This is a genomic window from Ruegeria sp. AL7 (genome assembly GCF_056536105.1).
Genome location: NZ_JBQFJF010000001.1, coordinates 1,816,236 through 1,872,645, shown reverse-complemented (window position 1 = coordinate 1,872,645; position 56,410 = coordinate 1,816,236). Strand labels below are relative to the sequence as shown.

The 56,410-nt window shown below is 57.3% G+C and carries 55 protein-coding genes and 1 riboswitch (2 of these 56 only partly in view); of the genes, 27 read left to right on the top strand and 28 right to left on the bottom strand.

What is annotated here, in order from left to right; translation table 11 throughout:
- The 5 genes in view from ACR3E2_RS09295 to ACR3E2_RS09275 are tightly spaced (at most 14 nt apart) and all read right to left on the bottom strand, a layout consistent with a single transcriptional unit that may run on beyond the window.
- Nucleotides 1-632, bottom strand: the beginning of a protein-coding gene (locus ACR3E2_RS09295) for a CoA transferase (protein WP_480484050.1). 724 nt of this gene lie to the left of the window's left edge; 632 of the gene's 1,356 nt are visible here — the first part of the coding sequence; its start codon is at nucleotides 630-632; its stop codon lies off the left edge, out of view.
- Nucleotides 629-1,783: an ABC transporter permease gene (locus tag ACR3E2_RS09290; protein ID WP_480484049.1), complete on the bottom strand. Its 1,155-nt coding sequence runs from the start codon at nucleotides 1,781-1,783 to the stop codon at nucleotides 629-631. Before ACR3E2_RS09290 ends, ACR3E2_RS09295 begins: the two co-directional genes overlap by 4 nt.
- Complete coding sequence (locus ACR3E2_RS09285) at nucleotides 1,780-2,808, bottom strand: ABC transporter permease (RefSeq protein ID WP_480484048.1); 1,029 nt, start codon at nucleotides 2,806-2,808, stop codon at nucleotides 1,780-1,782. The genes ACR3E2_RS09290 and ACR3E2_RS09285 overlap by 4 nt, the downstream gene beginning before the upstream one ends.
- Before the next feature lie 14 nt (nucleotides 2,809-2,822).
- A complete protein-coding gene (locus ACR3E2_RS09280; RefSeq protein ID WP_480484047.1) occupies nucleotides 2,823-4,736 on the bottom strand; it encodes an ABC transporter substrate-binding protein in 1,914 nt (637 codons plus the stop codon).
- A complete protein-coding gene (locus tag ACR3E2_RS09275) occupies nucleotides 4,729-6,501 on the bottom strand; it encodes an ABC transporter ATP-binding protein (RefSeq protein WP_480484046.1) in 1,773 nt (590 codons plus the stop codon). The genes ACR3E2_RS09280 and ACR3E2_RS09275 overlap by 8 nt, the downstream gene beginning before the upstream one ends.
- A gap of 233 nt (nucleotides 6,502-6,734) precedes the next feature.
- Here ACR3E2_RS09275 and ACR3E2_RS09270 point away from each other — a divergent pair, with 233 nt between their 5' ends.
- From ACR3E2_RS09270 to ACR3E2_RS09245, 6 genes are all read left to right on the top strand, one after another.
- Nucleotides 6,735-7,232 carry a class I SAM-dependent methyltransferase gene (locus ACR3E2_RS09270; RefSeq protein ID WP_480484045.1) on the top strand — a complete coding sequence of 166 codons (498 nt, stop codon included), beginning with the start codon at nucleotides 6,735-6,737 and terminating at the stop codon, nucleotides 7,230-7,232.
- A gap of 19 nt (nucleotides 7,233-7,251) precedes the next feature.
- Entirely contained in the window at nucleotides 7,252-7,881 is a 630-nt protein-coding gene (locus ACR3E2_RS09265) for a glutathione S-transferase family protein (protein ID WP_480484044.1), read from the top strand.
- A gap of 110 nt (nucleotides 7,882-7,991) precedes the next feature.
- Nucleotides 7,992-10,394 carry a GcvT family protein gene (locus ACR3E2_RS09260; RefSeq protein ID WP_480484043.1) on the top strand — a complete coding sequence of 801 codons (2,403 nt, stop codon included), beginning with the start codon at nucleotides 7,992-7,994 and terminating at the stop codon, nucleotides 10,392-10,394.
- Between the two features lie 2 nt (nucleotides 10,395-10,396).
- Complete coding sequence (locus ACR3E2_RS09255) at nucleotides 10,397-11,935, top strand: trimethylamine methyltransferase family protein (protein ID WP_480484042.1); 1,539 nt, start codon at nucleotides 10,397-10,399, stop codon at nucleotides 11,933-11,935.
- Nucleotides 11,936-12,610, top strand: coding sequence for a TetR/AcrR family transcriptional regulator (locus ACR3E2_RS09250; protein WP_480484041.1), 675 nt, complete (start codon nucleotides 11,936-11,938; stop codon nucleotides 12,608-12,610).
- Complete coding sequence (locus ACR3E2_RS09245) at nucleotides 12,607-13,911, top strand: NAD(P)/FAD-dependent oxidoreductase (RefSeq protein WP_480484040.1); 1,305 nt, start codon at nucleotides 12,607-12,609, stop codon at nucleotides 13,909-13,911. Before ACR3E2_RS09250 ends, ACR3E2_RS09245 begins: the two co-directional genes overlap by 4 nt.
- Nucleotides 13,912-14,032: 121 nt before the next feature.
- Here the strand turns inward: ACR3E2_RS09245 and ACR3E2_RS09240 are convergent, their stop codons facing one another.
- A complete protein-coding gene (locus ACR3E2_RS09240; RefSeq protein ID WP_480484076.1) occupies nucleotides 14,033-14,395 on the bottom strand; it encodes a DUF3307 domain-containing protein in 363 nt (120 codons plus the stop codon).
- A 187-nt stretch (nucleotides 14,396-14,582) separates the two neighbouring features.
- Between ACR3E2_RS09240 and ACR3E2_RS09235 the strand changes: the two genes are divergently transcribed.
- Nucleotides 14,583-17,636 carry a cyclic nucleotide-binding domain-containing protein gene (locus ACR3E2_RS09235; RefSeq protein ID WP_480484039.1) on the top strand — a complete coding sequence of 1,018 codons (3,054 nt, stop codon included), beginning with the start codon at nucleotides 14,583-14,585 and terminating at the stop codon, nucleotides 17,634-17,636.
- Between the two features lie 6 nt (nucleotides 17,637-17,642).
- Here ACR3E2_RS09235 and ACR3E2_RS09230 read toward each other — a convergent pair whose 3' ends face one another.
- The 9 genes from ACR3E2_RS09230 to ACR3E2_RS09190 form a co-directional block, all read right to left on the bottom strand.
- Nucleotides 17,643-17,930 carry an ArsR/SmtB family transcription factor gene (locus ACR3E2_RS09230; protein ID WP_480484075.1) on the bottom strand — a complete coding sequence of 96 codons (288 nt, stop codon included), beginning with the start codon at nucleotides 17,928-17,930 and terminating at the stop codon, nucleotides 17,643-17,645.
- 111 nt (nucleotides 17,931-18,041) lie between these two features.
- A complete protein-coding gene (locus ACR3E2_RS09225) occupies nucleotides 18,042-19,274 on the bottom strand; it encodes a mandelate racemase/muconate lactonizing enzyme family protein (RefSeq protein ID WP_480484038.1) in 1,233 nt (410 codons plus the stop codon).
- Between the two features lie 23 nt (nucleotides 19,275-19,297).
- Nucleotides 19,298-20,392, bottom strand: coding sequence for a Zn-dependent alcohol dehydrogenase (locus ACR3E2_RS09220; RefSeq protein ID WP_480484037.1), 1,095 nt, complete (start codon nucleotides 20,390-20,392; stop codon nucleotides 19,298-19,300).
- Between the two features lie 82 nt (nucleotides 20,393-20,474).
- Entirely contained in the window at nucleotides 20,475-21,674 is a 1,200-nt protein-coding gene (locus ACR3E2_RS09215) for a TCR/Tet family MFS transporter (RefSeq protein WP_480484036.1), read from the bottom strand.
- Between the two features lie 86 nt (nucleotides 21,675-21,760).
- On the bottom strand, nucleotides 21,761-22,477 hold the full coding sequence (locus ACR3E2_RS09210) for an alpha/beta fold hydrolase (RefSeq protein WP_480484035.1): 717 nt from the start codon (nucleotides 22,475-22,477) through the stop codon (nucleotides 21,761-21,763).
- A 12-nt stretch (nucleotides 22,478-22,489) separates the two neighbouring features.
- On the bottom strand, nucleotides 22,490-23,278 hold the full coding sequence (gene pcaD / locus ACR3E2_RS09205; RefSeq protein WP_480484034.1) for a 3-oxoadipate enol-lactonase: 789 nt from the start codon (nucleotides 23,276-23,278) through the stop codon (nucleotides 22,490-22,492).
- 60 nt (nucleotides 23,279-23,338) lie between these two features.
- The gene (locus ACR3E2_RS09200; protein ID WP_480484033.1) at nucleotides 23,339-24,313 is read right to left on the bottom strand and encodes a threonine ammonia-lyase; all 975 of its coding nucleotides are present in this window, start codon (nucleotides 24,311-24,313) and stop codon (nucleotides 23,339-23,341) included.
- Nucleotides 24,310-25,140 carry an alpha/beta fold hydrolase gene (locus tag ACR3E2_RS09195; protein ID WP_480484032.1) on the bottom strand — a complete coding sequence of 277 codons (831 nt, stop codon included), beginning with the start codon at nucleotides 25,138-25,140 and terminating at the stop codon, nucleotides 24,310-24,312. The genes ACR3E2_RS09200 and ACR3E2_RS09195 overlap by 4 nt, the downstream gene beginning before the upstream one ends.
- Entirely contained in the window at nucleotides 25,140-25,826 is a 687-nt protein-coding gene (locus tag ACR3E2_RS09190) for a haloacid dehalogenase type II (RefSeq protein WP_480484031.1), read from the bottom strand. The genes ACR3E2_RS09195 and ACR3E2_RS09190 overlap by 1 nt, the downstream gene beginning before the upstream one ends.
- A 126-nt stretch (nucleotides 25,827-25,952) precedes the next feature.
- Here ACR3E2_RS09190 and ACR3E2_RS09185 point away from each other — a divergent pair, with 126 nt between their 5' ends.
- Nucleotides 25,953-26,381, top strand: coding sequence for an FKBP-type peptidyl-prolyl cis-trans isomerase (locus ACR3E2_RS09185; protein WP_480484030.1), 429 nt, complete (start codon nucleotides 25,953-25,955; stop codon nucleotides 26,379-26,381).
- Between the two features lie 33 nt (nucleotides 26,382-26,414).
- Here the strand turns inward: ACR3E2_RS09185 and ACR3E2_RS09180 are convergent, their stop codons facing one another.
- Genes ACR3E2_RS09180 through fabA form a run of 4 tightly spaced genes read right to left on the bottom strand, consistent with a single transcriptional unit; the run spans nucleotide 26,415 to nucleotide 29,220 of the window.
- Nucleotides 26,415-26,594, bottom strand: coding sequence for a hypothetical protein (locus ACR3E2_RS09180; RefSeq protein ID WP_267366102.1), 180 nt, complete (start codon nucleotides 26,592-26,594; stop codon nucleotides 26,415-26,417).
- A gap of 58 nt (nucleotides 26,595-26,652) precedes the next feature.
- Nucleotides 26,653-27,444 (bottom strand): enoyl-ACP reductase FabI, encoded by a 792-nt coding sequence (locus tag ACR3E2_RS09175; RefSeq protein WP_267366101.1) that lies wholly within the window; start codon nucleotides 27,442-27,444, stop codon nucleotides 26,653-26,655.
- 5 nt (nucleotides 27,445-27,449) lie between these two features.
- A complete protein-coding gene (fabB, locus tag ACR3E2_RS09170; protein ID WP_480484029.1) occupies nucleotides 27,450-28,679 on the bottom strand; it encodes a beta-ketoacyl-ACP synthase I in 1,230 nt (409 codons plus the stop codon).
- Nucleotides 28,680-28,710: 31 nt separating this feature from the next.
- Nucleotides 28,711-29,220 carry a bifunctional 3-hydroxydecanoyl-ACP dehydratase/trans-2-decenoyl-ACP isomerase gene (gene fabA, locus ACR3E2_RS09165; protein ID WP_209505371.1) on the bottom strand — a complete coding sequence of 170 codons (510 nt, stop codon included), beginning with the start codon at nucleotides 29,218-29,220 and terminating at the stop codon, nucleotides 28,711-28,713.
- 188 nt (nucleotides 29,221-29,408) lie between these two features.
- On the opposite strand from fabA, the gene irrA reads away from it, so the two are divergent.
- The gene (gene irrA, locus ACR3E2_RS09160; protein ID WP_480484074.1) at nucleotides 29,409-29,825 is read left to right on the top strand and encodes an iron response transcriptional regulator IrrA; all 417 of its coding nucleotides are present in this window, start codon (nucleotides 29,409-29,411) and stop codon (nucleotides 29,823-29,825) included.
- On the opposite strand, the gene ACR3E2_RS09155 is transcribed toward irrA, so the two are convergent.
- Complete coding sequence (locus ACR3E2_RS09155) at nucleotides 29,803-30,726, bottom strand: LysR family transcriptional regulator (protein WP_480484028.1); 924 nt, start codon at nucleotides 30,724-30,726, stop codon at nucleotides 29,803-29,805. The genes irrA and ACR3E2_RS09155 overlap by 23 nt on opposite strands.
- A gap of 83 nt (nucleotides 30,727-30,809) precedes the next feature.
- Here ACR3E2_RS09155 and ACR3E2_RS09150 point away from each other — a divergent pair, with 83 nt between their 5' ends.
- Nucleotides 30,810-31,607, top strand: a complete 798-nt coding sequence (locus ACR3E2_RS09150; RefSeq protein ID WP_480484027.1) for a phytanoyl-CoA dioxygenase family protein — start codon at nucleotides 30,810-30,812, stop codon at nucleotides 31,605-31,607.
- A 6-nt stretch (nucleotides 31,608-31,613) separates the two neighbouring features.
- On the opposite strand, the gene ACR3E2_RS09145 is transcribed toward ACR3E2_RS09150, so the two are convergent.
- The gene (locus ACR3E2_RS09145; protein ID WP_480484026.1) at nucleotides 31,614-32,477 is read right to left on the bottom strand and encodes a hypothetical protein; all 864 of its coding nucleotides are present in this window, start codon (nucleotides 32,475-32,477) and stop codon (nucleotides 31,614-31,616) included.
- Between the two features lie 122 nt (nucleotides 32,478-32,599).
- Between ACR3E2_RS09145 and miaB the strand changes: the two genes are divergently transcribed.
- From miaB to ACR3E2_RS09095, 10 genes are all read left to right on the top strand, one after another.
- The gene (gene miaB / locus ACR3E2_RS09140; protein WP_480484025.1) at nucleotides 32,600-33,919 is read left to right on the top strand and encodes a tRNA (N6-isopentenyl adenosine(37)-C2)-methylthiotransferase MiaB; all 1,320 of its coding nucleotides are present in this window, start codon (nucleotides 32,600-32,602) and stop codon (nucleotides 33,917-33,919) included.
- 172 nt (nucleotides 33,920-34,091) lie between these two features.
- A complete protein-coding gene (locus ACR3E2_RS09135) occupies nucleotides 34,092-34,856 on the top strand; it encodes an outer membrane protein (protein ID WP_480484024.1) in 765 nt (254 codons plus the stop codon).
- 136 nt (nucleotides 34,857-34,992) lie between these two features.
- Nucleotides 34,993-36,015, top strand: coding sequence for a PhoH family protein (locus tag ACR3E2_RS09130; protein WP_209505382.1), 1,023 nt, complete (start codon nucleotides 34,993-34,995; stop codon nucleotides 36,013-36,015).
- Nucleotides 36,016-36,051: 36 nt separating this feature from the next.
- Nucleotides 36,052-36,546: an rRNA maturation RNase YbeY gene (ybeY, locus tag ACR3E2_RS09125; protein ID WP_480484023.1), complete on the top strand. Its 495-nt coding sequence runs from the start codon at nucleotides 36,052-36,054 to the stop codon at nucleotides 36,544-36,546.
- A 35-nt stretch (nucleotides 36,547-36,581) separates the two neighbouring features.
- Nucleotides 36,582-37,469 (top strand): hemolysin family protein, encoded by an 888-nt coding sequence (locus tag ACR3E2_RS09120; protein ID WP_480484022.1) that lies wholly within the window; start codon nucleotides 36,582-36,584, stop codon nucleotides 37,467-37,469.
- The gene (lnt, locus tag ACR3E2_RS09115) at nucleotides 37,466-38,980 is read left to right on the top strand and encodes an apolipoprotein N-acyltransferase (protein WP_480484021.1); all 1,515 of its coding nucleotides are present in this window, start codon (nucleotides 37,466-37,468) and stop codon (nucleotides 38,978-38,980) included. Before ACR3E2_RS09120 ends, lnt begins: the two co-directional genes overlap by 4 nt.
- A gap of 30 nt (nucleotides 38,981-39,010) precedes the next feature.
- Nucleotides 39,011-39,059, top strand: a riboswitch (SAM-SAH riboswitch).
- Between the two features lie 5 nt (nucleotides 39,060-39,064).
- Nucleotides 39,065-40,246, top strand: a complete 1,182-nt coding sequence (metK, locus tag ACR3E2_RS09110; RefSeq protein ID WP_480484020.1) for a methionine adenosyltransferase — start codon at nucleotides 39,065-39,067, stop codon at nucleotides 40,244-40,246.
- Between the two features lie 96 nt (nucleotides 40,247-40,342).
- Entirely contained in the window at nucleotides 40,343-41,053 is a 711-nt protein-coding gene (trmB, locus tag ACR3E2_RS09105) for a tRNA (guanosine(46)-N7)-methyltransferase TrmB (RefSeq protein ID WP_480484019.1), read from the top strand.
- 68 nt (nucleotides 41,054-41,121) lie between these two features.
- Nucleotides 41,122-42,468 (top strand): 3-phosphoshikimate 1-carboxyvinyltransferase, encoded by a 1,347-nt coding sequence (aroA, locus tag ACR3E2_RS09100; protein ID WP_480484018.1) that lies wholly within the window; start codon nucleotides 41,122-41,124, stop codon nucleotides 42,466-42,468.
- Nucleotides 42,465-43,082: a (d)CMP kinase gene (locus tag ACR3E2_RS09095; RefSeq protein ID WP_480484017.1), complete on the top strand. Its 618-nt coding sequence runs from the start codon at nucleotides 42,465-42,467 to the stop codon at nucleotides 43,080-43,082. Before aroA ends, ACR3E2_RS09095 begins: the two co-directional genes overlap by 4 nt.
- 24 nt (nucleotides 43,083-43,106) lie before the next feature.
- Here the strand turns inward: ACR3E2_RS09095 and ACR3E2_RS09090 are convergent, their stop codons facing one another.
- Nucleotides 43,107-43,583 (bottom strand): YHS domain-containing (seleno)protein, encoded by a 477-nt coding sequence (locus tag ACR3E2_RS09090; RefSeq protein WP_480484016.1) that lies wholly within the window; start codon nucleotides 43,581-43,583, stop codon nucleotides 43,107-43,109.
- A 304-nt stretch (nucleotides 43,584-43,887) separates the two neighbouring features.
- Here ACR3E2_RS09090 and ACR3E2_RS09085 point away from each other — a divergent pair, with 304 nt between their 5' ends.
- The 7 genes from ACR3E2_RS09085 (at nucleotide 43,888) to ACR3E2_RS09055 (ending at nucleotide 51,143) form a co-directional block, all read left to right on the top strand.
- Nucleotides 43,888-44,148, top strand: a complete 261-nt coding sequence (locus ACR3E2_RS09085; RefSeq protein WP_480492713.1) for a hypothetical protein — start codon at nucleotides 43,888-43,890, stop codon at nucleotides 44,146-44,148.
- A 64-nt stretch (nucleotides 44,149-44,212) separates the two neighbouring features.
- On the top strand, nucleotides 44,213-45,889 hold the full coding sequence (rpsA, locus tag ACR3E2_RS09080; RefSeq protein WP_480484015.1) for a 30S ribosomal protein S1: 1,677 nt from the start codon (nucleotides 44,213-44,215) through the stop codon (nucleotides 45,887-45,889).
- Between the two features lie 270 nt (nucleotides 45,890-46,159).
- Nucleotides 46,160-46,444, top strand: a complete 285-nt coding sequence (gene ihfB, locus ACR3E2_RS09075; protein WP_050603110.1) for an integration host factor subunit beta — start codon at nucleotides 46,160-46,162, stop codon at nucleotides 46,442-46,444.
- A gap of 7 nt (nucleotides 46,445-46,451) precedes the next feature.
- Nucleotides 46,452-46,802, top strand: a complete 351-nt coding sequence (locus tag ACR3E2_RS09070; RefSeq protein WP_267365457.1) for a LapA family protein — start codon at nucleotides 46,452-46,454, stop codon at nucleotides 46,800-46,802.
- Nucleotides 46,803-46,807: 5 nt separating this feature from the next.
- On the top strand, nucleotides 46,808-47,452 hold the full coding sequence (locus ACR3E2_RS09065; RefSeq protein ID WP_480484014.1) for a phosphoribosylanthranilate isomerase: 645 nt from the start codon (nucleotides 46,808-46,810) through the stop codon (nucleotides 47,450-47,452).
- 98 nt (nucleotides 47,453-47,550) lie between these two features.
- Nucleotides 47,551-48,798 (top strand): tryptophan synthase subunit beta, encoded by a 1,248-nt coding sequence (trpB, locus tag ACR3E2_RS09060; protein WP_267365446.1) that lies wholly within the window; start codon nucleotides 47,551-47,553, stop codon nucleotides 48,796-48,798.
- 689 nt (nucleotides 48,799-49,487) lie between these two features.
- Nucleotides 49,488-51,143: an Ig-like domain-containing protein gene (locus ACR3E2_RS09055; protein ID WP_480484013.1), complete on the top strand. Its 1,656-nt coding sequence runs from the start codon at nucleotides 49,488-49,490 to the stop codon at nucleotides 51,141-51,143.
- A 28-nt stretch (nucleotides 51,144-51,171) separates the two neighbouring features.
- Here ACR3E2_RS09055 and ACR3E2_RS09050 read toward each other — a convergent pair whose 3' ends face one another.
- The 6 genes from ACR3E2_RS09050 to trpA form a co-directional block, all read right to left on the bottom strand.
- Entirely contained in the window at nucleotides 51,172-51,546 is a 375-nt protein-coding gene (locus tag ACR3E2_RS09050; protein WP_480484012.1) for a DUF2237 family protein, read from the bottom strand.
- 9 nt (nucleotides 51,547-51,555) lie between these two features.
- Nucleotides 51,556-52,719, bottom strand: coding sequence for a serine hydrolase domain-containing protein (locus ACR3E2_RS09045; RefSeq protein ID WP_480484011.1), 1,164 nt, complete (start codon nucleotides 52,717-52,719; stop codon nucleotides 51,556-51,558).
- A gap of 83 nt (nucleotides 52,720-52,802) precedes the next feature.
- Nucleotides 52,803-53,483 (bottom strand): aminoacyl-tRNA hydrolase, encoded by a 681-nt coding sequence (gene pth / locus ACR3E2_RS09040; protein ID WP_480484010.1) that lies wholly within the window; start codon nucleotides 53,481-53,483, stop codon nucleotides 52,803-52,805.
- 142 nt (nucleotides 53,484-53,625) lie between these two features.
- A complete protein-coding gene (locus ACR3E2_RS09035) occupies nucleotides 53,626-54,273 on the bottom strand; it encodes a 50S ribosomal protein L25/general stress protein Ctc (RefSeq protein WP_480484009.1) in 648 nt (215 codons plus the stop codon).
- A gap of 247 nt (nucleotides 54,274-54,520) precedes the next feature.
- Nucleotides 54,521-55,687, bottom strand: a complete 1,167-nt coding sequence (locus tag ACR3E2_RS09030; RefSeq protein ID WP_480484008.1) for an alpha-hydroxy acid oxidase — start codon at nucleotides 55,685-55,687, stop codon at nucleotides 54,521-54,523.
- Between the two features lie 145 nt (nucleotides 55,688-55,832).
- On the bottom strand, nucleotides 55,833-56,410 hold the 3' portion of the coding sequence (trpA, locus tag ACR3E2_RS09025; RefSeq protein WP_480484007.1) for a tryptophan synthase subunit alpha. The gene runs 214 nt beyond the window's last position; 578 of the gene's 792 nt are visible here — the last part of the coding sequence; the start codon falls outside the window, past its right edge; its stop codon occupies nucleotides 55,833-55,835.

Here is a 56,410-nt window from a genome sequence, read left to right as displayed (position 1 = left end):
GTCGATACCGGACCTGCCAGAACGCGCGTCAGGTCAAGAACCCGCAACCCGGCAAGAGGTCTTGCAGGGGTTGCCTGCGGCCTCTCGCGTAGCTTGACGTACCGGGGGCCTTGCCAACCAATCAACGGATCGCGCGATACAGCGCGGCCCTGCGGATGTTCAAGCCACTCGGTCCGGCTGCGCATGGCAGCGGCCACACCGCCTTCGGCCACAATATCGGTTTCCAAATCGGATATGGCCCGGGTTCTGACGGCTTTTGTCACAGCTTCACGCTCTGGCGGGGTGCCAAGAACCTTCATCGCTGCCGCGCGATGGCGCGGCAGGTTGGTGTGCAGCCTGATCCAGCCATCTGACGCCCTGTAATCCCCCGCGACCGAATCCCACAGGTTTGGCATTTCCCAGCCGTCGGGCTTGAAGGAATAGCCGAACCACAACGATGCCAGCCGATGGTCGACGGCGATCTCGGGGGCTTTCTGGGTCAGGTTCAGCGCCTGCAAAAGCCGGGCCATTTCCTGCCCAACGGCTGCAAAGCTGGCCGTCGCCAGTTCGGAAACGGCAAAAGCACTTGGCAGAGCGCCAGTGCCGATCCTGCGATATCGGTCGGCGGCGGGAAGGGTGGCAAGAAGGCTCATTGCTGATACGGGTCCAGACTGTCGCGCAATCCGTCACCTAGAAAGTTAAAGGCCAGTACGATCACGATAATCGGCAGCATCGGGATTGCCGTCCAGGGGTAGATCTCGATCGATGCGAGGTTCTGCGCGTCATTCAGCATCACACCCCAACTGACCGCTGGTGCACGAAGGCCCAGGCCAAGAAAGCTCAGCGCGGTTTCCCCAAGGATCATTGCCGGGATCGACAGGGTGGCTGATGCAATCAAATGAGACATGAAATTCGGCAACAAGTGCTTACGGATCACCCGGCCCGAGCTTGCGCCCATCATTTCTGCGGCGCGTACGTATTCTTCCTCGCGCAGTGACAGGAACTTGGCACGGACCGAACGCGCCAGCCCGGGCCAGTCGAGGATGCCGAGGATGATCGAAATGATGAAGAATACGGCAACCGGGCTCCAGTTCGATGGCACGGCGGCAGACAGTGCCAGCCACAGCGGCAGTTCCGGCAGTGAACGCAGGATTTCGATGACCCGGTTGATGACCCAGTCAATGCGCCCCCCGAAATAACCCGCCATCGAACCGAACAGGATACCCAGAAAGAATGACACCGAAATACCGATCAGCCCCACGGTCAGCGACAGCTGCGCCCCATAGAGGATGCGGCTGAAGATATCGCGACCCAGCCTGTCGGACCCCCAGAGGAACAAGGTGGCACCATCCGGCGCGCAGAAAAGATGCCTGTCTGTCTTGATAAGACCCGCAAGTCGATATTCGGACCCTTCACAGAAGAACCGGATCGGGCGCGGGTCGTCAGTGTCAGGGACGAACTTCCACTGGAAGGTTTCCAGATCCGCCTCGGCGACGATTGGAAAAACATGAGGGCCAATAAAGGCGCCTTCGTAAAACCAGTTCACAGATTGCGGTGGCGCATACAGATGCTCTCCGTTCCGGTCATTCGGGCCATACGGCGCGATGAAACCGGCAAATGGGAGCATCAGGTAGCACATTAGCAGGAAAATGCCCGAGATCAGACCCAGCTTATGCGTGCGGAACTTGCGCCAGACCAACACCCAGTTGGGGGCATCCAGATCGGCGCGTTCCAGTTGCTGTATCGACGCCTGCGGATCAAACGGCGCGTCATCGACGTAGCGGTTGTCAGGAGTATCGGTCATGCTTCGCGCCCCTCATATCGTATGCGGGGATCCAGCATCACCAGCAGAATATCCGAGATCATCGTGCCGATAAGCGTCAGCAGCGCGACAAACATCAGGATAAACGCGGACAGGAATTGGTCCTGCGTTTTCAGTGCTGTCAGCAAAGTCGGCCCGATGGTTTGCAAGCCCAGAACGACTGACACCAGAACCGATCCCGACACCATAGATGGCAGAAGGTTACCGATATCCGCAACGAACGGGTTGAATGCCACGCGCAACGGATATTTCGCCAGCATCCGCGATGGGGCCATACCCTTGGCAATGGCTGTTTCCACATAAGGCTTACCCAGTTCATCGAGCATATTTGCCCGCAGGCGCTGCATCATAGCCGATGCGCCCGAGGTTCCGATAACAAAAGTCGGAACGATCAGGTGGATGAGAATGGATTTCATCTTGTCCCAACTCAGCGGCTGACCTTCGAATTGCGGGTCCATCAGGCCGCCGATAGGCAGGTTGAAATACCGATGCCCGTAGTAGAACAGGATCAGGGCCAGCAGGAAGTTTGGGGTCGCCAACCCCAGATAACCCACAAAGGCCGAGGTATAATCAATCCATGTCCGTGATCGCGCCGCTGCAATAACACCTAATGGAAGGGCAACGGCATATACAAACAGGATGGCGGCCAGATTGACGACGACCGTCAGCCAAAGCGTGTCGCCCACAATTTCAGATACAGGCCGGTCAAATTCAAATGACCAGCCGTAATTGCCTTGGATCAGACCGGAAAATCCGTGCGGTCCCGGCCAGAAGCCCACCCAGATCAGGTACTGTTCCCACATGGGGCGATCCAGAGCGTACTCGGCGCGCAGAAACTCGGCCTTGGCGACACCTGCTGACTGGCCCGAAGCCTGAAGTTCGGCAATCTGGTTGCTCAGGTAATCACCGGGCGGCAGGTTGATGATTATGAAAATCAAGACCGAGACTACCAACAATGTCAGCAGCATCGTGAAAAAGCGATACACCGCATAGCGCAGCATGACCATTTAGCTGCTCCTGCTTAGTCGGCGAAAAAGAACTCGTCCGGGCGGTGAACGCCGAAATGCGCACCGGGCTCCCATGCCCACATGGCCTGTTCCGGCACATTGCGCAGACGGTTCGACACGACAATCGGTTGGGGTGCTCCGTTCAGGATACCGATGGCAAAAAGCTGGTCGGCGTGGATTCTCAGCATCTCAGTCCAGACTTCCTTGCGTTCGTCATCGGTAGTTGCGACCTCCCAGTCATGGGCCAGTTGCATCAGGCGTTCTGCCTCGGGCATGTCGGGGGCTTCCCCGGCTTCACCACCTGTCTGATAAAACTGGCCCCATTTTGGCCAGGCCAGGAAGACCTGATCGGTCGGTGCCAGGTACGCCGGGGACGTGTGCGCCTGCGGGATACCGTCATCCCATCCATACCAGACCGATGCCATCGAGTTACCTGCAAACACCCGGTTGCGAAGGATATCGCGATCCAACGGGCGCATGACCAGCTTGACCCCGATCTCGCGCCAGGTGTCAGTAACGATCTGAAGGGCGTTTTCAACCTCTTGCCGCTCGCCAGCGGTTTCGATCACCAGCTCCATAGGGCGCCCGTCCGGTAGCAGGCGAATACCGTTCTTGTCGCGCTTGGTCAGGCCGACCTCATCCAACAACGCATTGGCCTGGCCGACATCGTAACCGGCCCATGCGGTGGCATTCTTCTCATCATAAAAGGGCGAGGCCGGCAGAACCGACATTGCGCCGGGATGCGCTAGCTTGAAATACAAAGCCTGGTTGATTGTCTCGCGGTCGATGGCAAGGGACAGGGCGCGCCGTACACGGACGTCACGCAGCACATCGCGCCAGACGTCATCCTCGAAATTGAGGTTCGGATAAATCGCGATTTGCGATGCAACGCCGGTTTTCCACAGCAATGTCTTGTAGCCGCCTTGCGCTTCGCCTTTTTTCAGGATCGAAGCGTCGCGGAAATCCAGACCCCGGCCTTGCAGGTCGCTTTCCCCTGCATTGGTTTTGGCGGCAACCAGACCGGGGGCAACGATCTCCATCTCGACCACATCGATATAGGGCAGCTGAACCCCTTTGCTGTCGATACGGTGGTAATAGGGGTTACGTACGAAATTGTGGCGGATTTTCTTGCCGGAACTTGCGTTCAGCCAAGGTTGCAACGTGGGCAATTCGTGATTGTCGAACTTGTACAGGTTGTCGAGCTTGTTGTGCAGCGCGGCCCAGCTTTTGACGCGGGCATCGTCGACCAGAAAGGCAAGTTCCTCGGGGTCGGCATATTTCTCGTGATATCGTTTCAGGAACGCTGCGGGACGATAGATAAAGGGCGGTCTTGCCTGAGCCAGCGATTGTAGAAAACCCGGGTTAGGGTCCTCCCATTCGAAAATCACTGTGGTTTCATCCGGGAAGGTAACGGTGGGTGATTTGCCTTCGACTATCAGAAAATCCGGCGGGCCTGACGGGCTGAGCAATTTGTTGTTGGCAACGTCTTCCCACCAATAGCGGAAATCTTCCGACGTAAACGGAGAACCGTCTGACCATTTGTGCCCTTCGCGCAGTTTCAGGGTGAACTTGCGGCCGTCTTCGTTTTCAAACGACGCCAGCAAATCGGGGATAATCTCATAGTTCTGGTCAAAACCGACCAGCCGGGCATAGCCATAGACAACCATCTGGCGGATATCTTTGGACCGCGTGATCATGGTGCGCAGGGTGCCGCCCTGTTTGCCGAACTCGCGACCCTTTGCTGCCAGATCTACAATCAGCGGGTCCGCTGGCAGGCGCTCCTGAACGGGTGGCAGATTGCCCGCTTCTACTTCCGCGTTCCAGAACGCGCTTTCCTGCGGCGTCGGGATCGTCTCGGCCGTGGCGGGCAGCATCCCGATGAGCGCCAGCGAAGCGGCCAGGATCAGGGGGCGAGTGGTCTTAAACATGGCAACGTACCTTATGGCCCGGTTCCAATTCCACCAATGAGGGTATCACGGTGTCCGAGAAACGAAAGGCTTCATCCCAACTGTCCGGCGCGCCGGCGCCCAAGGAAACCACTTGCAGGTCGATCGGGCGATTGATGTCGGGTTCGGGTTGAGCGGCAATCAGCGCTTTGGTGTAGGGGTGGCGCGGATTGTAGAAAAGAGTTTCGGGTGGTGCTTGCTCGACGATCAGGCCGCGACGCATCACGGCAACTTCGTCGGCGATCCGCGCGACCACAGCCAGATCGTGCGAGATGAACAGATAGGACAGGTTCAGGCTGTCCTGTAGATTTTCCAACAGGGTCAGAATCTGCTCTTGTACCGATACGTCCAGCGCCGAGGTGGGTTCGTCACACACGATGAGCTGCGGGTCGAGCATCATGGCGCGGGCTATCGACAGACGTTGTCGCTGCCCCCCCGAAAAGGCGTGTGGATAGCGTTTCAGCATGTCGGCTGTCAGGCCGACGCGCTGCAACATCTCGGCGGCCTTGTCGCGCTGCTCGGCCGTTGTTCCGATACGGTGAATTTCCAGCGGCTCGGTCATCGCGTCTTGAATGCGCATCCGTGGGCTGAGCGAGCTGTAGGGATCCTGAAACACCATCTGCGCATTGCGCTGAAACGCCGTTCGCTGGGCGCGGGTCATGTTGTGCACCGTGATAGGATCGGCATTCGGCGCGGTGCGAAACAGGACTTCTCCGCCGGGATCGGGCAGTTCCGCACCCAACGCGATCCGCGCGGCTGTCGTTTTACCTGATCCGCTTTCACCGACAATGGCCAGCGTCTTGCCGCGTGCCAAATTCAGATCGACCCCTTTGCACGCATAGATTTCCTTGTCGGCCTGCCACCCTTTGCTGGACCGCATCGTGTAGGTTTTGGAGACACCCTTCATCTGAAGGATCAGATCGTCGTCCGGCATCGGTATACCCACAGCATCCTGATCAGGAATTTCCGGTGCAGCATCAAACAGTTGTTTGGTATATGGATGTGCGGGGGAGGTCAGGATTGGTGCGGCCGGGCCAGCCTCCATGATGCGGCCCTTGTGCATGACCACAACCTGTTCGGCCATGTTGGCAACCACGCCCAGATCATGGGTCACCAGAATAAGCGCCATGCCGGTCTCGCGCTGCAATTCCTTGATCAGTCCCAGAACCTGCGCTTGCGTGGTCACATCCAGCGCGGTGGTTGGCTCATCCGCGATCAGCAGTTCGGGTTTGGATACCATTGCCATCGCAATCATGGCGCGTTGGCGCATTCCGCCCGACAGTTCGAACGGGTAGGAGTCATAGGCGCGCTGCGGATCTGGAAAGCCCACGCGCTCGAACTGCGTCAGGACCTTTTTGCGCGCCTCAGACTCAGATAGCCCGCGATGCAGCCACAGGACTTCACTGACCTGATTCCCAATCTTGTGCAGAGGTGACAGCGATCGCATGGGTTCCTGAAAGATCATCGAAACGCGATTGCCACGAATGCCGCGCATTTCCCGCTCGGAGACAGCTGTCAGGTTACATGTGCCCTTGGAATCATTCAGAGTTATCGTGCCGCTGCGTATCTGGGCCGTTCGCGGCAGAATCCGCAAGACGGCCCGGCACGTGATGGTTTTACCCGATCCCGATTCACCGACCAGCGCCAAGGTTTCTCCTGGTTTGACATCGAAATTCACATCCGTGACCACTGAACTTCCCGCACCAAAGCCGATGCTGAGGTCTCTGACAGACAACAACGCTCTCATGCAGGTTTTCCAACCGTTTGGCCGCTTGGTGACATCGGTCGTTTCAACTCCCCGTGATTTTTTCGTCAGTGTCGCGCGGTTCCGCCTGTCTAGTCAAACCCGTTCTTGGGCTGAAATGTCGCGAAAATGTGAAACTTTGGGCTTCGTCGCTACACAAAGTCTTGAGAATTTGTCATCTAAGGCGGCGTCGGGGGCACCTATGCTTTCGATTGGTATCAAGGAGATATTTGCCAGTGTCCGAGAATCAAAGTCGTCTGGACTTGTTTATCGATCGTATGGTGTCGCAGCGCGCCTGCCTGGATCACGCGATTGCGCAAACGGCAGGCATGGCTGGCCCGGTGTTTGAACTGGGTCTGGGCAATGGGCGCACCTATCATCATCTTGTGCAGCATATCGATGGACGCCCTGTCTTTGTGTTCGAACGCGCGGTGGCTTCGCACCCTGATTCAACCCCGCCCGAGGATCGGGTGATCTTGGGGGATGTGCGCGAGACGCTGCCAGCGGCGGTCGACAGGTTTGGACCGACAGCAAGCCTCATTCATGCAGACCTTGGGGGGCATAATCGCGAAAAGAACGACATCTTTGCGCGGCTTGTTTCCCCGTTGATCGAGCCCTTGCTGGCATCGGGTGGATTAATGGTATCAAGTGACCGGATGTATTTCGAGGCGCTGGAGGAAATGCCGTTGCCCGAGGGTGCCGTCGAAGGGCGCTGTTTCATCTATCGGCGCTGACCAGAGAGAAGGGGCCCGCATGATATTCTACGATTGCTCTACGGCCCCAAACCCGCGCCGTGCCCGCATGTTTATCGCGGAAAAAGGGTTGGACATCGAAACGCACGAAATCTCGATTGCTGAGGGCGCGCAGTTGAGCACTGAGTTTCGTGCGGTGAACCCCCGGGCCACAATCCCGGTTCTGGTAACGGATGAAGGCGCAGTCCTGACCGAAAATCTTGGCATCGCCGCGTATCTTGAAGCGCGTTTCCCCGAGCCGTCCTTAATGGGCCGTACCGCTGATGAAAAAGGGTTGGTCTTGATGTGGAACGCAATTGCCGAGCAGCAGGGTGGTGCGCCCATCGCTGAGGCTTTGCGCAACAGCCACCCGGCGTTCAAAGACCGTGCCATTCCCGGCACGGTAAATCATGCGCAGATCCCCGAACTGGCGCAGCGTGGGCGCGAGCGGGTTGCGTCGTTTTTTGAACTGCTGGAGGCGCGGCTGAAGCAAAGCGCGTATGTTGCGGGCGATGAATTCACTCTGGCGGATATATCCACTTTTGTTTTTGTCGATTTCGCGCGCGTCATTAAGATGCGGATACCGGACGGCAATACGAACACGCAGGTTTGGTTTGAAAGCGTGAAAACCCGCCCAAGCGCCCAGCTTTAGGTTTGCAAAGCATTCGGCAGAGTTCTCGCATTCCGTACTGTACATAAATGTCTAGACAGAACTGAACAGTGCCACTAGCGTCTTCCCAGATTCTGTTCAGGGAGGTCGGGATGAAATCCCAATATCGCGTAGTGGTCATTGGAGGGGGCGTCGTTGGTGCTTCGGTTCTGTATCATCTGGCCAAATTCGGCTGGTCGGATGTGGTCATGCTGGAGAGGCGGCGGCTGGCATCGGGATCGTCCTGGCATGCAGCGGGCGGTATCCATGCCCTGAACGCGGATCCAAACATGGCCTCGTTGCAGGCCTACACAATTGACCTGCTGAGTGAGATCGAAAAAGAATCGGGCCAGAATATCGGTTTGCACATGACCGGTGGTCTGACGCTGGCCGGTACGCCTGAACGCTGGGAGTGGTTGCAGGCTAATTACCGCATCTTCCAGTCCATCGGCATTGATGATTGCGAGCTGCTGACCCCGCAAGAGGCACAGAGACGCTGCCCGATCATGTCAACCGACGGTGTTTTGGGCGCGATGTGGGCGGATCGCGAAGGGTATATCGATACGACAGGCACTGTTCAGGCTTATGCGACTGCGGCCAGAAATCGCGGTGCCGAATATTTCGAGGAAACCAAGGTCGAAGAGCTGATCCAGACAGATGATGGTTGGCAGGTTGTGACCGATAAGGGCACGATCACCTGTGAACATGTGGTCAACGCGGCCGGGCTCTGGGCCAAGCAGGTTGGGCGTATGGCCGGGGTAGAGTTGCCAGTCTCACCGTTGAAGCACCACTATCTGATCACAGACACTGTGCCCGAAGTGGCGCAGGCGGATTTCGAGATGCCGATGACTGTGGACCTAGAAGGATTCACCTATATGCGGCAGGACCAGAAGGGCGTTCTGGTGGGGATCTACGAGGTCGATCACGAACACTGGGCGATGGATGGCGCGCCGTGGAACTATGGCGAGGAACTGTTTCAGGAACAGCTTGACCGGATCGAGAACGAACTGACATTGGGCTTTGAGCGGTATCCGTCAATCCAGAACGTGGGCATCAAGACATGGGTCAATGGTGCGTTCACGTTCTCGCCGGACGGTAACCCGCTGGTCGGTCCGGTTCCGGGCAAGCGCGGCTATTGGACCGCCTGCGCGGTGATGGCCGGGTTCCTGCAAGGTGGTGGCGTTGGCAAAACACTGGCCGAATGGATGATCCATGGTGAGCCCGAAGCGGACGCCTGGCCGATGGATGTGGCGCGCTATGGTGATTTCGCACAGAACAAGCGGTATATCCGTGAAACCACTGGCCAGTTCTATTCGCGCCGCTTTGTGATGACCTACCCGAACGAGCAATTGCCTGCGGGTCGCCCGCTGAAGATGGCTCCGGCGCATGACGCGATGACCGAGGCCGGATGCAAATGGGGTGTCAGCTGGGATCTGGAGGTGCCGCTGTATTTCGCGCTCAAAGGGTTCGAGGAAACGCCAACGCTCAAACGTTCGAACGCGCACGACATCGTGGCCGCTGAATGCAGGACCATCCGTGAGGGCGTGGGCCTGATGGATATCACGGGTTTTTCCCGCTTTGAGGTTTCGGGCCCAAATGCCAAAGCGTGGCTGGATAACGTTATGGCATCGAAACTGCCCGCCCCGGGTCGTGCCAAACTGGCGCCGATGCTGGGCGAGGACGGGCGGCTCAAAGGCGATCTGACCGTGTTGAACTGGGGCGATGGCACCTGGTGGATCATGGGCAGCTATTACCTGCGCGCCTGGCATATGCGATGGTTCAACGATCATATGACGGATGGGGTCACTGTCCGCGACCTGGGAGAGGAGTATTGCGGGTTCGCCGTGGTCGGACCAAAATCGCAGGCGGTGGTCGAAAAATTGGCCGAACAGGATATCTCGGGTCTGAAATTCATGGGCTGCGGTGATTTCGACATCGGTCTCGTCCGTGCCCGCGTGGCTCGTATGTCGGTGACCGGCGAAAAAGGGTATGAAATCAACTGCCGCTATGGCGATCACATCAAGCTGCGCCGCATTTTGCTGGAAGCCGGTGCAGAAGAGGGTATCCGCGAGTGCGGTTTCAATGCGATGCTATCAACCCGGCTTGAGAAAAGCTTTGGCATCTGGTCGGCAGAGTTCACGCAGGCTTACACACCCGGCATGACCGGCATGGATCGCTGGATCGACTGGGACAAGGATTTCATCGGCAAGAAGGCCGCTCTGGCCGAACGGGATGGCAATGGCCCGGTGCAGGTGCAGGTGACACTGGAAATCGATGCGTTGGACGCCGATGCCAGCGGGTATGAGCCGGTCTGGGCCAATGGTGAACGCGTGGGTTTTGTGACCTCAGGCGGTTACGGGCACTATACCGGCAAGTCGTTGGCGATGGCCTTGATTGACCGTGACAAGGTGGACCCGGGTACGGAACTGTCTGTCCATGTGGTGGGTGTGGAATGTCCGGCGCGGGTAATTGCACCGTCGCCTTACGACCCTCAGGGCAAAGCGATGCGGGGCTGATCATGACGGCTCCGGACCGACGACGCCGAAGGCGAGGGGGCGAGGCTGCCCCGCAGCCCAGCCGCGACGTGAACTATCGCCAGCTCAGGAACCCTTTCCCTTTGATGGAGGTGTTCCCGGCTGACCAGATCGCGAACATGCACGAGACAGCGTTGCGTACGCTCGAGGAGTTGGGTGTAAAGACCTTGCTTCCCGAGGCACGCAAGCTGTTCAAGCAGGGTGGTGCGCGCATGGATGAAGACAGTGAAATGGTCTTTATCGGGCGCGAGATGGTTGAGGCTGCTGTTTCCTCGGCCCCCAAATCTATCGCTTGTCGCGCCGGTTCACGGCATCGGGATTTTACTCTGGAACTGGGATCGCTGGTTTTTCAACCAGGGGCAGGCGCACCGAACGCAACCGATCTGGAACGTGGCCGTCGCCCGGCGACGGGTCAGGATTATCTGGAGTTTCTGAAGCTCACCCATCATTTCGATGTGTTCCAGATGATCTCGCCTCAGGTTGAACCGCAGGATGTACCGACGCATTTGCGCCACTACTTCACGACACAGGCGCAGATGGAACTGACCGACAAGTTTCCGTTCCTCTTCTCGCGCGGCATGCCGCAGGTCATGGATTGCTTTGAGATGCTGTCCACGGCGCGCGGTCTGTCGGATGATGAGTTTCGGGGCAATGCGCATTGTTACACGATCATCAACACAAACAGCCCGCGCACGTTGGATATTCCCATGGCGCAAGGGCTGATCGACTTTGCGCGCCACGGTCAGATGTCGATCATCACTCCGTTCACTCTGATGGGGGCGATGGCGCCGATCACCGTGGCCGGGGCAATCACCCTGTCCCATGCCGAGGCGCTTGCCGCGCTGACCTTGACGCAGCTGGCCAGACCGGGCGCTCCGGTCTGTTATGGCACGTTCACCAGCAATGTGGACATGAAATCCGGCGCGCCTGCATTCGGGACGCCCTCGCATTTTCAGGCGTCACTGGCCGCAGGCCAGTTGGCGCGTCACCTTGGCCTGCCCTGGCGGTCGGCGGCAGGGTCGGCGTCAAACAGCAACGACGTACAGGCGGCGAATGAAAACCAGTTTGGCCTTTGGGGTTGCCTGATGGCCGGCGCGACTGTGATCATTCATTCAGCGGGCTGGCTGGAAGGGGGATTGACCGTATCCTTCGAAAAGCTGGTCTGTGATGCCGAGGTGCTGAACATGGTGGCCGAGCTTTGCGCAGGCGCGCAGGCGGGGCCTGCCGAGATTGGCTTTGACACCGCTTTAAGTGAGGTCGCGCCCGGCGGTCATTTCTTTGCCTGCCCCCAGACGATGGAGCGCTACACCACCGAGTTCTATCAACCGCATGTCCATGACTACGCCAATTTCGGCACATGGACCGAGCGAGGATCGACGGATGCCAACCAACGTGCAACGGGGGTTTGGCAGGGTATCCTGAACGATTTCAAGGCCCCCGCCATAGACAATGATCGTTTTGGTGCCTTGCAGGACTTTATCGCACGCCGCACCGCAGAGGGCGGGGCGCCACCGGAGAGTTGAATGAACAACAAACCTATCCTTCACCGCGATGATCCCGAGGCCGAGCCCCTGATCGGCAATATCAAGGTCACCCGCGACGACTGGCTGAATGTGGCGATGGACGTGCTGATTTCGGACGGGGTGGACCAGATCAAGGTTCTTAACCTGGCCGAGCGGATGGCCGTGTCACGTTCATCCTTCTACTGGTACTTCAAGTCCAGACAGGAACTTTTGGATGCACTGCTGGCGCGGTGGCAGGCGACCAATACGGTTGCGCTTGTAAAACAGGCCGAAGCACCAGCCGACACGATAACGGGCGCGGTCTGCAACGTGCATCGTTGTGTGGTCAATACGGATTTGTTTGACACCGCGTTGGACTTTGCCGTGCGCGACTGGGCGCGTAAATCGGGCAAAGTTCGCCGTGCGCTGGACCAGTCAGACACACGGCGGCTTGAGGCTTTGCACGCGATGTTCGCCAGATACGGCTATTCCGAGATCGAGTCCGAAACGCGTGCGCGCGTGCTGTATTACATGCAGATCGGATATGATCTGGCACAATTGAACGAACCCTTCGAGACGCGGATCTCGATGGTGCCGCATTACCTATACGCCTTCACGGGCGTCGAACCGAAACCCGAAGAAGTTGAAGAATTCAGCGCATATTCCCGGCGCTACTGGAAAGGAGACCCGACATGAGTCAACCAGACGCAATCATCATTGGTACCGGCGTGATCGGCGCGGCCATCGCGTTCGAAATGTCCAAGGCGGGTTGGAAAACCCTGTCTCTGGATCGCAACACACAGGTTGGACACGGTTCAACCGCCGGGTCCTGCGCGATCATCCGGATGCATTATTCCACCTTCGATGGAACGGCGTTTGCCTGGGAAGGCTATCATTACTGGCGCGACTGGGCTGACTATCTTGGACTGGCGGAGGGGGCCAATCTGGCTCAGTTCAGGGAAACCGGCTGCCTGGTTATGAAGACCGAGGCGAACGGGATGCTGGAAAAGCACATGCGCAATTCATCAGAACTGGATTGCCCGTTCGAAGAATGGTCGGGGGATAAAGTGGTTGAACGCCTGCCGGTTTATTCGCTGGACAGCTTTGCCCCGGCACGCCGCATGGATGACCCGGAATTCGGCCAGCCCAACGGGCGAAAGATGTCGGGTGGAGTGTACTGGCCTCAGGCGGGGTATGTCACCGACCCGGCCTTGTCGGCGCAAAACCTGATGGATGCTGCCAAACAGCACGGAGCCGAGGTTCGCACCAGTGCCGAAGTAACCGAGATCCTGACCGAGGATGGACGTGTTTCCGGTGTAAAACTTGCCTCAGGCGAAGAAATACGCGCAAGGGTTGTCGTGAACGTGGCCGGGCCGGGCTCGGCTATCATCAATGGGATGGCAGGCGTTCTGGATGACATGACCATCAAAACCCGCCCCCTGCGGCAAGAGGTCGTACATGTCCCTGCCCCGGAAGGGTTCGACTTTGAAAACGACGGAACCATCGTCTCGGACAGCGACATTGCCTGCTATTGCCGCCCGGAACACGGCAATCACATCCTTGTGGGATCAGAGGATCCGGAGTGTGATCCGCATCAATGGTGCGAGGATGACGTCACCTACAACCGCGAATTCACGGATCAATGGACCACACAGGCCATGCGATATGCGCAGCGCGTGCCTTCCCTTGGCATCCCATCGAAAACGCGTGGTGTGGTTGACCTTTACGATGCCTCAACCGACTGGATTCCGATCTATGACAAATCCAACCTGCCGGGGTTTTACATGGCCTGCGGATCCAGCGGGAACCAGTATAAGAATGCACCGATTGCGGGTAAGATGATGGCAGCCCTGATCGCATATTGCGAAGGCGGAGCGGATCACGACGCGGAACCGCTGCAATTCGAACTGCCTTATATTAAACGGACCATCGACGTGGGCTTTTACTCACGCAAGCGCCCGATCAATGAGGAAAGCAGTTTTTCGGTTCTGGGCTAGTCGGGTTTTGGCATCGATCAAAGTCGAGTGGGGCAGGTTAACAGCTGGCCTCGCTATGACCGGCCGAGGGATAGGCGCATAGCTTCCGGGCTGCGCATCGGACGGCATATCCTGATACGAGCTACGTTGCCGTGAAAGTCACCCAGGCCCAGACCATCGCCACATAGGTCAGGTTGTGCAGGCACTGGTCTAACCCAGCCGCACGCCAGAACGCGGCCTGCGTCGGCTCAAGCTGTTTCTTGTCTGAATAGCTAGCTTTCAAGAAATCGATATTGAAATGAATGACCCATTCAAGCAGTCCGACAATCAGGATGAACAATACCGGAGCGCCAAACGCGGCAAACACGATGACAGAGCCCGCAACATGTACTGCTGCGTGCTGCGCGCGTCCCAAGTGAAAATACTCGCCTCGGCCAGAGAGCATTTTCGGTGTCTGGAGGTAGTAGTCAGCGAACATGTGCTTGACCTGAAAAAGGCAAAGCATAAGTAACACCGCGCCAATACTGGCAGTCAAAAGAACCCTCCCGATATCGTTCTAAACTGACTTTAGGCAATAACACGGCCATGCGTAAATGAACTAGTTCACATAAGATAAAGAAAATTCTCGGGTGGGAAAAAATTTGCATAACGTGTCAGTATGGCAGTAAATTCAAACCGTTGAATCCGGGTGCGTGGCATCCGGGCCGCGTTATCAGCCAGCAGTAGGGGCAGGTTCCATAGAACGCACGATTTTCCGCTTTATCTGGAAATACTCCAAACGCGATCAGCTGATCCTGCTGGCTGTGACGGCGACGTTGTTTCCGCTGCTCTATCTTACGCTGGAGTTGCCCAAGCGTATCATCAACGACGCAATCGGTTCGACAACGGCCGAAGTGGATGTCTGGGGCTATACGCTTTCACAGACGAATTTCCTGATCATCTTGTGCTTTGTTTTCCTTGTTGCCGTGTTGGCGCACGGGCTGATGAAAATGCGCATCAACACCATGAAGGGTGTGCTGAGCGAACGCATGCTGCGACGGTTTCGGTATCAGCTGGTCAGCCGCGCGCTTCTTTTTCCGCAACCCTATTTCGAACGGGTCAGCCAGGGCGAAATGGTCTCGATGATCACAGCTGAGAGCGAACCGATGGGTGGGCTGATGGGCGATGCGATCAGCCAGCCGGTTCTGCAAGCCGGTCAGATGATTACCATCCTTTCTTTCCTGTTCTTGCAAAGCTTTTGGTTCGGGCTGGCCGCTGTCGCCCTGATCCCGGTGCAGGCCTGGTTAATCCCTAAATTGCAGCGTCAGATCAACCTGTTGAACAAGAAACGTATTCAGGAAGTTCGGGCGTTGGCTGCCCAGATCGGCGAAAACGCGGCAGGTGCGTCAACCCTCCGCAGCAATGGCGGCTGGCGCTATCGCCGGGCTATGATCTCCGATCAATTGGGGCGGCTTTTTGCGATCCGCTTTGATATTTACCAGAAGAAGTTCTTTATGAAATTCATAAACAACTTCATCTCGCAGCTGACACCATTCATGTTCTACCTGATCGGTGGCCTTCTGGTGTTGCAGGGCTCGGTTTCTTTGGGGGCGTTGGTTGCGGCGCTGGCGGCGTACAAGGATCTGAGCTCACCCTGGAAAGAGCTGCTGACCTATTACAACCAAACTCAGGACATGTCGTTGCGCTGGGATATCGTCGTTGACCGTTTCGATCCGGCTGGACTGAAGGACGAAGCGCTGTTCGAGGGCGAACCAGCAGAGCGCCCCCACCTCAGCGGCGATATAGCACTAAAGCACGTCTCGGTTCGCGACATGGACGGCAATCAGGTGCTGGATGATCTGAATCTGACTTTCCCCGGCGGCAAAACGATTGGTATCGCCGCACCCAGCGAAGAGGACCGTCGCGCCATGGGGGAGTTACTGACTCGCGAGATTTTGCCCGCTGCCGGCACGGTTCAGGTGGGGGATCTGAACCTGGCAGACCTGCATCAGGGCGTGGTGGCCGCACGTATCGGGTATGCCACATCCCGCCCGGTCATGTTTCAGGGAACGTTGGGTGACAACGTGATGATGCCGATGCGGTTCAAACCCTTGGCTGAATCCACAGATGACCCAGATTTTGCCGAGACCTTGCGGGCTGGAAACAGCATGGATCCGTTTAGGGTGGAATGGCTTGACCCGGCGCTGGCCGGGTTTGAAGACGCGACGGCGTTGCGCGATTGGTGGTTGCAACTGATTGATGGAATGGGGTCCGGGGCTGCCCTGTTCCGGCGTGGTGCTGAACAGAGCTTTGTTGCGACCGAACACTGCGAACTGGCAAAGAAACTGATCGAGCTGCGCCCGCTTGTGCGGCAGGCGGTCCATGACGCGGGTCTTGAGCAGCAGGCGCTGATTTTCGACCGGAATGCTTACAACCCGGCGCTGCCTGTTGCAGAAAACCTGCTTTTTGCGACGCCTCGCGTGCCGGTGACGCAGGCTTTGCTTGCCCGGCAGAAGGTTTTCCTCATGCAGTTGCGAGAGTTGGGACTGGATGAGACGTTGATCGCCCTGACGCGTGACGTGATCGAGATGCTGCGCCAGATCTTCGGGTTCGACGGAACCGACCATCCGTTGTTCCGCAAGCTGGGTCTTGATGCAAAGACCTATGAGGCAGCTGTGGAGCTGGTTGAACAGACCCGCCAAGAGGGAACGTCAGGGCTGGATGACGAACAGCTGGCCAGTATGTTGGCCGTGCCTTTCGTCGTCTCGGCTGAACAGATTGGCCCGGCGTTCACGGATGAGCTGAAGGACCGCATTCTGGAACTGAGGCAGAGTCATTCGGACAAGCTGTTGGAAAGTCTCAAGGACGCTTTTGTTCCGCTGGACCCGGAAGATTTCGCGCCTGGATTGACGGTCATGGAAAACGCGCTGTTCGGCAAGGTCAGCCAGATTGGTGGCGCGCGATCGGATGAGGCCCGCAAGGTCATTGTGGACGTGTTGGAGGAGAACGGCGCGCGTCCTTTGGTGGTCGAGCTGATTTATGACATTCCGGTTGCTTTGGGTGGGCAGAGCCTTCCGGCGGTTTTTGCCGAACCGCTGGCGTTTACCCGCGCGACAATCAAGAAGCCGGATATCCTGATCCTGGAGCAGGCATTGGCCAGTTACGACATGAAAACGCAGGTGTCGGTCTACAAGAAGCTGCGCGAGTTGTTGCCGGATGCCACGGTGTTCTACCTCAATGACCAGTTCGAAAACCCGGACGTATTCGACATGTTCGTGGAAATCCGGCAAGGTCGTGTCGTCTCGGACGGAGGACCGGTGGACGTGGGAAAAGACAGCGCATCTTCAGCAGATCTGGCGCGGAAACTCCGCGCGCTGGAGCAAACTCCCTTGTTTTCGGGACTGGACCGGAGGCAATTGCGCCTTCTGGCTTTTGGCGCGCAGTGGTTTGATGCCAAGCCCCGGCAGGTGGTGTTCCTGAAAGATGATCAGCCGACCGATGGCGCTTATGTGGTGCTGGAGGGTGAGGCCGGCCTGTACCTGCCGCAGGAAGATGGCCCCGACCAGTTGATCACCACCGTGGGGCCGGGCGCATTGGTGGGTGAGCTTGGTCTGATCCGCAAAGAACCACGCGCGCTGAGCATGGTGGCCGAAACAAACCTATCCTGTCTTCGGATCGGTGAGGAAGAGTTCCTGGCCGTTGTGGAAAACGATGCGGCAACCGCGTTCAAGCTGATGCAGGTGATCGCCGGTTACGTGTCCAATTAGGAGCGATCAGTTGGCAGGTTCGCAAAACAGATCGTACAGCAGGCCGATCATCTGCGCTGCATTCCCATCGCGCAGCGAATAATAGATCGTTTTGCCATCCCTTCGGGTGGTGACAAACCCTTCTTCCCGCAAGCGTGCCAACATCTGGCTGACGGCGGCTTGCCGCAATTGCAGCAAATCTTCAAGCTGGCCTACGGATTTCTCACCATTTCCAAGGTGGCACAGGATCATCAGGCGCCCTTCATGCGCCAGTGTCTTGAGAAATGCCGCCGCGCGGGCTGCATTTTCTTTCATTTCTGATGGTGTGTCCGAGGTGTGTGCCTGAGGTTCGGTTTCTAGGAGTGTCACGTTTTGACCGTTGTGCCATTAATCTTGGGTTAATATGCCTCAAACACGTCTGTGTTGTCACCCCTCGGTTGCAGGGGCACCGCCCTGAAAAGCATTGCCGTTAACATAATCGCAGGGCTCTTCCTGCATTTGCAGATGCAAGCCGCGACCTTCATACGGATGCGCGCGCGCCAGTTCTTCGTCGATGTCGATCCCAAGGCCCGGATCGGTCGGAGCGATCACGAAGCCGTTCTCTACCTGAATGGAGCCTTTGATAAGCTGATTATGGAACGGTGTTTCGATGGTTTCCAGCAACAGCAGGTTCGGGATCGACGCGGCCAGGTGGACATTGGCGGCCCATTCGACCGGTCCTGCATAAAGATGTGGCGCCATCTGAGCATTAAATATCTCTGCTATGGCGGCGACTTTCTTCATCTCCCAGATTCCGCCGGCTCGCCCCAGCGCCGGTTGCAGGATTTCCGCAGCCCCGGCGCGCAGAACGGCTCCGAACTCAGCCTTGGTTGTCATGCGTTCTCCGGTGGCGATGGGGATACGGACGTTGCGGGCGACACGGGCCATGTCCTCGATCATATCAGGTGGCGTGGGTTCTTCGAACCATAGGGGCTGGTATGGTTCCAGCGCCTGCCCCAACCGGATGGCTCCAGCCGTGTTGAACTGACCGTGTGTGCCAAACAGCAGGTCGGCCTTGTCCCCCACCGCATCGCGAATTGCCTTACAAAAGGCGACGGACATGGAAATGTCACTCATCGCGGGCATGTGGCCGCCACGGATCGTATAGGGGCCTGCCGGGTCGAATTTCACAGCGGTATAGCCGTGCCGCACCATTTCAGCAGCGGTTTCGCCCGCTTGTTCGGGAGAAGTCCAGAAGTCGGTCAAAGTGTGATGCGGCAAAGGGTAGAGGTAAGTGTAGGAGCGAATTCGTTCGTTCACCTTGCCACCCAACAGCGCATAAACCGGACGGTCGCGATCCTTGCCCAGAATATCCCAGCAGGCGATCTCTAACCCCGAGAATGCGCCCATTACCGTCAGGTCCGGGCGCTGCGTGAAACCGCTGGAATAGACGCGACGGAACATAAGTTCGATGTTTTCGGGGTTCTCGCCCAGCATGTGCCGTTCGAACACATCCCGAATGACGTGGCGCATCGCCTCGGGTCCGACGGACGAGGCATAGCATTCGCCCCAACCGGTGATGCCGGTGTCAGTCGTCAGTTTAACCAATATCCAGTATCGCCCCCCCCAACCCGGAGCGGGTGGGGCGGTGACGATGATGTCGAGATCCTGCAGTTTCATCTCAGTTTCTCCGGGCCGGGGGATCAGGTTCTGTCGAACAGGATCACGTTGCGCTTGGCAGATCCGGTTTTGGTATCGGCAATGGCCTCGTTGATCTGATCCAGCGACCAGCGGCCCGAGATCAACTCGTCCAGTTTCAACCGACCTTGCTCGTAGAGGTCGATCATCCAGGGGATGTCCCGCTGAATAACCACATCACCCATTTTCGAGCCGACAACACCCTGACCCAGGGCTGCCAGAACAACCGGTTCATAGCTGGCCATGCCGCCCGAATGCGGCATTCCGATCATGATGGCCTTGCCGCCGCGGCCAAGATAGCGCGGGGCCTGATCATAGGCGGCGATTGCGCCGACAGTGATCAGAACCGCATCGGCGCCGCGCCCGCCAAGGGTATCGAACGCCGCGTTCCAGGGTTCTTGCAAGCTGGCCAGAACGCCATGGGTCGCGCCGAACTCTCTCGCGATTTCCAGCTTTTCTTCGGTCATGTCGACGGCTACGATCCGCCTTGCGCCTGCGATCCGCGCGCCCTGAATAGCGTTCAGGCCAACGCCGCCGGCGCCGATGACCACAACATCCTGACCCGGACGCAGACCGGCCGCGTTTACCGCAGCACCAACCCCGGTGATTACCCCGCAAGACAGAAGGCTAGCCAGGTCTTTGGGCAGGTTTTCGGGGATCCTGACGATTTGCCGATGGCTCACCACAACTTTTTCGGCAAACGCGCCGCAGGCCATGGCCTGTTCCAGAGGACTACCGTCAGCCGTTTTTAGCGGGCCTTTGACGGTGTCGTACGGTGTTTCGCAATTTGTCGGGTGCCCTCCGGCACAGGTGGGGCAGGACCCGCACGCGCGGATCAGGGTTACAACTACGGGCTCGCCAATCCTGAAGTCACTGGCGGCCTCTCCAACTGCGGAGATCACGCCTGCGGCTTCGTGGCCGTAAACGGCGGGCAGAAAGCCGCCCCAGGCACCTTCGGCATAGGATATGTCCGAATGGCAGATGGCTACTGCATCCAGTGTCACTTCGACCTCGCCCGTGCCGGGGGGGGCCAGCTGAACCTCTTCGATAACCAAGGGTTCGCCGAATGCCCGGCAGACTGCGGCTTTGATTGTTTGCATGTTTTCCCTCACTTCCGTTGGGCCCACGGTGGCGTGGGAAAGGATTGATCGCAAGGCAGAAACCGTCATGTGTGTGTCGTTGTTAAGCCACGACAGGCGGGGACCGGCGAAATAACACAAACCCGGCCAGCATCAGCGCCAATGCCAGCAGGAACGGAGCACCCGGCAGGTACAGCGGTGTGTCGGGGCGAATGAATTGCGCAAATACGCTGGTCATGACCAAGGGCGAAATGACCATCGAAAGCGCGTGGAGCGCGGACAATACACCCTGCAACTCTCCTTGCTGCGAATCCGGTGTCGCTTTGGACATCATTGCCTGAAGTGCCGGTGTGGTGATTGCCCCGATTGCGGTGATTGGGATGAACAAAAGCGCAATGAACCCGTTGGTCAGAAAGGCCAGAATTGCGAAGCTGAGGATTTCAAAACCCATCCCGTAGATGATGGCGCCCCGCTCGCCGCACAATCGGATTGCGGGGCGGATCAGACCGCCTTGCACAACGGCCATGCCGATCCCGTAGACGCCCAGTGACAGGCCGATCATCTGAGGGGACCAGCCGAACCGCTCGGTGGTGAAAAAGGACCAGATAGCGGGGTAGACGTATATTGAGACCGAATACAGAAAGTAGACCCACAGCATAGGCCGGATACCGGGCAGTGCAGCAATGGCGCGCAGCGAATTCACCGGGTTGGCGCGGCGCAAGTTGAAGGCGCGCCGGGTCTTGTCGGTTACGGTTTCAGGCATCACGAAACAGCCTACGGCAAAGATCAGTGCCACCAGCCCTGCCGCCACCCAAAACGGGGCACGGGTTCCATATTCGCTGAGCAACCCGCCGATCACCGGGCCGAGGACAAAACCCACGCCAAAGGCCGCGCCCAACAGGCCGAAGTTCGCGGCCTTGTCCTTGGGATCGGAGATATCCGCCATGAACGCGGCAGCGGTGGAATGTGTGGCTGCGGTTATACCGCCGACAATACGACCGGCCAGCAACAGCCAGATACTGCCGGCCACGGCCATAACCATATAATCAAGCGCCATGACGAACAGCGACACCAGTAGTACGGTTCTGCGACCATAGGCGTCGGACAGGTTTCCCAGGATTGGACCAAAGACGAACTGCATCGCCGCAAAAGCCGTACTCAGCACTCCGCCCCAGATCGCCGCATTGGCAAGTGAGCTGCCCTGCACGTCTACAATCAGTTGCGGCATGATTGGCATCACCAGACCAATGCCCATTGCGTCGATCATGACGATGCTGAGGATGAAGAGTGATGGCAGGCGCATGGGACTCGGGCAGGTGATCTGTTCGTGGCACCCTAGGCACAGTCACCGAATGTGGGAAGACAGAGTTTTACGTACAATCTGCGGTATCACCCGAATTTGCTTGCCAATTCGCTTAGCAATCCGGCCAGTTCCTGTGGATGCGAGAAAAACGGAGAATGCGAACTGTCGATGGTTAGCCGCAGGTCCTTCGGGATGAACGCGCACATGTCCGCCTGATACTCCGTGGGGATTGTTTGGTCATCCGTGGTGCGGATATAGGCCTTGGGCACTTCGTTGAAATTCGTGCCGACCGGCAGTGGTGTTTCCTGGGGGAGAATGGCCTGTGGGCACAGGCGCGCATAGGCGTAAGGCAGAATATCGTCCGGACAATCGTGATAGAACAGCCTGGGAATGGCATCTACCGACACGGTGTAAGACAGACCGTCTGCGGATTTTTCGACTGCGTGAGCAATGGTTTGCCGTGGCCCGCGCCTGCGCATATCTGCCAGCGAAAGCCCATCGTGAGGCACGTAGGCGCACAGAAAGATCAGGGCGCGCATGGCGTCCGGTCGAGCCTCGGCGGCGGCGCTGATCGGATAGCCGCCCCACGAGTGACCCACGACAATCGTATCGGGCGTGCAGGCGCTCAGAACGGCATCGCGGCAAGTGTCCAGTGTCACCTCGGACACCGGCGTTGGATCCGCACCATGGCTGGGCATGTCGATGGCCCGGGCAGAGTGTCCCAAAGCCTCAAGCGCAGGGATCAGATCGCGCCAGCACCAGGCACCGTGGCAGGAGCCGTGGACCAACAGGAAAGACGCCATCGCTGTTCTCCTTCAGATATGCCCGATATCGGTCAGAAACCGGGTCAGGATTGCTGCGTATTCTGCGGGTTTCTCGACGCAGGGCAAATGGCCAGCTCTGCGGATCAGTTCGAACCGCGATCCGGGGATCAGGTCGACAGTTTCGCGCACCAGATCGGGCGGGGTCGAGCCGTCCTCGCTTCCAGCGATGCCAAGCGTGGGAAGGCGCAGGCCGCTTGTGGGTGTATAGAAGTCGGTCCCGGCGACGGCAGCGCAACAGCCCAGATATCCGTCAAGCGGTTGGCTGATCATCATATCGCGCCATGGCAGGTGGTTTTGCGCTGCGCGGAAATCACGGGAAAACCAGCGTTCCATCGGGGCGTCTGCCACCGCTTCAATCCCGCCGCGACGCACAGCGTCGATCCGATCCTGCCAGACTGCGGGAGTGGCGATTTTGGCAGCGGTGTTCGACAGAACCTGCGCACGTATCTGATCCATACGTTTGACGGCCAGCCCCTGTGCGATCATCCCGCCAATGGACAGGCCGACAAAAACGCAGTCGCGAACCTTCAGGTGATCCAGCAGCGACTCGGCATCGCGGATCAGGGCGCCCATAGAATAAGGCGCCGGTGGAACCGAGGATTGCCCATGCCCGCGTTTGTCATACCGGATGATACGCAACCCTTTGGGCAGGTGCGGTAACACTGCGTCCCATATGTGCAGGTTTGTTCCCAATGAGTTGGCAAAAACCAGTGGCGCGCCGTCCGCCGCACCATCGACACGGTAATTCAGTTTCACGTCGCCCAGATCAGCGATCATCATGACTCAGGTCCTTGCAGCCCCGGCGTTCCAGGTGCAACTTGCACAGGTTTGGGATGCCTGTCAGGTCAGGAATTCCAACGCCCTGGCAAAAACATCCGGATCGACGTTACCACCCGATGTGACCACGATCACGTCGTCGCCCTCAATCTCGTCGCCCCGGAACAGGGCCGAGGCCAATGCGACTGCGCCGCCGGGCTCCAGCACGATCTTGAGGCGCAGGAAAGCAAGTGCCATGGCCCGCAGGGCCTCTTCTTCGGTCACCGAAATACCGGGCCCGCAAAGACGGTTTAGGATGGGAAAGGTGATGTCGCCGGGTTGCGGTGTCAGGATGGCATCGCAAATATTGCCTGATGCCGCGTTGTTGTTCTGAATCCGTCCTGTCGCCAGTGATCGTTTGACGTCATCGAACCCTTCCGGTTCGCACGGGCGTGCCCTTAGGTCGGGGGCGTGTTTTTCCAATGCCAGTGCAATGCCAGAGGTGAGGCCGCCACCGCCGCAACAGACCAGAACATCCGCCTGAGATAACCCAAGTTCCGCGGCCTGTCTGGCGATTTCCAAGCCGGTGGTACCTTGCCCGGCAATCACCTGAGGTTCGTCATATGGCCGGATCAGAGTCAGCCCGCGTTCGGCGGCGATGGTCTCCCCGATCTCTTCACGGCTTTCGTTTGCACGGTCGAAAAGAACGACCTCACCTCCAAGCGCGCGGGTGTTTTCGATTTTCAGGTGTGGCGCGTCCGACGGCATGACAATGACCGAAGCAATACCGTGTTTCGCCGCCGCCATCGCAACGCCTTGTGCGTGATTGCCCGAAGAATATGCAATCACGCCGCGCTGGCGTGTGTCTTCATCCAGCGCGGATATGGCAGACCAAGCTCCCCGAAACTTGAAACTGCCCGTATGTTGCAGGCATTCCGGCTTGACCCAAATCCGGCGCCCGGCGATCGCGTCTAGAAATGGCGACGACAGAATTGGTGTCTCGCGGACATGTCCTTTAAGCCGTATGGCCGCGGCTTCGATCATTTCAAATGTGCTCATGCAGCGTTCTTCAATACCTTTTTGATGACATCCAGAGATTGCGGCTCATTCAGGAATGGAACATGCCCGCGATCCGGTACTTCGGCCGAGATCAGACCGGGATGCCGCCGGTGCATCTTAGCCAGTGTTTCTGCGCTCAGAACGTCCGAGTTTGCGCCCCTGATCGCGCCGCATGGAATATTGCGCAGCGCTTCAAAAAACAACCAATAGTCGGGTATAGCACCGCTCGCGGCCTGTTCCAGAAGCGCCTTGCGCAGGGCCGGATCATAGCGCAGCGCCAGCCCGTCCCTTTGTTGTTCGTATTGAATTTCGGCCTGTTTGCGCCAGATCTCCAGCGGAACCCTGGGAAATTGCGGCTCCATCATATGTTTCAGGGCGGCAGCAGCTTCGTCATGGGTTTTCGCGGTGGGTTGTGCGCCCACATAGGCCATGATCTTGGCGATGCCTGACGTCTCGATGACGGGCCCCACATCGTTTAGGATCACACCGGCCAAACGTTCGGGGTGGCTTGCCGCCAGTGCCATGGCAATCAGCCCGCCCCGCGAGGTGCCCAGAATGACCGCTTTTTCGATGCCCAGAAAATCCAGCAGTTCAATCGCGTCATGGGATTCACGAAAGATGTTGTAGTTCATGAAATCGGGGTCGTAGTCTGAGCGGCCGCGCCCCCTGTAATCCATCGCAATCATGCGCAGCTCAGTGGCATGTGGTGCGAAATACGAAAAATCCCGGCTGTTTCTGGTCAATCCGGCCAGACACAAAAGCGGCGTGCCCGATCCATGGTCTTCGAAATAGATGCGCTTGCCGTCCGAAGTCGTAAAGTCTGACATCAAAGACCAGCCAGCTTGGGAATGGTGGTCAAATCAGACAGAACATGCGCTGGCGTCCACGGCAGCCGGTCCATTGGTTCCCCGATCCGATTGACCCAGGCGGTGACAAAACCATAACCGCTGGCCCCCGCGGCATCCCAGCCGTTTGAACTGACGAACAAGACTTCGTCGCGGGCGCAGTCAAACCTGTTCTGAACCAGATCATAGACACGGGAATGGGGCTTGAAGACCCCAACGCTTTCGACCGACAGCACGTCATCCAGCACATCGCCGATCCCGGCGGATTGAACAGCACCGTCCAGCATGGGCGGTGATCCGTTGGACAGGATGGCAGTCTGCATCCCGCCATCCTTGAGGGCATTCAGCATGACAGGAACTTCGGGATAGGCCTGTAACTCCCAATAAAGATCCAGCAGGCGTTGGCGCAATTCTGGGTTGCCCTGAAGGCCGGCAGCTTCCAGCGCCCAGTCCAGCCCGTCCTGCGTGACATCCCAAAAATCCGCATGGGCATCCGCCACAGCGCGCAGCCATGTGTATTGCAATTGCTTCAGGCGCCAATGTCCCGCGACCTCGGGCCATTTGTCTTTCAGGGCTTCGAACCCCGGCTCGCCTGCCGCCTGCCGGGCGGCGGCCGCTACGTCAAACAGCGTTCCGTAGGCGTCGAACACGCAGGTCGTGATTGCCATATGACCCTCCTTTGATTGCGCGCAGGTTGGCACAACGCGAAAGGGGGGGAAAGGGCCAAGGGTTTACAACTTTGTGTCAATCTCTAGGGTTGGCCGCTTAACCCCTAAAAACGGCCGGAGGCCACTATGACCGAAATCAAGCAAGGTGACACGGTTCGCATCCATTACACAGGGACATTGTTGGATGGCAAAGTCTTTGACAGTTCGGATGGGCGCGATCAGTTGGAGTTCGTGGTAGGATCGGGCCAGATCATTCCCGGTCTGGACAGTGCCATGCCCGGTTTGTCCGCAGGTGACAAGAAACGGGTCGAGATTGCCTGCACCGACGCTTACGGCCCGATCAACCCTGCGATGCGTCAGGAAATCCCCCGCGAGGGTATTCCCGAGGATATTCCGCTGGATCCGGGCACTCAACTGCAGATGCAGACACCAGACGGTCAGGCCGTACCTGTGACAGTTGTGGACGCCAACGAAGCGATTGTGACCCTGGATGGAAACCATCCGTTGGCCGGTCAGGATCTGGTGTTTGAGATTGAAGTCGTCTCGATCAATTGAGACATAGTTCGGGTTGGAACGCCCGCCCGGGCTTCAGCCGATCAAAGCTTCAACAGCTGCGCGCACCTGTGGCTGGGTGAAAAAGACAAACACCAGCAGCAATGATGTCAGCGCGAGCAGCAGCACTCTGGCCCGCTGGCTGAGGAAACCGGACTTTTTCCGGCTTTGCACTGATCGTGCGTTGTTTGCAATGATTTGATCTAGCTTGCTCATACCGAAGTCCTGCCGCCCAAAGATGGTGAAATCTTGGCGGCGGCAGGGAAAGATATGGTCACATGAAATCGGGTTGCGGCATGCCCAGTACGTGGAAACCCCCATCAACGCGGATGATTTCGCCAGACGTGCAGGCTCCCGCATCAGATGTCAGGTAAACTGCGGTCCCGCCAACAGCTTCCAGAGTGGCATTCGAACGCATCGGCGCATTCTGATCGCAGAACTTATATGTCCTGCGCGCCCCGCCAATGGCGGCACCGGCAAGGGTTTTCATCGGTCCCGGTGAGATTGCGTTCACGCGGATACCATCCGGGCCAAGGTCATTGGCCAGATAACGGGTCGCCGATTCCAGCGCCGCCTTGGCAACACCCATGACGTTGTAGTTCGGTACCACCCGGTTTGATCCCTGATAAGTCAGCGTCAGCAGCGAGCCCCCATTGTCCTTCATCATCGGATAGGCGCGGCGTGCCACCTCGATAAAGGAATAGGCCGACACGTCCATCGAGTGTTTGAAGTTCGCCCGCGTGGTATTCAGAAACCGGCCTGTCAGCTCGGATTTATCCGAATACGCAATGGCATGAACAACAAAGTCGATGGTGGGCCAACGCTGGGCCAGTTCACCAAAGGCACGATCCAGTGACTCGTCGTCGGTCACATCGGCATCCACCATGAAATCGCTGCCAAGGCTTTGAGCGAGAGGTTCCAGCCGTTTGCCGAAAGCCTCGCCCTGATAGGTGAAGGCCAGTTCTGCGCCTGCCTCGTGCATGGCCTTGGCAATGCCCCACGCGATTGAGCGGTCATTGGCCACGCCCATGATCAGGCCGCGCTTACCTTTGAGAAGATCCGACATCACTTTCACCCGTTATACTTAGACAGAATCATGGACCCGTTGGTGCCGCCAAAGCCGAAGCTGTTGGTCATGACACTGTCCAGTCCTGCGTTTTCAACCACTTCAGTTGCAATTTCACCGGGCAGGATGCCTTGGGCGAGTGTGTCGACATTGATCGACGGCGTAATGAAATCATTGTCCAGCATGAGTAGGCAGAAGATCGCCTCAAGCGCTCCTGCCGCGCCTTGCGCGTGGCCAGTCATTGATTTGGTCGAGGAAATCGGTGGCACGTTACCTTCACCGAAGATTCGGCGCACAGCCTCTACTTCACCCACGTCACCGACAGGTGTCGAGGTCCCATGTGCGTTGATATAGCCAACTTTGCGACCTTCGGGCAGTGTGTCCAGCGCCAGCCGCATTGCGCGCTCGCCGCCTTCACCCGAAGGGGCCACCATGTCGTGGCCATCCGAGGTAGCAGCATAGCCGGTGACTTCGGCATAAATCTTTGCGCCGCGGGCCAGAGCGTGCTCCATCTCCTCCAGAACGAGGATGCCGCCGCCACCGGAAATCACAAACCCGTCACGGTTTTCGTCAAACGCGCGCGAGGCTTTCTCGGGCGCGTCGTTATATTTTGACGACATCGCGCCCATTGCATCGAACAGGCACGAAAGTGTCCAGTCCAGTTCCTCGCCGCCGCCAGCGAACATGACGTCCTGCTTGCCCAGCATGATCTGTTCGGCCGCGTTGCCGATGCAATGTAGCGAGGTCGAGCAGGCCGAGGTGATCGAATAGTTGATACCCTTGATCTTGAATGCGGTCGCCAGGTTTGCCGAGATTGTCGAGCACATGCATTTCGGCACTGCGAACGGACCGATCCGCTTGGTCGCGCCTGTCTTCAGAACGGTCTGATGCGCCGTCAGCATCGCGCTTGTCGACGGGCCGCCAGAGCCCGCAACCAGTCCGGTGCGGGGATTAACGATCTGGTCTTCGGTCAGCCCGGAATCGGCAATCGCCTGGCTCATGGCGATATGTGCATAGGCGGCCCCGGGACCCATGAATCGCAGGGTACGTTTGTCCACGTGTTCAGCCACGTCAATCTTGAGCGTACCCGCGATCTGACTGCGAAACCCGTGTTCCACCATCTGTTCGCTGGCTTCGATCCCGGATTTACCAGCTTTAAGCGAGGCCAGAACCTCTTGGGCATTATTCCCGATCGAAGACACTACCCCCAGACCGGTGACGACTACTCGACGCATGTGCGCACTCCTTATTTCGGGTCGGTCAGGCTCAGGCCTCGGACAGAACGACCTTCATATCTTTGACATCATAGATCATCTCGCCATCGGCTTCGACGATTCCATCTGCCACACCCATGGTCAGGCGACGTGTCTGAATCGCTTTTTTGAAATCGATTTTATACGTTAGCATCTTGCGGTCGGGACGAACCATACCGGTCAGTTTCACTTCGCCCACGCCGACAGCCATGCCGCGCCCTTGCCAGCCACGCCAACCCAGGTTGAAACCGGTCAGCTGCCATAGACCGTCAAGGCCCAGGCAGCCCGGCATAATTGGGTTGCCGGGAAAATGGCAGTCAAAGAACCAAAGGTCAGGGGTGATATCGAACTCGGCCAGCACATGGCCCTTACCGTGCAGGCCACCGTCTTCCGAGATGTCGGTAATCCGGTCCATCATCAGCATTGGCGGGGCGGGCAATTGTGCATTGCCGGGGCCAAATAATTCGCCGCGGGCGCATTTCAGCAGATCGTCTTTGTCAAAACTGCTTGGGAACTGGGCCATTCTTGCCGCCTCTCCTGCCGTGGGTCCGTTCGTTATATCTGGCCTCGTCTAGCACCCGTTTGCAAGGTCCTGCAAGAGCAGCGGCTACATCATGTTGTGTATGCCGCGTTCTTTGCGAATGAATTTCATTTGAAATTGCCAACCATGCGCTCCTATATATAATGGAAGTGACTATGGGTATTGGATCAATGACACCGCAGAGCGGCGAAATAGCAACGGGTTGGCTGGTGAACGCCGGCCTGCGTCCGACGCGTCAGCGTGTGGCGTTGGCTGAGCTTCTGGTGGGCGATGGCCGCCATCGTCACGTCACCGCCGAGAGCCTGTTTGAATCGGCCAAGGAGAATGGTGACGCTGTGTCACTGGCGACGGTATACAATACCCTGCGCGCGTTTTGCGACGCCGGCGTTCTGCAGGAAATTACTGTGGACGGGTCAAAAAGCTATTTCGACACGAACACGCATGACCACCCTCATTTTTATTGGGAAGACGAGGCGCGCCTTAGTGATGCGCCGTCTGACCAATTGGTGATCCAACGCCTGCCTGAAGCGCCCGAGGGGGTCGAGATTGCCTCGGTCGACGTTGTCATTCGCCTGCGCAAAAAGTAGCGCCAATACCGCCTTTCAAACTCGCCAACAACAAACGTTCAACCTGATCAATGGTCGCGTCAGCTGGCCCTGTTCCGTGGCGCGCAAGAACAACGGACTCAGTTGCGTCCTGATCGCTGATCGGAACACTGACAAGACGTTTATTGTCATAACTGACCGGGTTGAGCGGGCTGGTATAGCTGATCCCGATCCCTTCGCCATGGGCGGCAAGACTGCGCTGAATCTCAATCGACGCCGCCCTATGCGCGACAGTCGGGTGCAGACCGTTGCGCCGAAAGAGGCTGAGGATGTGTTGTGCCGACCAGCCTTCTGTTGAAAGGATCAACGGGTGAGCAGCCAAGTCAGCCAGTGAGACCGTGCCTGCTGTCGCCAATAGATGATCCGGGGGCATAAGGGCCTTTGGCCGACTGTCGAACAGTTTTGCTCGTGTGAACCCCGCATCCATTGTCAGCTCGTAAGTGATGGCAATATCGATCTGGCCATCAATCAATCTGTTCAGCAGCCCTTCAAAGGACGCAGCAAAGTAAGTGATAGCGATGTTTGGAAAAGCATCGCGCAAATGGTGCAGGGCGGGTGCCAGCAGGAAGGGGGCGAGGTCCGTAAAACACCCCAGTCTTAGACGTGTCGTGCCCGGCGACGGTGTTTCTGATGACTCGATTTGGGCTGCGTCTTTCAGAAGGGTCTCGGCCTGATCGATGAATTTTCTCCCCTGAGGCGTCAGCGCCATGGCCGAGCCTCGGCGGCGGATAAACAGCGGGTGTCCCAAATGTGCTTCGACACGCGTCAGGGCTGTGGACAGGGCCGGTTGCGATACATTCAGGTATTGTGCGGCTGCGGACAGGCTGCCGTGGCGCCCGACCGCGCAAACATATTCGTACTGACGCAGTGAAATGTATAACATAAAGTTAATTATAACTTCGAAAGATATGATTTGAACAGAACACTCCTTCAACGCAAAAGATTGGAAAACGAATGGAGACCCGGATGCCTCACCCGCTTGTAACTCAAGAGATGATCACAACGTATCAGGATGATGGCGTCGTTCTGATCAAAGGGCTGTTTGCAGATTATGTGGATCAACTGCGCGACGGCATTGCCGCGAATATGGCAGAGCCTGGCCCGTATGCATCAGAAAACAAGAAAGAGGGTCAAACGGGTCTGTTCTTTGACGATTATTGCAACTGGACCCGCATCCTGCAGTTCCGCGAGGTGATCGAAAACTCGCCCGCGGCCGAGGTCGCAGCGGACCTGATGCAGTCGAAAAGTGTTCAGGTGTTTCACGACCACGTATTGGTAAAAGAGCCCGGGACATCCATGGCCACGCCCTGGCATCAGGATGGCCCATATTACTTCGTTGAGGGTCAGCAAACCATCAGCTTCTGGTCTCCGCTGGATCCGGTCAGGCAGGCGACGTTGCGCTGTGTCGCGGGCTCTCACCGGTGGGAGAAAGAGGTGCTGCCAACCCGCTGGGTTTCTGAGGAAGGTTTTTTCCCGGATGAAGGCCAGTACATCCCCGTGCCGGACCCGGATGCCGAGGGCATGAAGGTCGTCGAATTCGAAATGGACCCCGGTGACGCCGTTGCCTTCAATTATCGCACCCTTCACGGTGCGCGAGGAAACCACTCGGACAGCCGTCGCCGCGCCTTTTCTCTGCGGCTGGTCGGCGATGACGCAAGGTATGTAGAGCGTCCAGGCAGAACCTCTCCACCGTTTCCCGGCCATGACATGACGCCGGGGCAGCGTCTGCGAGAAGACTGGTTTCCGGTCCTGTTTCAGCGCTGAGGCGCTTCAGAACCATTGGCCTGATTCGATCAGGCCCAGATCCAGCAGCTGCCGCGAGTGCCATTCAAAAGGCACGGAGTTGCGCCAGCTAAAACTTGGAATGTCAAAAGTCGACCCGGCATTTGTTTTGAGCGCCTTCGCGGCGCGGAAGGAACAGATAGCCGCGGTCACGTTGTGATGCCATGGGCAGGAATAGGTATTGTATTCCGGCTCATTGAACGTGTGGTCGGATTTCAGGATCAGGCCCTTTTGCGCCTTGAACAGGGCGATGCGGTCGATGCGACGGCGTTCATAGGGAATGTGATCCTCGAACCGCCAGCGCAAGCCACCTGACAGGTCCACCTGACGGTCCAGTGGTTGGCCATCAGGGTCGTGGCGTGATTGGGCATAGTAACCCGTTTTGTCGAACAAAGCCTGTTCGGGGGCGACACCGTTGGGAAAAGCGGTCAGGTCCTCGGCATAAAGGTCGATGACGTAGCTCAGCATCGCATTGCGGCGTTCTTCGCTGTGAAAGGCCAGCATTTCGCCAATGCTGCGCGTTTCGCAAAACGGAAAGAACAGGTATTCGGCGTTATAGCAGTAGTACATCCAGATGCCGGGCGCGGCCTGAGTTATTCTGTTCAGGGTATCGAAAACCACCGTTCGGGGAACGCACTTCAAGGTGACCCGATGCACCCGGTCGGTCAACGCGGGCTCCAGTCGGAACTCCTGAGGCATGAAGGCGATAACGGATTTGAACCCTAGTTTCAGATGGTGATGCAGAGTACTTTCCAACTCGACCTCATCCTCGGCAAAGACCATCGCAACGGGGCCTTGCGCCATTGCGGGTTGCCCGGCTTTCAGGAAATGGTCGAGGGAATCGTATTGCATCGGCTGTTTTCAGTTTTGTCTTGCTGGAAAGTTCCGCCAAATTCGGGTAATTGCGCCCGCATTGCAAGCGGCGTTCGAAGCATATAGACGACGCCGGTCCAGCGAATGCAAAGGCCCGTCTCATGTCCGAACCGAAGAAGCTGTTTATCAAGACCTATGGCTGTCAGATGAATGTCTATGACAGTGAACGCATGTCCGAGGCGCTGGGCGGGCAGGGCTACGTTGAAACCCAGACCCCCGAAGATGCGGATATGATCCTGCTGAACACGTGCCACATCCGCGAGAAAGCGGCAGAAAAAGTGTATTCCGAACTGGGGCGCTTCAAGGGTCTGAAGGCCGAGAAGCCTGATCTGAAAATCGGCGTGGCGGGCTGTGTTGCTCAGGCGGAAGGCGAAGAGATCATGCGCCGCCAGCCTTTGGTTGATCTGGTGGTAGGTCCGCAAAGCTATCACCGCCTGCCCGAGATGGAGGCAAAGACCCGAGCGGGCGAAAAGGCGCTGGACACGGATTTCCCCGAAGAAGACAAGTTCGAAAAATTGAAAAACCGCCCCAAGGCCAAGCGCGGACCGACGGCGTTTTTGACTGTTCAGGAGGGCTGCGATAAATTCTGCGCCTTCTGCGTGGTTCCTTATACACGCGGTGCTGAAGTCAGCCGCCCAGCCGATCGCATCATCCGCGAAGCCCATGATCTGGTCGAACGCGGGGTACGCGAGATCACGTTGCTGGGCCAAAACGTCAACGCCTATCACGGTGCCGGGGCGAATGGTGACATGACGCTTGCCGGCTTGATCTGGGAACTGAACAAGGTCGACGGGCTGGAACGCATCCGCTTTACCACCTCGCACCCAAACGACATGGCCGACGATCTGATCGAGGCGCATGGCACCTGTGACAAGCTGATGCCTTATCTGCACCTGCCGGTTCAGTCGGGTTCGGACCGTATCCTCAAGCGGATGAACCGTAGCCATACGGCAGAAAGCTATCTGCGGCTGGTCGAACGCATTCGTGCGGCGCGTCCAGATATCGTGATGTCGGGGGACTTCATTGTTGGTTTCCCAGAAGAGACCGAAGATGATTTTCAGGCCACGATGGATTTGGTCGAAGAGGTCAAATACGGCTATGCCTATTCCTTCAAATACTCCACACGTCCAGGAACCCCGGCAGCTGAACGGTCGCAGGTTGATCCGGCTGCGGCAGATGAACGGTTGCAGCGGCTTCAGGCCTTGATCACGCGCCATCAGCGAGAGATTCAGGACGGTATGGTTAGACGCACTGTCCGCGTTCTTTTCGAAAAACCGGGTCGCTTGTCCGGGCAGATGGTTGGAAAGTCCGAATATTTGCATTCGGTGCACGTAAAAGGACCAGAGATCGCCACGGGTGACTTGAGAGAAGTCCGGATCACTGAGTCCGGGGCGAATTCTCTGGCCGGTGAGTTGTTGTAGGTCGGTGTAAACACCTCCCGGACACCATAGTTGGTGTTTGTTTCCAAAATTTACCCTTGATTTATTGCTTGGAACTATGCTCCGAGAGGAGCCATGGTTTTTTGGGCGCAAGGATCTGCGTCTGCAAATCGGCGATATGCCGGTCCCGGAAAACGGGATGAGGGAGGTACGAGTGTCGACTATCAAGAGCTTTGGGAGCCTGAGCAGGTTGAGAACACTGACGTTAACTGCCGCTGTTACACTGATTGCCGGCGCATCCATTGCCGGTGATTTGAAAGGTGACATAAGCGATCCGGAAGTGGTCAGCCCGAAAAGATTCAGCAGCGATGTCCGCGCTTTTTACCTGGGACTTACCGGCGGTTATGGCTCTGGCGGGGACGATCGGTTTGGCCTGACAACGCCCAGCAGGCAGTTTGATATCGGTGATCAGGACTTGTCGGGGACATACGGGGGGCTCCGGGGGGGGTGGCGTGGTATTTTACCTGCTACCGGTGGGCGCGACTATGTCTATGGCTTTGAAGTCGGGTATGAGTTCGGTTCCCTGGACGACACTGTCAGCAGGCGGATCGGCGGCGTCAATGTGCAAGGCGGAACAGAGATTTCGGATGTTCTGGCATTCCGATTTCGTAATGGTCTGACAAACCGCAGCGGACGAATTCTGTATTTCTTCAGTGTCGGATATCTATGGGGCGATGTGGAAACAACCAACAGCTTGGCATTGGGCCCGACGGTTCAGAATTTCTCGGCGTCAGATCGGCGGAACGGTTATTCGGCAAGCATAGGGGCCGAGCACAAGTTGTCCGACAACTGGTCGATTACGGGCGAATATGAATATGTCCAATTCCAATCAAAAAACGTCCAGTTCAGTTCTGGCTTTTCCACAAAGTCCACACCAAAATACAGCGGTTTGAGATTCGGGCTGAACTATACCTTCTGATGTTCGCCCAATCGGCAACCGATCACCGTTAAATCGGCTGTTATGACATCTCAGCGTTTATTTTTGAAACTGTGGCTTGCGCCTACCAAGATTTGTTGTCTACGCTCGGAGTGAACAGCCAAGACAGGAGAGCGGATTGGCCATCGGTGCCCTGACCCCACCGCAAGATGAAATGCCCCAACACGAGGCGTTCGTAGAATTTCCCGACAACCGATTGCTGATTGACCTGTGCGGTGAATATGACCGCAATCTGGCCGAGATCGAAACAAAGCTTTCGGTCCAGATTGTGCGCCGCGGCAATCAGCTTGTTGTGATGGGCGATGAAGATGCTCAGAAACAGGCGGTTGAGGTACTTCAATCGCTGTATACAAGGCTTGAAGGTGGGCGCGAGGTTGAGGCCGCAGACGTCGATCGCGAGTTGAGGATGGGTGTTTCAGAACAGGGAACCGGAAGCCGGGATGGCGACCAGCTTGAAATGTTCAAGGGCGGTTCGGTCGAGATCAAGACCCGCAAGAAGCTGGTTGAACCGCGCACCGACGCCCAGAAAGCCTATGTCCAGTCACTGTTCAACAATGAGCTGGCCTTTGGAATTGGTCCCGCGGGGACGGGTAAGACCTATCTGGCAGTGGCGGTCGGGGTTTCGATGTTCATCGGCGGACATGTGGATCGAATCATCCTGAGCCGTCCGGCGGTCGAGGCGGGCGAAAAACTGGGTTATTTGCCGGGTGACATGAAGGACAAGGTCGACCCTTACATGCAACCGCTTTATGACGCGTTGAACGATTTTCTGCCCGGAAAACAGTTGGCCAAACTGATCGAAGAGAAACGAATCGAAATCGCTCCGCTGGCCTTTATGCGTGGTCGTACGCTGGCCAACGCATTTGTTGTTCTGGATGAAGCTCAAAACGCCACCACGATGCAGATGAAGATGTTTCTGACCCGTCTGGGTGAAGGAAGCCGCATGGTCATCACCGGCGACCGGTCACAGGTAGATTTGCCGCGTGGCGTTCAATCGGGCCTGGCGGATGCTGAGAGGTTGTTGAAAACGATCCCGAATATCAGTTTTAACTACTTCACCTCGAAAGACGTGGTGCGCCACCCGCTTGTCGCTGCGATCATCGAGGCGTATGAGGCCGATGCGGGCCGTGAAACCACGTGAGCACATAGCCCGTTAACGAGGCTGTTGTGCGGTAAGATGACCCTGGATCTCATTTTCGAAGACGAAAGGTGGCAAGATCTTGAGGTCTTGTCACAAAAGGCGATTAACGCCGTTCTGACCCATTGCGGTTTGACCCCGGAGCTGTGCGAAGTCAGTATTCTGGGGTGCAACGATGCGCGGATTTCCGAACTGAACGCAGAATTTCGGGGCAAACCGACGCCCACCAATGTGCTGAGCTGGCCTGCGGAAGACCTGGCTCCGAACGAGGCAGGGCAATCACCACGCCTGCCAGAGCCGGACTTTACCGGCGAGATTGTTCTGGGCGATGTTGCGATTTCCTATGACACCTGCGCCCGAGAGGCGGCCGAAGCCAACAAGGCAATGAGTGATCACGTGACCCATTTGCTTGTTCACGGAACGTTGCATTTGCTGGGTTATGATCACATTCGTGACCCCGATGCCACCTTGATGGAAGGGATTGAGGTCAAGATACTTGGCAAATTGGGTATTGATGACCCATATAAGGTATAATGTGGGTTCAAGACCCGATCAGTTGGAACAAGGTAATGGGCGATATAGAAGGCAGTTCTAGGGCGGCGCAAAGCGCGCAACCTCAGGACAGCAGTACTGAAACGGAAGAGAAAACCGGTTTGTTTTCTCGAATCCTCGAAGTGTTTTCGAGCGATGATACTCAACCGGACCAGACGGTGAACGGACAAAACGCGGCTGTGGCGCAGCCACGCGGGATGATTAACCTGCGCCGGATGCGCGTTGAGGATGTTGCCATCCCTACCGCTGAAATTGTCTCGGTACCTTCGACGATCACAAAAGATGAACTGGCGGACGTTTTCCGAAGCAGTGGTATGTCGAGGATTCCAGTCTATGAGGGAACCTTGGATACACCGCTTGGTTTTGTTCACCTCAAGGATTTTGCTCTGACCCACGGTTTCAACGGTGGGGGTAAAAAGTTTGATCTGACCTCTATGCTGCGGACGCTATTGTTCGTGCCGCCATCCATGCCAATCGGCGTCTTGTTGACCAAGATGCAAACCGAGCGGCGTCACATGGCATTGGTGATTGATGAATATGGCGGCGTTGATGGTCTGCTGACGATCGAAGACCTGATCGAGCAGGTCGTAGGTGAAATCGCTGACGAGCACGATGCGGATGAAGACCAGCTTTGGGTGCAGGAAAAGCCCGGATGCTATGTGGTACAGGCGCGTGTGCCGCTCGAAGATTTCGAGGCCGAGATTGGCCGGTCTCTGACCAGTCATGAAGACGTCGACGAAGAGGAAATCGATACTCTGGGCGGGCTTGTCTTTATGCTCTCCGGCCGCGTTCCGGCGCGGGGTGAGGTTGTCATTCACCCAGAGGGCCCGGAATTCGAAGTGATCGAAGCCGATCCACGCCGAATCAAACGGCTGCGCGTCATGCTGCCGGACGTTGCTGCATGACCCCAGTAAGGGGCTGGCCATTATCGTTGAGATTGTTGGTCGCTGCCACCCTTGGCGGGGCAGGCGCGTTTGGTCAGGCGCCTCATCTGTTTTGGGGCGCAACCGTTTTGGCTCTGGTCCTGATTGTGCCAATTTTCCTTGCCAGCGAAACCCGAAGCCGGGCGGCATGGGTCGGCTGGGCCTTCGCGACCGGCTATTTTGCCCATGCCCTTGGCTGGATCATTGAGCCGTTTCAGGTGGATGCTGAACGCCATGCCTGGATGGCCCCGTTTGCGTTAGTATTCTTGGCGGGCGGACTGGCCTTGTTCTGGGCTGCCGCCTTTGGCCTGTCGCGAAAAATTGGTGCCACGCCCATTTGTCAGGGCATATTACTAGTTGCAGTCTTGTCCCTGGCCGAGGTGGCGCGTGGATATGTGATGACCGGCTTTCCATGGGCTGGCGTCGCGCAGATCTGGGTGGATACACCGGTGGCTCAGGTGCTGTCTCTGGTTGGGCCAAATGGGTTGAACGCGCTGACCTTTGCCGCAACATTCCCAATTGGCGTGGCATTGGCGCAGGATAAACCCTTGAACGGTTTGGCGCGGACCCTGGGTTTTACCGGCGTGATGGCAGCGATGGCGATTGCCTACGGGTTGACGCGACCCGTCGTTCAGGACGGTTCACATCTGGTTCGCGTGGTCCAGCCGAATGCCCCCCAGCACCAAAAATGGGATCCGGCATATGCGCCTTTGTTTTTCGCGCGTCAGGTTGAATATACCGCAGCCTTTCCCAGACCCGACCTGATTGTCTGGCCCGAGACCGCAGTTCCAGCTTGGTTAGGTAGCGCACAACCGTTTCTGTCAACTGTTGCGGATGCCGCGCAGGGTGTGCCGGTGATATTGGGGATTCAGCGCGCAGAAGGCCCGAGAATCTTCAACTCGCTGGTCTATCTGGATGAAACCGGGCGTCAGGCAGGGTTGTATGACAAACACCACTTGGCGCCTTTCGGTGAATACGTCCCCTTGGGTGACCTGATGGGGCGTTTCGGGGTCAGTGGTCTGGCGGCCACAACCGGGCACGGGTTCAGCGCGGGGCCGGGCCCCGCCCTGTTGGACCTCGGCAAGCTTGGAAACGCATTGCCCCTGATTTGCTACGAAGCCATTTTCCCGCAAGATGTGAATGGTGCGCCGGGTCGGGCTGACTTCTTATTGCAGATCACAAATGACGCGTGGTTTGGTACGCGGTCGGGACCGTTTCAACACCTGGTGCAAGCCCGGATGAGGGCAATTGAGCAGGGCTTGCCGATGATACGTTCGGCCAATACCGGTGTATCGGCCATAATTGACCCATTGGGTCGGGTGACTGCGTCGTTGGCTCTGGGTGAGGCAGGATATGTGGACGCCGCGTTGCCGCAACCACACCGTCGCACGACTTATGCACGTATCGGGGACAGTCCGATCGTTGTTGTCTTACTGTTTATTCTGGCGATGGCGCTGTTTGGTACTCGCGGCAACCGGGCAATTAGAGATTGACCCCAACTTTGGGCAAGCGTATGCGTCTGTGGTCTGCCACAACGGCTTCCTGGCGTGGCGGAGAAACCTTAATGGAGCACATTTATGTCCCGACAGAACTATACTTTTACTTCGGAATCCGTTTCTGAAGGGCACCCGGATAAGGTCTGTGACCGTATCTCGGATGCTGTCCTTGATGCATTTCTAAACGAAGAGCCTGAGGCGCGCGTGGCCTGCGAAACCTTTGCCACGACCAACCGCATCGTTATCGGTGGCGAAGTTGGTCTGTCGGACAAGGACAAACTGCATGACTACATGAGCCGCATCGACGAAATTGCGCGCGAGTGCGTGAAAGACATCGGATATGAGCAGGACAAGTTCCACCACGAAACAGTCGAGGTGACGAACCTTCTGCACGAACAATCCGCCCATATCGCGCAGGGCGTGGATGCCGCGGACAACAAGGACGAAGGCGCTGGCGACCAGGGCATCATGTTTGGCTTTGCCACAACAGAAACGCCTGCGCTTATGCCTGCGCCGATCCAGTATTCGCACGCAATCCTGCGGCGTCTGGCCGAAGTGCGCAAGAACGGCACCGAGCCTGCACTGGGGCCGGATGCGAAATCTCAGTTGTCCGTCGTTTATCAAGACGGCAAACCAGTCGGCGTCAGCTCGATCGTTCTGTCGACGCAGCATCTGGATGAGGCGCTGACGTCGGATGACATCCGCGCCATCGTTGAACCTTATATCCGTGAAACTCTGCCCGAAGGCTGGTTGTCGGCTGATACCGAATGGCACGTCAACCCGACCGGAAAATTCGTTATTGGCGGGCCGGATGGCGACGCTGGTCTGACCGGTCGTAAGATCATCGTGGATACCTATGGTGGCGCAGCCCCGCATGGTGGCGGCGCATTCTCGGGCAAAGATCCGACCAAGGTTGACCGTTCGGCGGCCTATGCCGCGCGCTATCTGGCGAAAAACGTCGTAGCCGCCGGTATGGCCGAGCGCTGCACCATTCAGTTGAGCTATGCCATTGGCGTATCGAAGCCGCTGTCGATCTATGCAGACACGCATGGCACGGGTCAGGTTGCAGATGCGGCGATCGAAAAAGCAGTTGGCCAGATCATGGATCTGACACCCCGCGGTATTCGTCAGCACCTTCAGCTGAACAAGCCGATCTACCAGCGTACAGCGGCTTACGGGCACTTTGGTCGCGAACCGGATGCGGATGGCGGTTTTAGCTGGGAACGCACTGATCTGGTCGACGCACTGAAATCAGCAGTTTGATCTGAAAAATCCAAAGCGCGCCTTCAGGGGCGCGCTTTTTCTTTGGGGCGGTGCACGCTCTTGCAACGTACTCCGCTGCGCAGTATGGCCACCGCCATGAGCACCGAGACCCCACAACGCCCGCGCAGAAACTTTTATGGCCGTTTCAAGGGCAAGACCCTAAAGCCCAGTCAAAAGACCTATCTGAACGAAGATCTGGCTGAATTGTCACCCGGCGCTGTGGACTGGGACATTAACCCTGAACGCAAGCCGCTGGACCTGGATGGCCTGTTCGGCGGTAAGCCGGTCTGGTTGGAAGTCGGCTTTGGCGGTGGTGAGCATCTGGTGCACCAGGCGCAAAACAATCCTGACATTGGCATCATCGGGGCCGAGCCTTACATCAACGGTGTTGCCATGCTGCTGGGCAAAATCCGTCAGGCAGGTGTTGAAAACCTCGCCGTGCACCCCGGAGATGCGCGTGATCTGTTCGACGTGCTGCCAGAGGTCAGCATTTCGCGCGCGTTCCTTCTCTATCCCGATCCATGGCCCAAAACGCGGCATCATCGCCGTCGGTTTGTAACTCAGGAACATCTTGAGCCATTCGCAAAGGTGCTGAAACCCGGGGCGATCTTCCGGGTTGCTACTGACATTCCCGATTACGTGCGTCAGACATTGGAAGAGGTTCCGCGCGCCGGGTTTGAATGGCTGGCCGAACGCCCTTCGGACTGGCGCGAACCGTGGAACGACTGGATCTCTACGCGATACGAGCAGAAGGCGCTACGCGAGGGTCGGACACCTCACTACCTGACCTTCCGACGCAAAGGCTGATTGCCGCTGGACCAACGGGCGTCAATTCGCTAATCGGCTTGAGCACTGATAGCGCAAAAGGAGCCCTCATGTCCGGACACGGCACGCCCATCCCGATGACCTCGCATCCCTGCGGCCCGCTGACCGGCACGGCCGAGGTGCCCGGCGACAAGTCGATTTCGCACCGGTCGCTGATCCTTGGTGCGATGGCCGTGGGTGAAACCAGGATTTCGGGTTTGCTGGAAGGCGAAGACGTACTGGATACCGCAAAGGCGATGCGTGCCTTCGGCGCTGAGGTCACAGAGCACGGAAACGGGGAATGGACAGTGCACGGCGTGGGTGTCGGTGGCTTCGCCGAACCGGGTCAGGTGATCGACTGTGGCAACTCGGGAACCGGTGTGCGGCTGATCATGGGGGCGATGGCGACCTCTCCGATCACGGCGACCTTTACCGGTGATGCCAGTCTGAACAAACGCCCCATGGCGCGAGTGACTGATCCTCTGGCCCTGTTTGGGGCACAATCGGTTGGGCGATCCGGCGGGCGCTTGCCGATGACCATCGTCGGCGCTGCGGACCCGACCCCTGTGCGATACGAAGTTCCTGTGCCGTCTGCGCAGGTGAAATCCGCCGTACTTCTGGCGGGTCTGAATGCCCCCGGAAAGACCGTTGTGATCGAGAAAGAGGCTACACGTGACCATTCCGAACGGATGCTGGCTGGATTTGGTGCCGAAATCACGGTCGAGGATACCGACGAGGGCCGTGTTATCACTCTGACCGGTCGCCCGGAACTGAAGCCGCAGGTCATCGCTGTACCGCGCGATCCGTCCAGTGCGGCTTTTCCGGTTTGCGCGGCGTTGATCACACCTGGATCCGATGTTTTGGTGCCTGGGATCGGTTTGAACCCCACACGCGCGGGCCTCTTTACGACCTTGCGCGAGATGGGCGCTGATCTGACCTATGAAAACGAACGCGAAGAGGGAGGCGAACCAGTCGCCGATTTGCGCGCCAAATACTCGCCCAACATGAAAGGCATCGACGTTCCTTCCGAGCGTGCCGCCTCAATGATCGATGAATACCCGGTTCTGTCGGTAGTGGCTGCAAATGCCACAGGCACAACGATGATGGGTGGCGTGAAAGAGCTGCGCGTGAAGGAAAGCGACCGGATTGACGCCATGGCCCGTGGCCTGCGCGCCAACGGGGTGACTGTTGCCGAAGGTGACGATTGGTGGTCGGTTGAAGGGCTGGGCATCGGCAACGTTCCGGGTGGAGGCACCTGCGAAAGCTTTCTGGATCACCGCATCGCCATGTCGTTCATGGTGATGGGTATGGGTGCACAGAGCCCCGTGAGTGTGGATGACGGCGGCCCGATCGCGACGTCGTTCCCGATCTTTGAACCACTGATGGAGTCGCTGGGTGCAAAGGTAGAGCGCACGTGAGTTTCACTGTTGCCATTGACGGACCAGCGGCTGCGGGCAAGGGCACGATATCAAAGGCCGTGGCGGCGCATTTCGGGTTTGCTCATCTGGACACGGGTTTGCTGTATCGCGCTGTCGGAAGGCGTACGCTTGAGGGGGAAAGCGCGATTGAAGCCGCGCAGTCTCTGACTGCAGAGGAGCTTGAGAAGGGCGACCTGCGCACCGCCGACGTTGCGCAGGCAGCTTCCAAAGTGGCTGTTCTTCCAGAGGTTCGCGCTGCCTTGGTAGATTTTCAGCGCGCTTTTTCCCGCAGGGCAGGTGGGGCCGTTCTGGACGGTCGTGATATCGGCACGGTGATTTGTCCGAATGCCGAAGTGAAGCTGTTTGTAACAGCCAGTGCAGAAGTGCGCGCCGAGCGTCGTTTTCTGGAGCTTAGTGCAAAAGGCGCTGACGTAACCCGTAAACAGGTTCTGGCGGATGTCAGAGAACGCGACGCGCGGGATGCTGAGCGTAGCACAGCTCCGATGAAACCCGCTGAAGATGCCGTGCAGTTGGACACCACCGATCTGAGTATCGAGGCGGCGTTGGCCAAAGCCCTTGAGGTGATCAACGCAAAACTGCCCGCGACGCGTTAACGCCGCGGGCAAACGGGTCAGGTCTTACAGCTCGCCCACGGCGACGCTTTTGATATTCGCCCATTGGTCATCCGCCGTTTTTGCGGTGGTGACAACGTCCTTCAAAAAGGCTGCCCGGGTTTCCGCGTTCAGGAACAGAAACAATTTTCCGTCTGCGACAAGGTATTGATCCGGGTCACCGTCAAACTTCTTGCCGACCGATACGCCGAATGAACAGAAGCCACCATGCTGCGGCAGGTATGCAGCAGGGTTTGCCTCGAACGCTTCACGGTTCGCGGCCGACGTGAAATAATAGGAGGCTCCGTCATAAGTTGACGAATGAGTGGCGAAGCCTTCGACCGGGTTGCCATCATTAACCAGTGCAACCAGATCAACCCCATGCGCAGCCAGCGGCGCACCGGCGGCTGAAAGGCCGTTGGACACGTTGATTTCGTCAGCGGCAAAGGCTGGGGTGGACAGGGCAATTGCAGTTGCCATAGCGGCAAAGATGAGAGATTTCATGATATTTTCCCTTTGGTTCTGGTTTCGGGTCGACCGCTTTGTCGACCGATAAAGCTAAGTTAGGGAAAGGATACGGAACGTTTAATCTCAGATACGTCACCAAATCTTGCAGATCGTACAAACAGGCGAATGGCTAGCGTTTAATCTCCAAATTCCCACCATCCATCCCGAGACGTAGGAAGCCGGGCGCTGGGTGACGCGCGGAACGTTGAGACATATCACCTTTGCGTTGCAAGCTGAGGCTAAGCCGCGTGGTTCGGTTCCCGGTACCAGGATTCCTTCTGACAAGAACCTGCCGCGGACCATGCAGACTTTTTCAGTCAGAACCCGCTATCGTTCAGATTGCCAAATCGCATTGGGGATCGGCGTTTGGCAGGAGTTCCTGCGCGCGCTGCCGCGCACCATAGGCTTTGCACTTGCACCGGTTCAAGATTCAGCCTATACGCGCGCTGTCGATACAAGGGCGGTCAACGTCCGGATGACGTTTCTGAGCAGGGCCGGGTTACCTCGGCCCTTTGTGTTTGTTTGCTCGGGGCGCACCGGATCACGCCTGAAGACGTCATGAAACAAGACCGGCGGAGACAACCGCTCGGCCAGCAAAAACGTACTGTAAAGGAAATGAACGCCACATGGCTAACGCATCCATGGAGGAATTCGAAGCCCTCCTGAATGAAAGCTTCGAAATGGACACGCCCGAAGAGGGTTCTGTTGTCAAAGGCAAGATTCTGGCGATTGAAGCCGGTCAAGCCATCATCGACGTCGGCTATAAAATGGAAGGCCGCGTTGATCTGAAAGAATTTGCAAATCCCGGCGAAGCACCTGAAATCGCTGTCGGCGACGAGGTCGAAGTTTACCTGCGTGCCGCAGAAAACGCCCGTGGCGAAGCCGTCATCTCGCGCGAGATGGCCCGCCGCGAAGAGGCATGGGACCGCCTGGAAAAAGCATATGCCGACGACCAGCGTGTCGATGGTGCGATCTTTGGCCGCGTCAAAGGTGGCTTCACCGTCGATCTGGGTGGCGCAGTTGCATTCCTGCCCGGTTCGCAGGTTGACGTACGCCCCGTACGCGACGCAGGCCCGCTGATGGGTCTGAAGCAGCCGTTCCAGATTCTGAAAATGGACCGCCGCCGTGGCAACATCGTTGTGTCGCGCCGCGCAATCCTGGAAGAATCGCGTGCCGAACAGCGCGCCGAAGTCATCGGCAACCTGACCGAAGGTCAGAACGTCGAGGGCGTGGTCAAGAACATCACCGAATACGGCGCATTCGTTGACCTGGGCGGCGTAGATGGCCTGCTGCACGTCACTGACATGGCATGGCGTCGTGTGAACCACCCGTCCGAGATCCTGACGATCGGTGAAACCATCAAGGTTCAGGTCATCAAGATCAACAAAGACACCCACCGCATCAGCCTGGGCATGAAGCAGCTTCAGGAAGATCCGTGGGATCTGGTTGCTGCCAAGTACCCTCTGGGCTCGGTTCATCAGGGTCGCGTCACCAACATCACCGACTACGGCGCATTCGTCGAACTGGAAGCCGGTGTCGAAGGTCTGGTGCACGTGTCCGAGATGTCCTGGACCAAGAAAAACGTCCACCCCGGCAAGATCGTCTCGACCAGCCAGGAAGTCGACGTCATGGTTCTGGAAATCGACGGTGCCAAGCGCCGCGTGTCTCTGGGCCTGAAGCAGACTCAGCGCAACCCATGGGAAGTGTTTGCAGAAACCCACCCCGAGGGCACCGAAGTCGAAGGCGAAGTCAAGAACATCACCGAATTTGGTCTGTTCATTGGCCTCGAAGGAGACATCGACGGCATGGTTCACCTGTCGGACCTGTCCTGGGACGAGCGTGGCGAGGATGCGATCCAGAACTACCGCAAAGGCGACATGGTTTCGGCCGTTGTCTCGGAAGTGGATGTCGAGAAAGAGCGTATCTCGCTGTCGATCAAAGCTCTGGGCGGTGACAAGTTCGCAGAAGCCGTTGGCGGCGTGAAGCGTGGCTCGGTCATCACTGTCGAAGTGACTGCAATCGAAGATGGCGGCATCGAGGTTGAGTACGAAGGCATGAAGTCGTTCATCCGTCGTTCCGATCTGTCGCGTGACCGTTCCGAACAGCGCCCCGAGCGTTTCTCGGTCGGTGACAAGGTTGATGTCCGCGTAACCAACGTCGACAGCAAGACCCGTCGTCTGGGTCTGTCGATCAAGGCACGCGAGATCGCAGAAGAGAAAGAAGCCGTGGAACAGTACGGTTCTTCCGACTCGGGCGCGTCGCTGGGCGACATTCTGGGCGCAGCGCTGAAGTCGGGCGACTAAGCCCGGGGCGCATCCCAAGTATGATTTACGGCCTCGCATGGAAGTGCGGGGCCGTTTTTGTTGCGAATCAACATGTTCCAAACACGCTGCTCAAACTCGATAATGTTCGCGCTTGAAGTGTGTAAATCGCCCTGTCGGGCAAAATTTCGTGTGAGAATATGGCAAAATAAAGCCTCAACACGCAGAGTATCCGTTCCCCCGTTCTGGGTTTTTTCCTATACTGTCAAAACAGTAGACCTGTCACACCGGCTGCCTGGGAGGGTATCACGAATGATCCGTTCAGAACTGATTCAGAAAATCGCTGACGAAAACCCGCATCTCTATCAGCGTGATGTCGAGCGGATTGTGAACACCGTGTTCGAAGAAGTCACCGATGCCATGGCGCGCGGCGACCGGGTCGAACTGCGTGGCTTTGGTGCCTTTTCGGTGAAAAAGCGGGATGCCCGCGTTGGGCGCAACCCCCGTACCGGTGAAACCGTTCAGGTCGAAGAAAAATGTGTACCATTTTTCAAAACTGGTAAGTTGCTCAGGGATCGTTTGAACGGTAAAGCCTGACCTCATGATGCGTTACCTTCGATATGCTTTTCTTGGGACTCTCGGGATCGTTCTGATTTCCGTTTCCTTGGCAAATGTTCAGTCTGTAGAACTGAAACTGATGCCCGATGCTCTGGCCGAGCTTCTGGGCTTTAACGTCAGTACCTCTTTACCACTTTTTCTGGTCGTTCTGGGCGGTGTTGTCGCCGGTTTGATCATCGGTTTCATGTGGGAATGGCTGCGGGAACACAAACACCGCCGCGATGCGACCGTGAAAAAGGGCGAGGTCCGCAAGCTTGAACGCGAGGTCAAGAAGCTCAAGAAAAAGCAGAACGAGGGTAAGGATGATGTTCTGGCCCTGCTTGACGAGGCCAGCTGAGGCTTATGTCTACCGATGTGTCCGTTAAAATCTGCGGTTTGACCGCCTCAGAACATGTGCGCGCAGCCGTTGCAGCCGGTGCGCGCTATGTCGGGTTCAACTTTTTTCCCAAATCGCCCCGTTACGCACCGATACCGCAAGCCGCGGCGTTGGCCGCCGAAGTACCAGTCGGCGTCGCCAAGGTCGCTCTGGCCGTGAATTTCTCGGACGCGCAGCTTGATGAGATTGTCGCGGGGGTTCCGCTGGATATGTTGCAGCTTCACGGCGGAGAGAGCCCCGAGCGTGTGGCAGAGATCAAGCAGCGCTATGGCCTGCCCGTCATCAAGGCGATCGGTGTTGCCGAGGCCGAGGATTTGGCTGCGATTGATCTGTATTCCGAAGTTGCAGACCAGCTTCTGATCGATGCAAAGCCGCCGAAGAATTCGGAACTTCCCGGCGGCAACGGTCTTCCTTTTGACTGGCGGCTGCTGGCAGGTCGAAAATATTGGCGCAGGCCGTGGATGTTGTCCGGTGGTCTGAACCCAGACAATGTCGCTGAGGCGATCCGCATGACGGGTGCGCGGCAAGTCGATGTGGCGTCGGGTGTTGAAAGCGCGCCGGGCGTAAAGGACGCTGGACTGATACAGGCATTTATCGACGCGACACGCTGATTTTGTTTGCCGCTGCCAGGGGGCGACATGGTGCGTTTTGCCATGGCAAATCCCGCGACGACCACCTATGAAAGTCAGGTACGACGAGGGAGACACCCATGGCCAACGATCTTTTCAATTCCTTCATGTCCGGCCCTGACGAGCAAGGGCGCTTTGGCATATTCGGCGGGCGTTTTGTCAGCGAAACGCTGATGCCGCTGATCCTGTCACTGGAAGAGGAATACAACAAAGCCAAGGATGATCCGACCTTCTGGGCCGAGATGGATGATCTGTGGGCCAACTATGTGGGCCGCCCCTCACCTCTGTATTTCGCGGAACGCCTGACCGAGCATCTGGGCGGGGCGAAGATCTATCTGAAACGTGATGAGCTGAACCACACCGGCGCACACAAGATCAACAACGTGCTGGGCCAGATCATTCTGGCGCGACGCATGGGCAAGACCCGGATCATTGCCGAGACCGGGGCAGGGCAGCACGGTGTGGCCACAGCCACGGTCTGCGCGAAATTTGGTTTGAAATGCATCGTCTATATGGGTGCCCATGACGTGCAACGTCAGGCCCCGAACGTGTTTCGTATGCGCCTGCTGGGGGCCGAGGTGATCCCTGTGACCTCGGGTCGCGGTACGCTGAAGGACGCGATGAATGACGCGCTGCGTGACTGGGTGACCAATGTGCGCGATACGTTCTACTGCATCGGCACAGTGGCCGGTCCGCACCCATACCCGGCGATGGTGCGTGATTTCCAGTCGATCATTGGCAAGGAAGCGAAAGAGCAGATGATGAAGGCCGAAGGCCGTCTGCCCGACACGATCATTGCGGCAATCGGCGGCGGCTCGAACGCGATGGGTCTGTTCTATCCTTTCCTTGATGACAAGGACGTCAATATCATCGGTGTCGAGGCCGGCGGTAAAGGTGTAAATGAAAAGATGGAGCATTGCGCCTCGCTGACAGGCGGTCGTCCGGGCGTTCTGCATGGCAACCGCACCTATCTGCTGCAGGATGATGACGGGCAGATTCTGGAAGGCTATTCGATTTCGGCCGGTCTGGACTATCCGGGTATCGGGCCCGAACATTCCTGGTTGCATGAGGTTGGTCGCGCGACTTACGTCTCGATTACCGACAAGGAAGCGCTTGAGGCATTCCAGCTCTGCTGTGCCACTGAGGGTATCATTCCGGCGCTGGAACCCAGCCACGCTCTGGCGCATGTCATGAAGATCGCGCCCGAGTTGCCCAAGGACCACCTGATCTGCATGAACATGTGTGGACGCGGTGACAAGGATGTTCAGACCGTCGCAAAATACCTGAACTTTGACATGTCTGACACCGAGGGCCGCACGGCCGGTTGATTTCGAACCGGGGCCACATGCCCCGGTTTACAGTCTTGATCAAGCAAGCTGTCGGAACACCCTTCGGTCCACCCTTGATTGTAATGCTGCTCCGAAATGGCCTTCGGATCTAATTGGTGTTTTAACGGGCGCAGACGGATTGTTGTTCCTGCCCTGGTGTGGCATCCGGTTTGGTCACCGTATGTTGGCCCTCGCAGGCGATCTTTTTGAACCCGACGGAGCCCGGTCAAAGAATCGTCCACAAGCGATATTACCCCGTTCAACCTGCGCCCGAAGGTTTCCAATTGGAGATCAGTGCAGCAAGCGGTGCCGTACTGTTGCAAAATTGCTGGACTGTCAGTGACTATGTCCTTTCTGTCTTTGCATGTGATTTTCCAGCGCAGCCTGTCTCACGTTTCTATCTCCACTCGACAACACAGCAAAAATTGGGTGTTTCAAGCCGTTTGAGATTTGGTCCAGGTCAAAACCCGCTTGTTCCAACAACACGACGTGTTCCGCACGCCCCAGTTGATTCCTGCCGCGTTCTATACAGCGTCTTCCAATTGAATTAACTTCTCATTAACCGGCGATTTGCGGTCGGTTCTGGGGATGTCTCTGCGAAGATGGGGCAAGGATGACGCTGCTTGGGATGCGATTTTAACCCCGGGCACTCTGGTGTTTGGCACCCACGCGGTGCTGTAGGAGGTAATATGGTTTGGTCCGCAATTACGAGGCTGTCGTGCCTGGGTCTTTTGGTTTCCGCGCTTTTGATGGGAAGCGTCAAAGAGGGTCTGGCGTTTGGCAACCCTTCGTTTCCGTCCCAGACAGTCGCAACACCCAACGGCGGGCAGATTTTCTTTTCTAATCTACAAGGCACTGCGACAGCGTTCATGTCGTTGGGCGGCTCGGGAGAAGGCCCGGGAGGATCGTTCTATTTCAACAATGGTGTTTTGACTCAACCTGCTATTACGCCAGCAGGATTGGCCAATCTTGGATATATTGGCGCGACGATACTCAGCCAGAACGGAGCGGACTCAACTTACGCCGCTGATGGCTATCTTGGGGTCATGTTCACCGCGCGCGAAACCGTGGGAGGGCCGCTTTACCTTTATGAGATCGCGCTGTCGGGTGTCACGAATACCCAGATTATCAACACGCGGACGCTGGCCGACACGACGCAGCCGACGGCCTCAATCGGTGCACTGACAACAATCGGCAACGGAACGTTCCAAGCGGTGATCACACTTAGTGAACCCAGCACAGATTTCACGGTGGGCGACTTGTCGGTCACCAATGCGTCCGCCAGCCTGACTGGGTCCGGAACCAATTATGTCGCAACGCTGACTGCGCAAAGTAACGGTACAGTTGAGCTGTTTATTCCCGCAGGCGTTTTTTCTGATGCGGCCGGGAATCTGAACCTTGCGTCCAACAGGGTCAGCACACAACAGGGGGTGACGGACACACAACGACTGGTGCAGGCCTTTCAGAACGCCCGGGCCAACAGCCTTGTGACCAATCAGCCAGAGCTGACGCAGTTTCTTCAGCAATCGGGATCAGGTGCGCTGGACTCGTCGGTGACGCAAGGATCGGGGTATCTGAAATTTGCAAGTGACCCAACCCACCCGGTCTGGTTCAATCTGTCCGGGAACTGGAGCTCTCAAAACGATTACGACAGTTCTTATGCCTTGGCCGTGGTGGGGGCGCATGGCTGGGTGAACTCGAACCTTCTGATCGGCGCCATGTTGCAGATCGATTATGCCGAAACCGAAAACGGCCCGGCCAGCGTGGATGGCACAGGGTGGCTGGTCGGACCTTATGTCGTCGCAAAACTGCCCAGCCAGCCGGTGTTTTTCGAAGGGCGCGTTCTGTACGGTCAGGCTGATAACGACATTTCTCCACTGGGCACCTATACCGACAGTTTCGATAGTGAACGCTGGCTAATCCAGTCGCGCGTAACCGGAGAGTTCAAGCGCGGTAACCTGACACTTTTGCCGTTGCTGGATGTTAGCTATGCCAGCGACGATCAGGAGGCTTATACCGATAGTCTGGGCAACCTGATCCCACAGCAGAATTTCAGCCTGACCACTGCACGGCTGGGTATGGATTTCAGTCACCCAATCCAGGTGTCGCGCGGTCAGATGATGCTGACCGGTGGTCTGTCTGGTATTTGGAGCACAACATCCGGCACAGGCACTGTTCCTGGCTTGACACCCATTGGCGACACCGCCCGCGCCCGTGCCGATCTGGGATTTGATTACCGGCTGGAGAACAACAGCCTTCTGGCCGCAAACCTGTTCTATGATGGTATCGGCGAAAGCGGTTTTGAAAACTACAGTGTCAGCCTGATCTGGCAAATGGCATTCTGAATCAGCCGTGCGCCCCTTTGGTGGGCCTTCAGGTCTTTGCCTTATTTTGAAGCAAAATGTCGAGCGGTACGATCTCAAGCGCGCGTTGATGTGTCGCCTCCAGATGAACCTGTGGCGCACATCCTTCGTCATGAGCTTGCAAAAACCGGCTGGCGCATAAACACCAACTGTCGCCTGGGCGAAGGCCGGGAAAGTCGAATTCGGGCCGCGCCGTGCTCAGATCATTGCCGACATATTTTGAAAATGCCAGAAACTCGGCCGTCATCACGGTGCAGACTGTGTGACTGCCCTGATCCTCGGGGCAGGTATTGCACGCGCCATCCCGGAAAAACCCTGTCAAAGGGTCGCGAGAGCAAGGGGCCAGAACGCCACCCAGTACATTGATACTTTCTTGTTTCTGCATAATGGCATCTTACAGACTTTTCGCAATCTTGCGGAACATTTCGATGTTCAGGTCATTTACACCCGGCTCACGGAACAGCCTGTCTGCACCAGTGGACACAATCAGAACGCCCCTGGGCTGGTTGAAATAGATGTATTGCCCATAGACGCCACGGGCCAGAAACTCTCCTTCATGCGCGCCGCGGGGAATCCACCATTGATACCCGTACCCGATCTCTCCTTGTGCGGTCGGTGCGCTGGGTTGGGTGGCTTCGAAAATCCATTCGGCAGGAACCAGTTGTTTTCCATTCGCGATGCCGTCCTGCAGGATCATTTGTCCGAACCGGGCGAAATCACGCGTGGTAAAGTTGAGGCCCCCCAAAACAAAAGCGACCCCTGCACCATCCGTGATGTAGTATCCGTCCCGCTCCAGCCCCAACGGTTGAAGGATCTTTTCCGTCAGAAGGTCTGCCACATTCCGCCCGGTCGCACCGCGTATCACCATGCCCAGAACATGGGTGTCGATCGACACGTATTGCCAGGTTTCACCCGGCGTCGCAAAGCTGTCTTGCAGCGAGGCTGCGAAATCGTCCAGCTCACCACCCAGGGCAACCACACGCCCCATCCGATTGATGTCGGAATTTGGGTCGAGGTAATCTTCATCAAACGTCACGCCGCTTGCCATGTTCAGCACGTTGCGGATCGACGCGGTTTCATACGCGCTGTCTTTCAGTTTTGGCGCATATTTGACGACCGGGTCATCCAACGACCCGATTGCCCCCTCTTGCAGCAGGATACCGAAAAGCGCCGAAAGATAGCTTTTGGCGACCGACCAGGAAATCCTCCGGTCATCCGGCCCGGTGCCAAGATAATATTCCTCGAACCTGACTTTGCCGTTCTGCATAACCAGCAACGACGTGACCGCGCGTTCATCGATCCAACTGTCGGTTCCCTCCGGCAGCTCGAACCCTTCGCCATAAGGCAGGTCCCAGGTTGGCGCGTCGCCACGCGGCAGGTTCACGGTCAGAAAAGCCTCGTCCATGTGCGAGAAATTGTGAACGATCTTCTCTTCCGAAAATAACGAGTTCACGGCCAAAAGGCGCTGCAACTCTTCGCGCTTCCACAGCCCGACGGCAGTGGCGGCCAGAACCAGCGCCAGTACGATGCGCAGCACCCACTTCAATATGGATTTCATCGCATTGCCTCCCTAGTTGAGCGGTATTGGAACGCGGGAGATCACATTCCGCAACCTCTACGTAACGGAAAGAGGCAGAGGCGCTACCTGAATTTGTCCAAAAGCTTCTGCATCGCCGACCGGTCGTCGCCCGCGGCGTCGGGTGCGGCTGTTGAAGCTGTGTCGGCTTTTGGTGCGGCGGTCTTTGATGATCGCGGCGGGGCAGTGCGCAAAGCAATTGCATTCATGAACTTGCCGCCCTCGTCCTGAGCCAGATAAGCAGCCCCGTCCGAAACACCCCGAAGAACGTCGTCCAGCCAGCTGGTTTCGGATTTCGCAAAATCACTGAGCACGTACCCCGAAACCATTTCCTTGCGGCCCGGATGCCCGATCCCAAGGCGTACACGGTCATAGGCCGCCCCGATATGCTCATGGATCGAGCGCAGACCGTTATGCCCGGCGTGCCCGCCCCCTGCCTTGACGCGCAATTTGCCCGGGGCAAGGTCCAATTCGTCATGAAATACAACAACGTCAGTGGATTCCAGCTTGTAAAACCGCATCGCCTCGCCGACGGATTGACCCGATCGGTTCATGTAGGTTTGCGGTTTCATCAGCAGGACTTTCTCGGTGCCAAGCCGACCTTCCGAAATCTCGGCCTGAAACTTCGATTTCCAGGGACCAAAACCGTGATCTTCTGCGATACGGTCCAGGGCCATGAACCCGATATTGTGCCGGTTCCGGGCATATTTCTGACCCGGGTTTCCCAATCCAACAAACAGCTTCATGTTTCCGTTTTGCCTCTGTAGCTCCAAAACCATTTCATGCCCGGAAATCGTCAGGAAATCCAGTCAGGCCTGATTATTGGACCCGCAAAAAAAACGGGGCTCACCCGAGCCCCGCTTCAAAGTCGGAAACATTGTTCCAGACTTATTCTTCTTCTTTTCCGACAACTTCGACTTCATCGGCTGCAACTTCACCATCTTCATCGTCGTCGCTGGTGGACAGACCAGTCGGCGCCGAGATGTTGGCAATCACAAAGTCACGGTCGATGGTTGGTTTGGTGCCCTCAGGCAGTTCAACCGACGAAATGGTCACAACGTCATTGATGTTCAGACCGGTCAGATCAACGGTGATCTTTTCAGGAATGTCACCGGCGGTGCACATCAGTTCGACTTCCGGGCGGACAACGGTCAGAACGCCACCCTTTTTGATGCCAGGGGCCGCAGCTTCATTGATGAACTCAACGGGGATGAACAACGCGATCTTGGTGGTCCGGCGCAGGCGCATCAGGTCCAGATGGGTCGGCAGGTCTTTGACGACATCACGCTGAACGTCGCGGCAGATGACGCGGACGTCATCGTGGCCTTCAACTTTCAGGTTCCACAAGGTCGACTTGAACCGGCCCGCTTTCAGGCGCTTGAACAAGACGTTGAACGGGATCTGGATTGGCAACGGTTCTTTGTCGCCACCAAATACGATGCCCGGAACCATGCCGTCGCGGCGTGCTTGACGAGCGGCGCCCTTGCCTGTCCCCGTCCGTTCCAGAGCTACGAGATCAGGAATCTCACCAGCCATGATATATTCTCCAATGTTAGGGCGGGCATCCTCCAAGGCTGTATACCCGCGTGAAGCCGCGTCCTTAGCTTGATTCACCCGATTTGGAAAGAGGTATTTCTTGCCGTGCCGTTCGGCTGGGTTCTATCGCCTGTCCTGGAGTATTATCGGGTGGACGATTGAAGGATCCCCAGCTTCATCTGGCCAAAAATATCCCGGGGGAGGCGCCCGGAACGGGCGTCGGGGGCAGAGCCCCCTGATTGACCGGTTACGCTTGCCAGCGACCCCCGAAGTTTTCAGGTATCAGCAGATTGTGACGCCCCAACGCAGCCACATTTTTCTCACCACAAAGCGCCATTGTCGTATCAAGCTCCCTCTGGATCAGCTCAAGCGCCGTGGTGACACCTTTCTGACCCATGGCACCCAGACCATACACAAACGCGCGGCCAACATAGGTCCCTTTGGCCCCAAGCGCTAAGGCTTTGAGCACGTCTTGTCCGGATCGGATACCGCTGTCCAAATGCACCTCGATATCGCCCCCAACCGCATCCATGATCTCGGGCAGGACACGAATCGAGCTTAGCGCGCCGTCAAGCTGACGCCCACCATGGTTTGACACGACAATGGCATCGGCACCCAGCTTGGCGGCCATCCTTGCGTCATCCGCATCAAGGATGCCCTTAAGGATCACTTTCCCGCCCCATTGCTCCATCAGTTTTTCAACCTTCGACCAGTCGAGGCTGGGGTCAAACTGTTCTGCGGTCCAGGCCCCCAATGAAGACGCGTCCGAAATACCATGCACATGCCCCACGATATTGCCGAACTCGCGCCGCTGGGCCCGCAGCATTTCAATGCCCCAGGCCCATTTGGTCATCAGGTTGGCGATGGTTTTTGCGGTCAGTTTGGGCGGGGCCGACAGACCGTTTTTCAGGTCCTTGTGCCGTTGGCCCAGAATTTGCAGGTCGAGCGTGATTACCAGTGCGGAACATTTGGCGTCTTTTGCTCGCTGGATCAGGCGGTTGATGTAGTCCGTGTCCTTCATCGTATAAAGCTGGAACCAGAATGGTTTGTTGGTATATCCGGCCACATCTTCGATAGAGTTGATGGACATGGTGGACAGCGTAAAGGGCACACCAAATTCCTCGGCGGCTTTGGCGGCCTTCATCTCTCCGTCTGCATGTTGCATCCCCGTCAACCCGACCGGGGCAAGCGCAACAGGCATTGAAACGTCTTCGCCAATCATTTGCGAAGATGTCGACCGACCGGACATGTCGACCGCAACCCTTTGGCGAAGGCGTATTTTTTCAAAATCGGTCGTGTTTTCGCGAAAAGTCTGTTCTGTCCAGCTGCCGCTTTCGGCGTAGTCATAGAACATACGGGGCACGCGGCGTTCATATATGCGTTTGAGGTCTTCGATATTGGTGATCACAGGCATGAAAACAGGGCTCCGCGTACATTGGTTAGTTTTCTTTACCAATTCATTCCCAAGGCTGCAATGTCTTGGCGTCACAGTGAAGGGTCACAAAAAACCCGCCGCGGTATCCGCGACGGGTCATAACTCTCGTATGTTGGCTGCGAGATCAGGCGCTGTGCGCGCCATCCGAAAGAGATTTCACAAAGGTCAGCACGTCGGCCACAGGTTTACCAGCGCCGATCTGGCTGACGATCGCTGACCCGACCACCGCGCCATCCGACACCGAGGCAATATTGCGCGATTTCTCAGGCGTGTTGATCCCGAACCCCACGATTACCGGCAGATCGGTCGCGGCCTTGATGCGGGCAACCTCGGGGCCAACATCTGTTGCTTCTGCCTCGGCTGCGCCAGTGATCCCGGTGATCGAGACATAATAAACAAAGCCCGAAGTGTTTTGCAGAACACGTGGCAGGCGTTTGTCATCCGTGGTCGGGGTCGCCAGGCGAATAAAATTCAGACCCGCCGCTTGCGCGGGCAGGCAGAGTTCTGCGTCCTCCTCGGGGGGAAGGTCCACCACGATCAACCCGTCAATACCAGCTGCTTTTGCATCGGCCAGAAACGCATCGACACCCCGGCTGTAGATCGGGTTGTAATACCCCATCAGGACAATGGGGGTTGTATCGTCCGTTTCCCGAAAGGTTCGTGCCAGATCCAATGTGCGTTGCAAGGTCATGCCCTGCTCAA

Excerpts from the sequence above, each read along its gene's own strand:
- ACR3E2_RS09150 (WP_480484027.1), top strand. The coding sequence starts at position 30,810 with ATGCCTCACCCGCTTGTAACTCAAGAGATGATCACAACGTATCAGGAT.
- ACR3E2_RS09245 (WP_480484040.1), top strand. The coding sequence starts at position 12,607 with ATGAGTCAACCAGACGCAATCATCATTGGTACCGGCGTGATCGGCGCG.
- ACR3E2_RS09240 (WP_480484076.1), bottom strand. The coding sequence starts at position 14,395 with ATGCTTTGCCTTTTTCAGGTCAAGCACATGTTCGCTGACTACTACCTC.
- ACR3E2_RS09145 (WP_480484026.1), bottom strand. The coding sequence starts at position 32,477 with ATGCAATACGATTCCCTCGACCATTTCCTGAAAGCCGGGCAACCCGCA.
- ACR3E2_RS09285 (WP_480484048.1), bottom strand. The coding sequence starts at position 2,808 with ATGGTCATGCTGCGCTATGCGGTGTATCGCTTTTTCACGATGCTGCTG.
- ACR3E2_RS09035 (WP_480484009.1), bottom strand. The coding sequence starts at position 54,273 with ATGGCTGGTGAGATTCCTGATCTCGTAGCTCTGGAACGGACGGGGACA.
- ACR3E2_RS09220 (WP_480484037.1), bottom strand. The coding sequence starts at position 20,392 with ATGCAAACAATCAAAGCCGCAGTCTGCCGGGCATTCGGCGAACCCTTG.
- trpB (WP_267365446.1), top strand. The coding sequence starts at position 47,551 with ATGGCCAACGATCTTTTCAATTCCTTCATGTCCGGCCCTGACGAGCAA.
- ACR3E2_RS09085 (WP_480492713.1), top strand. The coding sequence starts at position 43,888 with ATGCAGACTTTTTCAGTCAGAACCCGCTATCGTTCAGATTGCCAAATC.
- rpsA (WP_480484015.1), top strand. The coding sequence starts at position 44,213 with ATGGCTAACGCATCCATGGAGGAATTCGAAGCCCTCCTGAATGAAAGC.
- miaB (WP_480484025.1), top strand. The coding sequence starts at position 32,600 with ATGTCCGAACCGAAGAAGCTGTTTATCAAGACCTATGGCTGTCAGATG.
- ACR3E2_RS09055 (WP_480484013.1), top strand. The coding sequence starts at position 49,488 with ATGGTTTGGTCCGCAATTACGAGGCTGTCGTGCCTGGGTCTTTTGGTT.
- fabA (WP_209505371.1), bottom strand. The coding sequence starts at position 29,220 with ATGGCCCAGTTCCCAAGCAGTTTTGACAAAGACGATCTGCTGAAATGC.
- trmB (WP_480484019.1), top strand. The coding sequence starts at position 40,343 with ATGAGCACCGAGACCCCACAACGCCCGCGCAGAAACTTTTATGGCCGT.
- ACR3E2_RS09065 (WP_480484014.1), top strand. The coding sequence starts at position 46,808 with ATGTCTACCGATGTGTCCGTTAAAATCTGCGGTTTGACCGCCTCAGAA.
- ACR3E2_RS09260 (WP_480484043.1), top strand. The coding sequence starts at position 7,992 with ATGAAATCCCAATATCGCGTAGTGGTCATTGGAGGGGGCGTCGTTGGT.
- ACR3E2_RS09050 (WP_480484012.1), bottom strand. The coding sequence starts at position 51,546 with ATGCAGAAACAAGAAAGTATCAATGTACTGGGTGGCGTTCTGGCCCCT.
- pcaD (WP_480484034.1), bottom strand. The coding sequence starts at position 23,278 with ATGATGATCGCTGATCTGGGCGACGTGAAACTGAATTACCGTGTCGAT.
- fabB (WP_480484029.1), bottom strand. The coding sequence starts at position 28,679 with ATGCGTCGAGTAGTCGTCACCGGTCTGGGGGTAGTGTCTTCGATCGGG.
- ihfB (WP_050603110.1), top strand. The coding sequence starts at position 46,160 with ATGATCCGTTCAGAACTGATTCAGAAAATCGCTGACGAAAACCCGCAT.
- ACR3E2_RS09195 (WP_480484032.1), bottom strand. The coding sequence starts at position 25,140 with ATGTCAGACTTTACGACTTCGGACGGCAAGCGCATCTATTTCGAAGAC.
- ACR3E2_RS09290 (WP_480484049.1), bottom strand. The coding sequence starts at position 1,783 with ATGACCGATACTCCTGACAACCGCTACGTCGATGACGCGCCGTTTGAT.
- ACR3E2_RS09255 (WP_480484042.1), top strand. The coding sequence starts at position 10,397 with ATGACGGCTCCGGACCGACGACGCCGAAGGCGAGGGGGCGAGGCTGCC.
- ACR3E2_RS09155 (WP_480484028.1), bottom strand. The coding sequence starts at position 30,726 with ATGTTATACATTTCACTGCGTCAGTACGAATATGTTTGCGCGGTCGGG.
- ACR3E2_RS09185 (WP_480484030.1), top strand. The coding sequence starts at position 25,953 with ATGACCGAAATCAAGCAAGGTGACACGGTTCGCATCCATTACACAGGG.
- ACR3E2_RS09210 (WP_480484035.1), bottom strand. The coding sequence starts at position 22,477 with ATGGCGTCTTTCCTGTTGGTCCACGGCTCCTGCCACGGTGCCTGGTGC.
- ACR3E2_RS09225 (WP_480484038.1), bottom strand. The coding sequence starts at position 19,274 with ATGAAACTGCAGGATCTCGACATCATCGTCACCGCCCCACCCGCTCCG.
- ACR3E2_RS09090 (WP_480484016.1), bottom strand. The coding sequence starts at position 43,583 with ATGAAATCTCTCATCTTTGCCGCTATGGCAACTGCAATTGCCCTGTCC.
- aroA (WP_480484018.1), top strand. The coding sequence starts at position 41,122 with ATGTCCGGACACGGCACGCCCATCCCGATGACCTCGCATCCCTGCGGC.
- ACR3E2_RS09180 (WP_267366102.1), bottom strand. The coding sequence starts at position 26,594 with ATGAGCAAGCTAGATCAAATCATTGCAAACAACGCACGATCAGTGCAA.
- ACR3E2_RS09215 (WP_480484036.1), bottom strand. The coding sequence starts at position 21,674 with ATGCGCCTGCCATCACTCTTCATCCTCAGCATCGTCATGATCGACGCA.
- pth (WP_480484010.1), bottom strand. The coding sequence starts at position 53,483 with ATGAAGCTGTTTGTTGGATTGGGAAACCCGGGTCAGAAATATGCCCGG.
- ACR3E2_RS09120 (WP_480484022.1), top strand. The coding sequence starts at position 36,582 with ATGGGCGATATAGAAGGCAGTTCTAGGGCGGCGCAAAGCGCGCAACCT.
- ACR3E2_RS09175 (WP_267366101.1), bottom strand. The coding sequence starts at position 27,444 with ATGTCGGATCTTCTCAAAGGTAAGCGCGGCCTGATCATGGGCGTGGCC.
- ACR3E2_RS09250 (WP_480484041.1), top strand. The coding sequence starts at position 11,936 with ATGAACAACAAACCTATCCTTCACCGCGATGATCCCGAGGCCGAGCCC.
- ACR3E2_RS09190 (WP_480484031.1), bottom strand. The coding sequence starts at position 25,826 with ATGGCAATCACGACCTGCGTGTTCGACGCCTACGGAACGCTGTTTGAC.
- ACR3E2_RS09030 (WP_480484008.1), bottom strand. The coding sequence starts at position 55,687 with ATGCCTGTGATCACCAATATCGAAGACCTCAAACGCATATATGAACGC.
- ACR3E2_RS09045 (WP_480484011.1), bottom strand. The coding sequence starts at position 52,719 with ATGAAATCCATATTGAAGTGGGTGCTGCGCATCGTACTGGCGCTGGTT.
- ACR3E2_RS09275 (WP_480484046.1), bottom strand. The coding sequence starts at position 6,501 with ATGAGAGCGTTGTTGTCTGTCAGAGACCTCAGCATCGGCTTTGGTGCG.
- irrA (WP_480484074.1), top strand. The coding sequence starts at position 29,409 with ATGACACCGCAGAGCGGCGAAATAGCAACGGGTTGGCTGGTGAACGCC.
- metK (WP_480484020.1), top strand. The coding sequence starts at position 39,065 with ATGTCCCGACAGAACTATACTTTTACTTCGGAATCCGTTTCTGAAGGG.
- ACR3E2_RS09230 (WP_480484075.1), bottom strand. The coding sequence starts at position 17,930 with ATGAAAGAAAATGCAGCCCGCGCGGCGGCATTTCTCAAGACACTGGCG.
- ybeY (WP_480484023.1), top strand. The coding sequence starts at position 36,052 with ATGACCCTGGATCTCATTTTCGAAGACGAAAGGTGGCAAGATCTTGAG.
- lnt (WP_480484021.1), top strand. The coding sequence starts at position 37,466 with ATGACCCCAGTAAGGGGCTGGCCATTATCGTTGAGATTGTTGGTCGCT.
- ACR3E2_RS09200 (WP_480484033.1), bottom strand. The coding sequence starts at position 24,313 with ATGAGCACATTTGAAATGATCGAAGCCGCGGCCATACGGCTTAAAGGA.
- ACR3E2_RS09265 (WP_480484044.1), top strand. The coding sequence starts at position 7,252 with ATGATATTCTACGATTGCTCTACGGCCCCAAACCCGCGCCGTGCCCGC.
- ACR3E2_RS09070 (WP_267365457.1), top strand. The coding sequence starts at position 46,452 with ATGCGTTACCTTCGATATGCTTTTCTTGGGACTCTCGGGATCGTTCTG.
- ACR3E2_RS09280 (WP_480484047.1), bottom strand. The coding sequence starts at position 4,736 with ATGTTTAAGACCACTCGCCCCCTGATCCTGGCCGCTTCGCTGGCGCTC.